The organism is Lentzea roselyniae (assembly GCF_039537795.1).
GTDB lineage: Bacteria > Actinomycetota > Actinomycetes > Mycobacteriales > Pseudonocardiaceae > Lentzea > Lentzea atacamensis.
Genome location: NZ_BAABBE010000009.1, coordinates 54,920 through 111,951, shown reverse-complemented (window position 1 = coordinate 111,951; position 57,032 = coordinate 54,920). Strand labels below are relative to the sequence as shown.

Sequence of the window (57,032 nt, the reverse complement as noted above, 5' to 3'; positions counted from 1 at the left end):
GCCACGAAGGTCGCGGTGACGGCGGCACTTCCCGCCCTCAGCACGGTTCGCCGCTTGTACTCCGAATCAGCTGTCACGACAGGTCTCCTGGGATTTTGTCAGCGTGTGGGAACCGCAGGACGTGATCGTCACCCTCACGCGGCTGACGCGGGTGGTTGGACGTGGTGAGCCAGAGCGCGCCGTCGGGGGCGATCTCCACGGTCCGCAAGCGACCGTGAACGCCGGGGAAGTACGCCTTCGGCTCACCGATGCGGCCTTTGACGAGCGGCATGGTGTACAGCCGTTGGCCGGTAAGGCAGGCCATGTAGAGCGTGTTGCCGGAGATGGCTATGCCCGAAGGGCCGGCTTCGGCGGTGGGAAAGGTGATCAGCGGGTTGGTGAGACGGCCGTTGTCGGTGTCCCCCATGCCTTCCACCATCGGCCAGCCGTAGTTGCGGCCGGGCCGGATCAGGTTGATCTCGTCGACGGCGTCCTCGCCGAACTCGGAGGAGTACATCCGGCCCCGGGCGTCCCAGGCGAGGCCTTCCGGGTTGCGGTGGCCGTAGCTCCAGATCGGCGAGTGGGGAAACGGGTTGCCCGGCGCCGGGCGGCCGTCCGGCGTGACCCGCAGGATCTTGCCGTTGAGGTTGGTCAGATCCTGCGCGTTTCCGGGGTTGCGGCCATCACCGACGGTGGCGTACAGCATGCCGTCCGGGCCGAACTTGAGGCGCCCGCCACTGTGGTTCTCCCCGCGGGTGAAGGCCAGGACGACCTCGAGCGGTTCGTCGGTGCCGAGTGTGAACCGGGCGATCCGTGACTCGCCGCCGACGGCGGTGTAGTAGACGTACACCCGTTTGTCCCGGGCAAAACGGGGCGAGAGATCCAGGCCGAGCAGCCCGCCGTCACCACCTGGGAGGTACACGTCGGGAATCGTGCGGACGAGCTCGGGTTCGCGACCCGGCCCGATGCGCAGAACGCGGCTCGTCTGTCGTTCGGTGATCAGCGCGTCGCCGCCGGGCAGAAAAGCCATGCCCCACGGCATCTGGATGTCGGTGGCGATCACGGCGGGGGCGGCGCCGAGGTCTGGCGTGCGCGAGCTGGACGACGCCTCGGCGGTCAGGCCGGTGAGAGACAGGGCGATCAGGGCGGCAGCGGTCCACCGCAGAGTTGGCGCGTACGTGGTCATGGGGTCTCCTGGAGATTTACCGCAACGCCTGGGATCCCACGACGGCCAGCATCTCGAGTTTGGCGACCGAGTCGGTGCCGACCGCCGGCGTGAACCACAGCAACCGCTGCTTGCCGTCCTCGCTGAGCAGATTGAGGCAGTTCACCTCCAGCAGCCCGAGTTCGGGATGCACCAAACGCTTGCGGTCGTTGCGGCGGAACGCGACATCGTGGCGCTTCCAGTGCTCCGTGAACTCCGGGCTGCGTGCGGTCAGATCCGCGATCAGCGCGGTCACCTCGGAGTCGTCGCCACCACGGCGGGCCATCGCCGCGCGGAGGTCGGCGACGAACGAGCGCGCGTAGTAGTCGTGGTCCTCGACGGGGTAGATCGCCCGCGACGCCGGGTCGGTGAACCACCGGTGCACGAAGCTCGCCGTCCACCCGGTCGGCGGCGGTGCCGGGCCGACCAGCGCGGCCGCCAACCGGTTCTGCACCAACGTCACGCGCAGATCCGTGACCACCTGAGCCGGCGTGCCGTCCAGCCGGTGCAGCAGGTCGAGCATGCTGGGATGGACGTGGTCGGCAGGGCCGCCGTGCGCGGGCACCGCGCGGCCTGCCAGGTAGAAGAGGTGGTCGCGCTCGTCACGGCTGAGCCGCAGCGCTCGGGCGAGCGCCGCCAGCATCTGCTCGGACGGCTGGGCACCGGCACCGCGCTCGAGCTCTGTGTAGTAGTCGACCGAGGCGCCGGCCAACTGCGCCACCTCGTCACGACGCAGTCCTGACACCCGGCGCCGCGGACCAGCGGGCAAGCCGACATCGGCAGGCCGGATCCGGTCCCGGCGCGACTTGAGGAACGCTCCCAGCTCGACGAGGTTCACCCCACCAATGTGCGTGATCACAGGTCGGGCAACCAGGGGTTGTCGGCACCTGGATAAGCAATCCTCAAGTGGTCGCGGCGCCCTGGGCGGCTGAGGCGGTGGAAAAGAACAAGACTGTTTTCCGCGGATGTCGCTGTGCACTCTCGATGGCACTGATCGCCGACCCAGGGGGCGTGCGGGTGTGACCGGCAACGACATCGACCGCGAGATCGACATCGAGCAGAAGTACGTGGCGGGCCTGTACGCCCGTGTGGATGCGCTGCGCGAGGCGGCGGCCGCGCGACTGGTGGCCGCGCGGCGTGCCGGGGAGCGGGAGGCGGTGGCCGTCTGGCAGGCGGAGGTGGCCCGGCTGGAGGCGGTGGAGCACGGGTTGTGCTTCGGGCGGCTGGACATGCACGACGGTCGGCGCGTCTACATCGGCAGGCTGGGCCTGTTCCGGGACGAGGGCGGAGAGCCGTTGCTGGTGGACTGGCGCGTACCGGTGGCGCGGGTGTTCTACACCGCGACGGCGACCGATCCGCACGGCGTACGACGGCGGCGGCGCATCACCACGCGAGGCCGGACGGTCATCGCTCTGAACGACGAGCTGCTGGACGCGGACGGTGCCGGCATCAGCGGTCTGGTCGGCGAGGCGGCGTTGCTGGCCGCGGTGACCACGGAGCGAACCGGGCGGATGCAGGACATCGTGACCACCCTCCAAGCCGAACAGGACCGCATCATCCGGCACGAGTCCAACGGGGTGCTGGTGGTGGAGGGCGGTCCCGGCACGGGCAAGACAGCCGTCGCGCTGCACCGCGTCGCGTACCTGCTGTACACCCGTCCGCACCTGCGCACCCGCGGTGTCCTGGTCGTGGGTCCCAGCCGGATCTACCTCGACTACATCGGCCAGGTCCTGCCGGGTCTCGGCGAGAACAGCGTGGTGACGGCGACCATCGCCGACCTGTGGCCGGGTGTCGAGGGCAGCCGGACGGACCCGCCGGAAACCGCCGAGCTCAAGGGCCGGTCGATCATGGCCGAACGGCTGGCGGCCGCGGTGCGGTCGAAGGTGCAGATACCGGACACCCCGGTCGAGATCGAGTTCGAGCAGGAGGTGCTGCGGCTCCACCCAGGCACCTGCGGCCGTGCCGTGCAGAAGGCCAGGCGGACCGGCCTCCCGCACAACCAGGCCAGGCTGGTCTTCCAGCGGGAGATCGTGGACGTGCTCGCGCGGCGCCTGATCGAGGGCATGGAGGCGGTCGTGCTCACCGACACCGGCGAGGCGATCGACGGCGGCAGCCCGGACGGCCGTCTCGGCGAGGCCGACCTGCGCGCTCTGGCCGCCGCGGGTGTCGTGCTCGGTCAGGACGACGGCGGACCGAGAACCCTGCTGGACGAGACCGACCGGGCCGGTCTGCGGTGCACATTGCTCGCCGACACCGGCGTCCAGGCCGCCCTCGACGGGCTGTGGCCGCCACTGACCCCGGAGCGCGTGGTGTCGGACCTCCTCGGAGAGCCGGCCGACGGCTGGAGCGCCGCGGACATCCCGTTGCTGGACGAGGCGGCCACCCTGATCGGCCACGGCAACGACCGCGCGACGTTCGGGCACGTGGTCGTCGACGAGGCACAGGAACTGTCCGAAATGGCCTGGCGGATGCTGATGCGCCGGTGCCCCGCCAGGTCGATGACCATCGTCGGGGACCTCGCCCAGACCGGAAACCCGGCCGGCACCTCCTCGTGGGACCGCGTGCTGCGGCCACACGTGCGCGACCGCCGGCAACTCACCCGGCTCACCGTCAACTACCGCACACCGGCGGAGATCATGGCCGCCACCGCCGACCTGCTCGCCGCCCACCATCCCGCAACGCCGCCACCCCGGTCGGTCCGTTCGGCCGGCGAGACACCGTGGCGTGCCCGCACCACCCGTGCCGACCTGCCCACGGTCATCGCCGGCCTCGCCTCAACACACACCGACGGCCAGCTCGCGATCATCACCCCGGCCATCCACATCGGACCGCTGGCCGCCGCGCTGTCCCTCGCCACGCCACCGGACCTGACCGGCAAGGTCGTGCTGCTCACCCCCGAGCAGGCCAAGGGCCTGGAGTTCGACTCGGTCCTGATCGCCGACCCGGCCACGATTCTCACCACGCCACTCGGCCACAACGACCTGTACGTCGCCATGACCAGAGCCACCCGCCGGCTGGGAATCGTGCACCCCGGCCCACCACCGGCCGAGCTGTCCGCCATGCGGGAACTCCAGCCCTGACGACGCCCGCATCCCCATCGGCAGGCGCTCAACCCCGGCCTGGGTCAGGACCACTGCTGCGCGTGCGCGAAGGTTCGAGTTACATGACCGAGTGCCGCGACGACACGAGGGTGTGGACGAAGAACTGCTCCGCCGGGCGTACCGGACCCACGATCGCCCCCGCCGAGCCCGCCTGGTCGCGCTGCTGCTGGTCGGGCTCGCCGTCGCGGCGGCCGTGTGGCAGTTGATCCGCCTGCACCTCGTGCCGTCGTGGGACGACCTGCAGCGGTGGTGGCCAGCGCTGGCCGCCGTTGCCGCACTGGTGGTCGCCGCGGTGCTGTGGTGGCGCACCCGGCCGGTCGGTTCTCCCAGCTCACCCGGCTCGTCCAGCTCGTCCCGGGAGAGCCGGTGGGCCCGGATCAGCGGTATCGTCACCGCGATCACGGCGGTGCTCGCGCTGCTGTTCACCGCGTTGTCCCTGGCGGCCACCCGCGACCAGATCGAAGTGGCGCGGCAGGGCCAGATCAACGACCGCTACACGCGTGCGGTCGACCAGGTCGGTGCGCAGGGGCCGGAGAACCTGCATCGCCGGATCGGCGGTATCTACGCGTTGGAGCGCATCGCGGCCGACTCGCCGCACGACCACCAGTCGACCGTGGTCGAGGTGCTGTCGGCGTTCATCCGCTCGACCAGCCCGCGCCCGAAGAACGGCACCTGCGGGGAGACTCCGGTGGACGTGCTGGCCGCGTTCACCGTGCTGGCCCGCCGGAACGTCACTCTCGACCCGAAGCCGATGGTGATCGACCTCAGGGACACGTGCCTGCGGGCCGCGCGGGCGCCGCAGGGCAACCTGACCGGGATGTCGTTCGTCGGCGCGGACCTCACCGGGGCGAACCTCAACGCTGCCCGCCTCGGTCTGACGTCGTTCTCGAAGGCCACGATGGTCGAGGTGCGTCTCGACACGGCGGACATGACCGACGGCTTCGTGTTCTGCGAAGACGCGGACTTCACGCGGGCCACGTTCGCGTCGGCGAAGTTCGGCAGTGCGGACTTCTCCGGCTCGACGTTCATCGACGCCACCTTCGACCACGCCGACCTCGGCCACACCGACTTCTCCGGCGCCCGCCTCACCGGCGCGAAGCACACCGACACGAAGAGCGGCAACGCGAAGAAGGACGCGGCCACGATCGACGCGTGGTGGTGAGGCGCGGTCAGAACCTCACGACGAACGTGCGGCGGAGAGTGCTTCCAGCAGCACGGGCGCCAGCTCCGGCCGGCACACCAGCAGATCCGGGATGCACGCGGTGGGTCCGCCGTAGACCAGCGGCGCTCCGTCGATCCGCGACGCATGTGCGCCGGCGGCCTCGGCCACGGCGACAGGTGGGACCTCGACGGTTTTGACACCGGCCGAGCCGAGGGGAACCAGATCGGCGTCCAGCACCGCGGCCAGTGCATCGGCCAAGGGCGGACGGTGACTGCGACTCACCACGACACGGGGCCGAGTCCGCTGCGGGGCAACGGGTAGCGGTGCCGGTGTGAGAGTGCTGTGCGTGCGGCCCGAAGCCAGCGCGACAGCTCCCGCGACAAGAACACCGTTCTCGGCGAGGGCGACGTGCACGGCCCAGTCGTCCCGGCCGACGCGGTACTCGAGGGTGCCGTCGAGGGGATCCACGATCCACGTCCGCGGACCGCGCTCCAGCGCGCCTTCTTCGGACAGCACCGCGTCACCGGGCCGCTGCTCGCGCAAGGCGCCGACGAGCAGGGCGTGCGCCTGCCGGTCGCCCTCGCGGCCCAGCTCCTCGCCACCGAGATCGGTCCGCCGCAACCGCACGAGCAGGTCGCGAGCTTGTTCGGCGAGGTGGTGGGCCAACGCGTGGTCGTTCACCGCCGATCAGCCTCCCGCCGGCGTGGCAGCACGGTCAGCGCGACCACCGCACCGGCAGCGACCACGACCACGCCGACCAGCTCGGTGGAGCGGTAGCTGACGCCGGCCCCGAGCAACGTCATGAACACCGCGATCGCGATCGCCCCGCCGATGTGGCTCATCGACTCGAACAGTGCCGACGCCGCACCGCGGTCTTCTTCCTCCGCGTCGCTGATGCACTCACGGGTGAGCGCGACGTAGACAGGCCCCGACGCCACTCCCCACAGCACCAGCCACGGCAGCAGCGCCGTCGTGCCCGGCGTGGTCGCGATCATCGTCAACGCCAGCGCGCAGGACACCAGTGACATCGTGACGACGACCCGTGCGCTGAACCTCCGCAGCGCCATGGGTGCGAGCAACGCGCTGGGAATCCCACCGAGCAGCAACGGCGTGAGCGCGAGACCCGCACCCGCGGCCGACAGCCCGTGGACCTCCTGCAAACGCAGACTGAGCACCACGATGACCGCCGTGTATCCCACGCAGTAGGCCCCGAAGGCGAGGCAGCTGCCGATCATCCGCCGTGAGCGCACCAGACGCGGCTTCACGAGTGGGTGCCGCACCTTGCGCTCCACCTGCACGAACGCGACCAGCACGATGACCGCCAGGCAGACCACCAGCAGGGCAGGGCCGGTGTGGGTGCCCCTGCCCAGTTCCTCCAGCCCGACGATCAGCACCACGAGTCCGGTGCTGGCCAGCACCGCGCCCCAGAGATCGAGCCTTTCCCGTTCCCCGTCCGGCACCACGTCCGCCGGCAGCAACACCAGCGCGGCCAAGCACGCCACCACGCCGACCGGCACGGTCACCAGGAACACCCAGCGCCATCCGAAGTGGACGGTGATCAGGCCGCCCATCATCGCTCCCGCCAGGCCGGCCGCCCACGAGGCGAAGGCGATCACCGAGAACACCCTGCTGCGCCACGGTTCCTCGCGGAAGATCGAGGCGCCGGTGGCCAGTGCCGCGGGGATCGCGAACGCCGCGGCCACACCCTGCAACGCACGCCCCGCCAGCAACACCGGCAGGTTCGGCGCGATCCCCGCGATCAGGCCGGCGACGGTGCACAGTGCGAGGCTCGCCACCATCATGCGTTTCCGGCCCCACAGGTCACAGGCCCGGCCACCCAGGATGAGGAACGCGCCGATGCTCACCGAGTAAAGGCTGACGACCCACTGCAGCAACCCCGGCCGCAACGAGAACTCGGCGCCGATGGTCGGCAGCGCGGTCGCGACGGCGAGGCTGTCGAACAACACGAGCAGCGAGGCGCTCGCGAGGAGCACGGCGACCGGCCACGCCTTGACGTCACCGGTCGCCTGTCGCTGGTCCGTCGTCACGGGCTCTCCGGCAGGTCGTAGCCGAACTCACGGGCGGTCGTGCGCAGTTCCACGCTCGTGAAGTACCCGGCGAGATCCGGATACATCCACCCCTTCCAGCCGTCGGTCTTGCCCTCGCGGACCATCCGGCCTCCACCAGGCCGGGAGCCGGCCGCCCGCTCCTCGTGTTCACGCATTCTCGTGAACGAGCTCGCGTCCACCGCACGGGTGACGTCCGCCTCGCCGACCTCGACACCGAGACGCCGCACGATGTCGGTGACGACCTCGACCGGCCGCTGCTTGAGGTCCTCGAACCGCAGGACGTCAGCCTGCGGGAAAGCGCCTGCCCAAGCCGTGTAGAAGGCCGCCCAGTCGTCCGCGGGACTCCGGCTGAAGTCACCGGGACCGGAAAGCCACGCCTCGAACGTGTCCGGCACCTGGTCCCAGGGCTCCTCGCCGAATCGCGACCGCCACTGGTAGCTCGCGTAGATCGCGTCCCGCGGGTCGCGCACGAGCAGCCACACACCCCCGAACGCCGCCTCCGAGAACACGACCGGCACGTGGTGGGTCTTGACCAGCCGCGGCCACAGCCGTGCGGGACGCGCCTCGCCGCCGGTGTCCTTGTCGTGCAACGACGCGAAGTGCGTGCGGTGAGGCTTATCCCGGCCTGCGGGGGTCCAAACCGCAGGTGAGACACTCGCTCGTATTCCAATCGGCATGTACGAAATTTCGGCTGTTCGGCGAAAAGTTCAATTGGCAGGTGAACACGTCTGCGCCCGGCCGGAATGCGAGAGGCGCTCGCACTGCGGCTCAATCAGCGCATGACACCGTCCATTTCGGATCCTTTTGATGCTTGACGCTCTCGGCCGTTGCGGGGGAACTCACCAGTGATGCGTTGCCCGAGAACCACGGCTGATCGAGCCGACGGTGCGCTACCTTTACCCGTCTAGGGAAGCGGGGAACGGTGCGGTTCGAGGCGTTGGGCGCCGTCGGCCTGGTGAGGGACGACGGGGAGCGGATCGAGTTGCCGTCACGGAAGCGGCGGCTGGTGCTGGCCCTGCTCCTGTTGCACGCCAACGAGTGGGTGCGGACCGACCGGATCGCCGACGTGCTGTGGGGTGGCGTACCGCCACGTTCCAGCGCCGCCAACGTCAAGACCTACGTCTCGAACCTGCGCCGGCTCGCGGCGGGCGGCGCGGCGCGGATCGTCAACGGCGCCAACGGCTACCGGCTCGGCGTGACGCGGAACGAGTTCGACGTGCTGCTGTTCGAGGATCGGGTCGCGCAGGGGCGTGCTGCCTGGAACGAAGGGCGCATGCGGGACGCAGTGGACGTGTTGCGCGGTGCACTGGACCTGTGGCGCGGTGAGCCGTTCGCGGAGCTGACCGGCGCGGAGGCCGAGGCGGCCCGATCGCGGCTGGGCGACCATCGGCTCGCGGCGCACGAGCACCTGGCGCAGGCGCTGATGTCCTTGCGGCGTCACGACGAGGCCGTGGCCGTCCTGCGGCGGGTCGTGGCGGAGAACCCGTTCATGGAGCACCCGCGCGGTCTGCTGATGACGGCCCTGCACCAGACGGGGCGGTCGGCCGAGGCGCTGGAGATCTACGACGACGCGCGCCGGGTGCTCGACCGGGAACTGGGCTTGCGGCCGGGCGCCGAACTGCGGCGCCTCCAGTCCGCGATCCTCACCCACGACCCCGGCCTGGACCTGGCCCGGACGCCGTCCCGGCCGGGCGTCGCACAGCTCCCTGCCGCGCCCGACGTGTTCGCGGGCCGGGAACGGGAGCTGGACGTGCTGACCGCCGCGGTCGAGTCCAGCGCGCGAGCCGGTGGCACGGTGGTGATCTCGGCCATCCGCGGCGCGGGCGGTATGGGCAAGACGTGGCTCGCCCTGCGCTGGGCGCACCGCAACCTGGATCGCTTCCCGGACGGCCAGCTGTTCGTCGACCTGCGCGGGTTCAGCCCGGACGGTCCGCCGATGGACCCGGCCGTGGCCGTGCGGGGGTTCCTCGACGCGCTCGGGGTCGAAGCCGGCCGCGTTCCGGTCGAACCGCACGCGCAGGCCGCGCTGTTCCGCAGCCTGGTGTCGCACAAGCGGCTGCTGGTGGTGCTCGACAACGCCGCCGACACCGCGCAGGTCGTGCCGCTGCTGCCGGGCGGTGACGCGTGCACCGTGCTCGTCACCAGCCGCGACCGGATGCCCGGCCTGATCACGGGGCACGGCGCGCAGCACCTCGCTCTGGACCCGCTGAGCCACGCCGAAGCCCGTGCCCTGCTCACCGGCAGGCTCGGAGCGGAGCGGGTCGCGGCGGAGGAAGCCGCCATCGAGGACCTCGTGCGGCTGTGCGGCGGGTATCCCCTGGCGTTGAGCATCATCGCCGCCCGTGCCCGGCTCGAGCCTGGGACACCGCTCGCCGCCATCGCCGCCGAGGTGCGCGACAGCGGGCTCGACGCGCTGGACGAGGGTGACCCGGCGGCCAGCCTGCCCGCCGTGCTCTCGTGGTCGTACCGGGCGCTCACCGCCGAGCAGGCCACGGTGTTCGGACTGCTCGGCCAGGCGCCGGGGCCGGACATCGGACCGGGTGCGGCAGTCGCGCTCACCGGTCTGTCCCGGACCCGGACCGAGCAGGTGCTGGACGCCCTCGAGGACGCCTCGCTGATCAGCCGCGAGGCCGGCGGCCGCTACCGCATGCACGACCTGATCCGCCGCTACGCCGCCGACACCGCGCGCGGTTCGCGGGAAGCGGCGGAGGCGCATCGCCGGGTCGTGGACCACTACCTGCACACCACGTACGCCACCGTCGCGCTGCTGGACCCGCATCGCCCGGCCGTCCCGCTGGCTCTCGCCGCACCGGGCGCCGCCGTGGCACCACTGCCCGACCTCACGGCCGCCCTGAGCTGGCTGGACGAGGAACACGAGTGCCTGCTCGCCGCCCAGCGGGTCGCCGCCGACGAGCACGATCACCGGACCGCGTGGCTGTTCGCCTGGTCGCTGTTCACCTACCACAACCGGCGCGGGCACCGGCACGACCAGCTCACCGCGTGCCGCGCGGGCCTGGCCGCCACCGGACACCTGAACGACCCCGCGGCACAGCTTCTCGCGAACCGGCTCGTCGGCGACGCGCACAGCGACCTGGGGCAGCGCGACGAGGCGGTCGAGCACCTGCACCGCGCCCTGGACCTGGCGGTACGGCTCGGCGACCACGCCGAGGCCGCCCACACCCATCGAACGCTCGCGTGGTCGTGGGAGCAGTGGGGCGACCATCAGCGGGCACATGACCACGCGGTGGAGGCTCTGGCCGCGTATCGGAAGGCCGGCCACGCGGTCGGCGAGGCGCTCGCACTCAACGCGGTCGGGTGGTGTTCGGCACTGCTCGGCAACTACGAGCGGGCGCGCGAGCACTGCTCCGCCGCGCTCGAACGGTTCCGTCACAACGGCAGTCGTACCGGTGAGGCCGACACCCTGGACAGCCTGGGGTTCATCGACCACCACAGCGGGCGGTACTCCGACGCCGTCCAGCACTACGAGCAGGCCCTGTCCGTGCTGCGCGACATCGCCAACACGTACGAGGAGGCCAACACCCTGAACAACCTCGGTCACCCGCTCACCGCGCTCGGCCACCTCGACCGCGCTCGCGCGGTGTGGTCCACGGCGTGGGAGCTGTACCGGTCGCAGGACCGCGAGCAGGAGGCCGACGAGGTGCGCCAACGGCTGGATGCCCTCGACGCGCGGGGCGTCGAGGGCATCCGTTCGCCGGCTCAGTAGTAGGTCTCCAGCAGGGTGAAGTCGTTGGCGTTCGGATACCGCTGCGACGTCCTCGAGTAGTACATGCAGCTGGCCGTCGACGTGTTGTGGTCAAGGCCGAGCACGTGCCCGATCTCGTGGCACGCCGTGTTCCAGCGCTGAGCTTCCGTGCCGCCGTAGGACTCGTTCAGCGCGATGTACGCGCCCGTGGTGTAGGTCTGCGCGGCGTTCAGGGTGCGTTTCGTCATGCCGACCACCCCGTCCCACTCGCCGGTCTTGCCGTACGCGGCGTTGTAGACGATCACGCAGTGCACCGTGCTGCTGGGGCAGCCCGCGCTGAACGTGCGGTAGTGAGAGTCGATGCCCGACGTCTCGTTCCACTTCGTCACCGCACGCCCGACCGGCCACAGGCTGTTGGAGCGGTCGCGGAAGTACATCTGCGGCCGCGCCCACCCGTTGTAGGACCACCGGGAGAAACAAGTCGTGCCGGTCGGCCACGTGCGCGCCGTTCCGTAGGAGCAGGCCGCGACCTGCGCGGACACGTCACCCGCCCCGTTCACCAGCGCGACCCCCTGCACGCCGTTCGCGGTCAGCTTCCGCGCCAGGTCGGCCGGACGGACGCCCTCGGCGGGCGTGTACGTCGTCTGCGTGACCGTCCCGTCCGCGTTCCGCTGGGTCGACATCACCGAAGCCGTGACCTGCTCCGACTCGCCGGGCGCCGCCCCCGCCGTCCCGACACCGAGCCCGATCGGCACCACTGCGCCGATCACGACCACCAGGGCCGCAAGTCTGTTGCGCATCGTTGTCTCCTCCCCTGTCCGCAGGCACCTGAACCGTTCGCGGCGCCCCACCCCTCGTCCGGGGCGCCGCTGGTGCCCGGCAGGCAGGAGCTTCCGGCGCTGCGGTACACGGGCGGTACACGCTGCGGAGCACGCCGGGTGAGCCCTCAGCCGTTGCTGCAGGTTCTGCCGCTCGTCCTCGGTCAGCAGGTAGCCGGCGAGCAGGGCGCGCAGGGCCTCGATGAGGTCGTCGGGGCTGGGAGGGGAGTCCGGTGTCGCGAGATGCTGCAGCATGAAGCCTCGCCCTGCCGGCGGCGGGGCGAGTGGGTGCGCACAGCAGAAGGTCTGTCCGATGTGGACTATCAGCGGTACTTCGACTCGATCTCGATCTGTACGACCCGGCCGAATGGGCTGCCAACGCCCCCGCGCGAAAGTCGTCTTCGCAGCGTGGCACGTAGGACCGTTGCGCCACAACCCATCCGCAGAGCCGGCGGCCAGGCGCTCGGCGTACAGCGCCACCTTCCACCGGGTCACGTCCAGCGCCTCCCGCAACTCGGCCATTTGCTGGGTCACCCCGGTTTCGCGCGAATGTCCAGAAGGGACATCGCGGAGGATCGGCCGGTCAGCTCGCCGCCTCGCCGATGGCGAGGGTCGTCTTCGGAGCCGGCTGTCATGGATTCCGGTGCAGTTGTTTGACTTCGAGTCGGCTCTAGCTCCTACCGTCGAAGGCGACCCACAAGAAAGGAAGGCGAATGACGACGACGTGGTTCATCACCGGCACCTCCTCCGGTCTCGGCCGGCTGCTCACCGAGAAGGCGCTCGCGCGGGGTGACAGGGTCGCCGCGACGCTGCGGCGTCCGGAAGTGCTCGACGACCTGCGAAGCGACCGGCTCTGGGTGACACGGCTCGACGTCACCGACACCGGCCAGGTCCGACGTGTCGTGGACGAGGCCTTCGCAGCCCTCGGCACCATCGACGTGATCGTGAACAACGCCGGGTTCGGGGTCTTCGCCGCGGTCGAGGAAGCAACCGACGAGCAGATCCGGCAGGTGATCGACACCAACCTGCTGGGGTCGATCCACGTGATCCGGGCCGCACTGCCGCACCTGCGTGCGCAGGGACACGGCCGCATCCTGCAGGTGTCCACCGCGGGCGGGCAGACGACGTACCCGAACTTCAGCTACTACCACGCGTCGAAGTGGGGCATCGAAGGTCTCTGTGAGACGGTCGCCCGCGAGATCGAGCCGTTCGGCATCGGGCTGACCATCGTGGAACCCGGTGCGGCGCCGACCGGGTTCGGTGACTCGCTGGCCACCGCGCCGATCATGCCCGAGTACGACGCGGGACCGGCCGGCGACACCCGACGGGCCCTCGCGGACGGCACCTTCCCTCTGGTCAACGACCCGGAGAAGATCGCGGACGCGATGATCGACCTCGTCGACCGCGGCGCAACCCCGTTGCGGCTGCCACTGGGCCTCGACACGTACCAGGACGTGCGGACGTCCCTCGTCGCCCGCCTCGCCGAACACGACGCCCACCGCGAGGCCGCCCTGTCCGTCGTCCGCGACGACCTCAGAGTCAGCCGGTCGGCCGACGCCGTGACCATGGACGCCGATCTCGTCCGACTCGACGCGAAGCACCCAACGCTCCAAGTTCGCTCGATCAGCTAGTGGCGCGACCCGGAACATTGCCGGGCCACGCCACTGGACCTTCGGCGAGCCGCCGCAACCGAAGCCGTTACATACTCCCCTTCCTTCGCCTGTTGATCATGAAAATGACGATCAACCCAAGATCGTTCAGAGCGCACGAACAAGCCCGCTGACCTGGGCTTTCTCCCGGAGTCAGCGGGCTGATTCAGTCCGCTGAGACGACAGGATTTGAACCTGCGATCCGCGACCCCCGAGATACGGGTTCATGACCGTCTGACCTACAGAACAAGATCTACCGCGCAGTTCATGCACTTGATGCACGGTCAAGCACGTTCGCTGACGGCGCTCCTGGAATGCATGGCGAGGGTGCGGAGCAGGTTCGGCGTGTGCGGTCTGGGTTCGCTCGGATGATCCTCTTGATCGGGTGGCGAGGTCGGAGGATGCCGCCGAGGAAGGTCGTGGCGACCGTGTCAGGGCCCCGCTGGCCAAGACGCCCGGCTCCTGCACTCTCCGGCTCGCTCAAGGCCCGCCGTCCATGCCCCGCCGGTAGCGCATGAACCGCTGAGCGAGGTCGGTCGCGGCCACGTTGCCGACGCCGGCCGCGGCCGCCGCCACCAGCATGGGCTGCACCGGAACGGCGGGAGTCGGTGCCGGGGTGGGGGTGGGTGTTGCCTGCGGTGGGCCGAGGAAAATCTCGCGGATCACGCCGGCCTCGGCCTCGAGTTCGGCCGCCCGGTCGGGGTCGTTGACTGCCGAGTTGGAGCGGTACTGCTCGCCCACCTCGACGGTGATCACGGTCATGCCCTGGGACGGGCCCCACTGGCCGAGCGACCGGCCCTTGGCGTTCTCCCGCTTGATCTGCTCGGCGGACTTCTTCGGGTCTTGGCCGGGATACAGGCTGCTCCACGCCGTGCCGCGCTTGTTGCCGGCTACGTGGACCCCGCGTTTTTCCGCCTCCTTGGCCATGGCGATGGCGAGTGCGTCGGAGTCCTGCGCGAGTTGCCTGTTGCGCACCGACGGGTGCGGGTCGGCGAAGATCCCCGCCTGGGTGAAGTTCTTGACAGCGTGGATAGACACCAGCCGGGACGGCTTGAACGCGTTGATCAGCCCCAACAGGGCGAGGTTCGACGGTTCGATCAGCCGGCCTTTCGCGTCCACCGGTCGGTCCAGGTCCAGATCCTTGCCCAGATCGGGGAACTGCCGATTGGGATCCTCCTGGCCGGCCGAGGACCGGCCGATGTCGCCTGCCTTGTCGCGAAGCTGCTGGTACTTGCCCACCGCAATGCCGGACTGTTTCCTGGCCAGCTCCGCTTCCCAGGCAGCGCGGCTGTCGACGTTGCCCGGGAACAACTTCGGCACGATCACCACGGTGAAGTAGGGCTTGGTGGTCATGAGCTGCTTGAGCAGGCGCTCGGCCACCTCCACGCCGGACTGCTCCGAGCCGTGCACACCGGCCACCACCATCGCCACCTCGGTGATCTGGCCGGGGAACACGTGGGCCTGCACCGGATTGCCGGAACTGTCCACCCCGACCTGCACGCCGGCCATCAGCTGAAGTTGCACCAAAGCGCCCATCGGCCACGGCAGGCCCGTCAACCAGCGAAGCATGCTGAGCGCCTGTGCCGCGTCCGCCGAGGCGTGCGCCTGCTGGGCCGCAGTGGCCACTTTCGCCGGATCGAGCTTGGGCGCCCGCTGCGCCGACAGCGGGCCCGCAGCCTGGTGGACGGCCCCGAGCGCGGCGTTGCCGGCAGCGCGGCTGACATGGAGCCAGGCGTTGGGCGGCGCCGCCCGATGGAGCCGGTCCCCGACCACCTGGGCCGAGCCGTGGTCGACAGCCCTGGTCATTGCCCGTCCTCCAGAATCCACGCACGAAATCCCATGGTCGCAGGCCGACCTGGACGAGCGCAGCGCCGAGACGGGCAGCGTCCGCTGCCTGTTCGGGCAGGCACCGGACTCGATTCGAGGAGTACAGACCGAGTCCCGTGAGTTCATTCCGGGGACAATCACTCCTCTTGCGACATCAGGAAGGCGGAACCGAGCGGCGCGGTAGGCGCTCACGGCTGACCACAGATGTCGGCACTCACGACTTTCGCGATGGCGCTCCCCGCTTGTGTACCTCTGCCTTCAAATGGCAGCCGGTCCGGACGTCCGGCGGGGTGTTAACTGCGGTTCCGAAGCTGATCTGCGCGCCATCAGGCTTCTTGTAGACGACTTCGTGGTCACTCGGCCGGTTGACGATGACGGCCGGCTGCTTGCCGAAGCCATAGCCTTCGGCAACCTCACCGACGATCGCCTCCGCGCGGGACCACTGGTCGTCTGGCAGGTTGCCCTTTGAACTCCACCGAGGCAGGTGACGGATGTCGACGTCACCTGTGAGCCCGGGGAACTCGCTGCCACACCCAGAGGCACCGCCCTCGCTGACCTGTTCCCAGGTTCGTCCCAGCTCAGCGGTAAGTCGCTCCCCGACCTTGGCCGACATCTCCTCGTAGGTCGCGACCACCTGCTCAATGTCCGGCCGCTGCACATGTCGCGCCGGCACGATCTCGTCACGGTCGAGGAGGAACACCACTGACGTCCACAGCGGGGGACGCTCCCCCGACCGGCCAGTCGCGACGACGAACGGACTCGACCTCGTAAGCAAGCCAACGGAGCGCTCTCAACGCCGTGTTCCCGAGTACCGTGCCGATGACGACCGCCTCCGAAACACAATCGGTCTCGGATACCGCGGCCAGGTGCTTGAGATCGCTTCTGGCGATCGTCTCGCACGCACGGGCGTACTCGTACAGGGAGTCGCTGACGCCCTGGTGGCCGAGATCGCGAGCGGCGGCGAAGACGCCGGCCAACGTGCCAAGCGCCGCGTGGTCGGCGATGCCGTGCCAGCCGAGGTCAGCCAGCAGTGCCCTGGCGGCCGTGAATGCCTCGTGGTCCACATCCCACCTGACGTCGGCCACACCGTTCTGAACCGTCTCCATCAGCACGTCGGCATGGGGCACCGGCACGTCGACCGCCAGGACGATCTCCCGGACGGTGGCGATGGGCAAGCCACCGAGATCGGTCAGGACACGCACCAGGCGCAGTCTCTGGAGATGACCGTGGTCGTAGCGCGCCTGGTTGGACCCAGTGCGCTCGCCAGGGGGCATCAGCCGCTCGCGCAGGTAGTACTTGATCGTCGGTATCGGCACGCCACTGCACGCGCTCAGTTCAGCGATTCGCACCTCGTCTTCCTCGCTCTCACTCGCGCGACCCGTGACGTCGACGCGGACCTACGTCCGCGGCGACGGGATCCCCTCGTGGACCAGGTCCGACTGAAGCGCATTGACCACGACCTGAATGCGGTCGCGGGCACCGAGCTTCTTGGCGATGTTGCGGACGTGCGTCTTCACCGTCTCGCTCGACACGAACAACCGCCTCGCGATCTCCCGGTTGTCCAGGCCGCGACAGACCAACTGCAGCACTTCGCTCTCCCGAGGCGACATCGCCGGTGTGTCGTCCACCGCGGCCTGCAGCCGCAACTCGGGAGCGACGAAGCGGTCGTCCGCGCCCACGTGACGCAGGGCATCGGCGACCACAACCCGCCCAGAAGCCCAGGACACCACAGCGGAGGCACCCGCGCGCATCGCCGTTCTCGCCCGCAGTCGCCCTAGTCGTGTCGGCGGCAGGACCACGACGACCGATCGGCCTGTGCCTGCGACCAGGCGGACCGTGTGGAACGCGGAATCGAGCGTGTCGTCCACCACGACCACAGCCGGGTCGCTGCGGCGTATCTCGGCGAACAGGTCGGTCGCCGCGCCGCAGATGCCCGCGACGGCCACACCTGGCAAGTGGTCGATCACCCTTGCCATACCTTCAGCGAGCAACGGCACCGCGCATGCGATGAGCACGCGGTCCAGTGTGCGTCCGCGGGGCGCGCTGACCGCCGCGTTCCTCTGACCACCTGTCATCAAGCCACCTCCCAGTGTGGATTACGTGGACAGCACATCCGATGCGCGAGAGACCCCGGCATGACGGAACAATCACCCGAAAGTGCGACCGCGAATCGGCCGTGCGGTGTCAGGCGGTCCGCACGTGCCTGTCGAACGGCTCGAACCGCTCCGGCACGCTCTCCGTGAGCCCGATCAGGGCGGCGAGGGCGTGTTCGGCGCGCGCACTGGCCAGTCCGTCCCCGAAAGGGTTGCCTGACGCGGTCATCCGCGTTCGCGTCGCGGGGTCCGCCAGCAACCTGCGCGCCGTGGACAGGATGCGGGTCTCGTCGGTGCCCACCAGCTGGGCGCAGCCCGCGTCGACCGCCTCCTGTCGCTCGGTGACCTCCCGCAGCACCAGCACCGGCACCCCGAACGACGGTGCCTCTTCCTGAATGCCGCCCGAGTCGGACAGCACGAGCGTGCACGCTGTGAGCAGTCGGGCCAGGTCGGGGTAGTCGAGCGGCTCAGTCACCGTGACCCTCGGGTAGTTCCCCAGTGCCTGCCACACCTGCGCGCTCACCGAGGGGTTGGGGTGCGCGGGAAGCACGACTTCGACATCGTCGTGCTCCCGGACGATGGCGCGGACGCTGCGCAGGACGGCGGCCATCGGCTCGCCCCACGACTCGCGCCGGTGCACGGTGACCAGCAACAGCCTCCTGTTCCCGGACAACGCGCGTGCCTCCACCGCGTCGAGTTCGCGCTGGCTGAAGGGTTCACGGCGGCGAGCGATCATGCGCACCGCGTCGACCACGGTGTTTCCGGTCACGAGCACTCGTTCCAGCTCGACGCCCTCGCGGCGGAGGTTGTCCGCCGCCCGTCCGGTCGGCGCGAGGTGCAGGCGGGAGAGGGTGCCGACCAGACGGCGGTTGGCCTCCTCTGGGAACGGCGAATCCAGGTCGTGTGAGCGCAGTCCGGCTTCCAGGTGCACCACAGGCACTCGCCGCCAGAACGCGGCGCACGCGCCCGCGACCGTCGAGGAGGTATCGCCCTGCACCACGACCGCGGCCGGCGGGCGCCGCGCCCACAGGGCATCGAGTTGGGGCAGGAGCTGGGCGTAGAGCTCGGCCTGTCCGCCGTCATGCCGATCGAGCCGCAGCGTGACGTCGGCCTCGATGCCGAACGCGGCAAGGGCTTGATGAACCATCGTGGGGTGCTGGCCGGTCGCCACCACGACCGGCCGCATGCGGCCCGCCGCAGCCAGTTCCAGCGCCACCGGAGCGATCTTGATGGCCTCCGGCCGCGTCCCGGCGACCAGATGCACCTCGGGAACGGAGTTCGACGACATGATGTTCAGGCTCACGTTGGGACCGTTTCTCTCGGCGGAACAGGAACACGTCGGCCTCCGGAAAGGAGGAGTTTGAAGAGGACGACGACCGACAGCGTGGCCATCACCACGATGAACACCGCGCCGCCGACGTTGTGCACGAAGAAGAAGGCGCCCTCACGGCCATACCGACCGCCGACTACGGCGATCACCGATGTGCGCACGACGTTGGCGAGGAAGGACACGCACACCGCGGCCAACACCGCCCAGAGCACCCCGGCCGGGTTGAACCGGCTGATCAATGCCATCGGAGAGGAAGCGAGCAGCAGCAGGGCCACCAGCACGCCGACACTGCACCCGCCCGAGACCACGAAGCCCAGCACGGGGCTGGCCCCGTCACCGAACAGGTACACGGTCTGCCGGGCGAAGTCGGTGGCGGCTCCGGCAGGCACGAACAGGCCCACCACTGGGGTGGCGGCCATCGCCTCAACCGACCGGAACCATTCGAGGTTGGCGAAAACCAGCGCTGAGGCGGCCACGAGCACCACCCCCGCGAGCATTCGCAAGATCCGTTCCGGCCAGGGCGTCGGATGCGGCGCCTGGGATGCCAGGCTGTCCGGCTCGGTCATTCACCCAACCCCTTTCGACACGACGATCCGCACCGGCTCGCCCTGCATGACCGGGCCGTCGGGCGACACGTCGATCACCGTGCCGGAGGCGATCTCGGACACCACTCGCTCGGTGCTGACCACGAATCCGAGCGCGCGCAGCGTGGTTTCCGCCTCGGACGTCCGACGACCGACGTAGCTGTTCTTCCGCACCTCGATGCGCACCGGCTGCGCCGCGACACCCAGTTCGACCACGCCGCCCGGACGCAGCCCGGCCCCGACGGGTGGCCGCTGGGAGGCCACCTCTCCCGAACGGAAGCCGGCGGGACTGGTGATCGTCTCGGCGACCTGGAGCCCCAGCCGTTCGAGCGTGGCCCTGGCAACGACCGGATCCTGTCCGCGCATCTCGGGAACGGACACCAGCGCGGGTCGCACGAACACGCGATCGACACCGGTCACCAACAGTCCGGCCACCGCCGCGACGACCACCAGCGCGACGACCTGGATGCCCCATCGCCGCCGGTCGGACGCACCGAGTCGCACGGGACCGGCCGATGCCTCAGCGCGCATCGTCCGCGCCATGTACACGGCGCGACCGCAACAACAGCACACCGAGTACGAGCAGTGCCAAGCCGATCAACACAGCGAACAGCATCGGAAAACCCGTGGAGGCGAGCACTCCGGCAGCTGCTGTCCCCGTACCGGTCATGACTCCGGTGTTCCCGTACATGTGGCCACCCCTGTCTGCTGAGGGCCGGTCACCTCGGACCGGCCACGACTCACCCCCCATCGATGCGTCATCCCGCGTGCCATGACGCGGAACGCGGAATCGGCTACTCCCCTGGGCGGCCGGCTCCCCCTGAGGAGGGGTCGGCCCTGTGACCGGCCGGCCCAGCGATTGCTGCCGATCGCGTCATCCGGGCTCGCGTGCCGCATCGACCCAGCACTGTCCACTGGACGAAAAGGAGTCATCACGGTGCTCTCCGACATCGCGAGCGGGGTGTTCTTCGGGGCGACGCTGCTCACGATCGCGATCGGTCTCACGTACTTCCTGGCCTGCGCGGGCGCCGGCCTGCTGGAGATGCGTGCCGCGGCGAAGGCAGGACCGGACTCAGCGGCTGTGGCCCGGCGCGATCCCGACCAAGAGTGGGTGTATTTCCTGGTTCCCGCCCTCAACGAGAGCCTCGTGATCGAGCAGACGGTGCGCGCACTGCGGCGGACGCCGAACTCGACCATCGTGGTGATCGACGACGGCAGCGACGACGGCACCGGCGACATCGCCCGGCAAGCCGGTGGCGATCGCGTGATCCTCGTGCGCCGAACACCGCCCAACGCCCGGCAAGGCAAGGGCGAGGCGTTGAACCACGGCTTCGAGGCCGTTCTGGCGGACGTCGCCGCGCGCGGGCTGGACCCGCAGCTCGTCTTCGTGTGCGTGATGGACGCCGACGGCAGGTTGTCCGTGAACGCCTGGTCCTACGTCCTGCCCCTCTTCGACGACCCGAAGGTGGGCGGCGTGCAGCTCGCCGTGAAGATCCGCAACCCGCACAAGCTGATCACGCGTGTCCAGGACTTCGAGTTCTGGGGCCTGTCCGCGGTGTCCCAGTTCGGCCGGCGGCGCAGCCGGACCGTGAGCCTAGGCGGCAACGGTCAGTTCAGCAGGCTGCGCGCGCTGATCGACCTGAGCCGCGATCCGTGGTCGCAGTCGCTGACCGAGGACCTGGACCTCGCGATCACGCTGCTCGGCGCGGGCTGGGACCTCGACTCGACCACCATGGCCTGGGTGGACCAGCAAGGCGTCACCGAGTACGCCAGGCTCATCAAGCAGCGCACGCGCTGGTTCCAGGGGCACATGACGGCGGGCAAACGACTGCCGGAGATCTGGCGGAACCACCGGTTGTCGAACACGGCCGTGCTCGAGGTGACGCTGTATCTGGCGATTCCGTGGATCATCGTGCTGCCGTGGTCGTTGCTCTTCCACATCGGGCTGGCCGTGTCCGTCACCCAGGTGATGGCCGACCCGAACGCCATCTTCGGCACGTCCACGATGTCCCACGTCCTCATCGGATTCGTGTTGTACGTGGCATCGTTCCTGCCCTGTCTCGTGTCGGGTTACCTGTACTTCCGGCGCGAGCGGCACTACGGCTTCTGGCGCTCCCTGCTGCTCGGGCACGTGCTGATCGTCTGGAACTACGTCGCCTTCATCGCCTGCTGGCAGGCGCTCGGGCGGATGCTGCAGGGCCGGACCGGCTGGGACAAGACGGCTCGATCGGCCGAGGACACCGCGGCGGAAGTCCCGGCCTCGACCGACGCCCGCGCCACGCGGCCCACCCGTCATCCCTCGCTGCGAGGACGAGCTGCCCGCCTCGGCGCCGCTCTGCCACCGCGCACGGCCGAGGACTCGATGCGCCCGTGATCACCGCACTGTTGGCGGTTCTCACTTCCGCGATGTTGCTGACGTCGTCGTGGCTGATCCCGAGGGCGCTTTTCCGCTCGGCCACCGATCGGCTCACCGCGACGGTCTCGCTGGCTCTGTTCCAGCCCAGCCTGCTGGTGCTCGTTCTCGGTCATCTGGGAGCTCTGCGTCCGGGTCCGCTCGCCGCCGCCGGCATCACGCTCGGCACGGCAGGTGCGGTCTGGGCGGCGCGCCGTGACCCCGCGGGCCGCGCCGCGCTTCCCGACGAGGAGCGGTGGGGGGCGAGCCGGGGACGACGTGCCGCGCTGCCCGCGCTGGTTCTGCTCACCGCACTCGTCGCAGCGCAGTACCTTTGGCGCGCCGTGCTGTCGGCCAGGGTCGGCGGCCACGACTTCGACGGCAACGCGTTCCGGCTGGTGTCAGTGGACACCTGGGTCTCCACCGGGTCGCTGTCGGAGACGGAGCTGCCGATCTGGTCCTCGGTCTCACCCCAGCACACCGAGCTCCTCACCGCCTTTCCCTCCGTGTTCCTCGCCCACACGCAGCTCGCCTGGGCAACGCAGTTCGGCTACGTGCTGCTCGCCTGCTGCGCGCTGGCCGGACTCGGCGTCCGCGCCGGGTTGACCACTGTTCGTGCCGCTCTCGCCGCTCTCCTGTTCGCGGCGATCCCGGTCGTGTTTCTCCAGGCAGGCACGACCTATCCGGACGTGGCCTCGGCGGCGGGGCTACTGGTCACCTGGCAGTTCCTGCTGGCCGCCGACGACGTCGGGACCGGACGGCAACGAGGCGACCGGGCCCACGTCACGTGGTACCTGTTCCTGGCGGGGACAGGCCTCGCGGTGTTGCTGGGCACCCGGTTTTCCAACGTCGTGCCCGTCGTGCTGGCTTTGGTCGTGGCGGCCTACGTCGCATGGCAGGCACGGCACCTGCCTGGCAGCTCGAAACGCACGCACCGGCTGCGCTCTTCCTGGCGGTGGCCGGCAGCGGCCGCGGCGGCGTCAGGGCTCCCCCTGCTGGTCGGCGCCAGCTGGTATCTGGCCAACATCGTCCGCCACGGCAACCCGGTTCATCCACTGCGCGCGCCTTTGGTGGGTGGGAGCCTCGATCCTGCAGCGACCCTGATCGCCCCCAACGAACCGGTCGAGATCGCGGAGCGGCCGGACCTGGTCAGCCGGCTGGCGGCGAGCTGGACCTACGACCTGCTGCCCCACGAGTACGTCTACGACCAGCGGTTGGGCGGGTTCGGTCCGCAGTGGCTGGTTCTCCTCGCAGGAATGCTGCTGGGCACGCTGGCCTTGCTCGCCTTTCGCCGCCGGTGGACGGTTTTGCTGGTGGTGCCGACCACCTTGGTCTTCTTCACCAGCGCCGCCCCCTGGTGGAGCCGGTACACCCTGTTCCTGGCGGCGCTGGCCTGCCTGGGCACCCTGCTCGCCGTGCAGTGGTTGGCACGGCGAGCCGAGACGGCTGTGACGCTCGCGCTGATCGCACTGAGCGGGCTGGGCATGTGGTGGGCCACCAGCCCGTCACCGATCACCCTCGCCGACGGTCAACGCGCTTCCCTCGATCGAGCGTGGGAGCTGGTGCTGTCCGACGCCGAACGACGACGATGGGGAATCCAGCCGTGGTCGGAGTACACGATGCTGCGCGGGCTGCCGCCGAACGCCGGCGTCGCCGTACCGGACGCGACCACGGCGCGCTTTCCGCATGTGTGGATCGGCGAGCGGCTGGACCGCCGCCTCGTGGTGGTGTCCTACCTCGGAGACCTGGACCGGTGGGTGGCGGACGTACGGGCCACCGGCGCCGGCTGGGTGGCCGTGGACGCGAAGGCGGGCGGTGCGCAGCCCGCCCTGCTCTCGGAGATCACCGCGGTGCCAGACCGGTTCGAGCTCGTCGAGGGCTCGGGAGACATCCGGCTCTACCGCCTGCGGGACAGCTGACGCCGCGGCAAGAAGGCCTCGTCCGCCATCGGCCGCTCCATGCTGACCGTCATCTGGCACCCGCGGTCCGGCCTGCGCATTCAGCCGCCTGACCGGAACGCCCCACGAACCCGCCTGACTCTGCCGCTGCGCCGGGTGCTGCCACCTGTTCCCAGGTCACCACGACATTTCGGACCAGTGTGCCGCGCCCGAAGTTCGCCGACGAGGTCGTCTCGTTCCGGCTTCCTCGACCGCACGAAATCAGGCGCAGGACACTACCGGCCACGGCCGGACGGCCCACACACAACACCGGGTATGCGGACCGTTCGCCGCACCGCCGGAAACCACCTCGGGCGCGACTCTCATCGAACGGGACTTCGACACAGCCCTACCGCGGTCGAACGGTCGTCTCCGCGCGCAGGTCGTTCGCGGTGGCCACGACCGAGATCGAACGTGAGTCGGCTGGAGAACCGGGGGTGACGATGCGAAGTGCGACCTCCGCTGTCTGCCCCGGACGCAGGGAGAACTCGCACGACGCGGAGAAGAGCGGCAGCGGAAGTCCCTCACAGCCAGGCCCGCTCATCCACACCAGATCGAGCCCGGAAGCGGTGTGCGCCAACCGCACCCGCACAGGTTCCGGTCCGTCGTACCGCACCCTCACCACGACGACCTGCACGACGCCGTGCTGCTCCACGACAGAAGCCGTCAGAGTGAGCCGCGGATCAACTGCGGGCGTCGTCCTGACGTCCAGGACGGCACTGGTGCTCATCGCCGCCGATGCGACCACGGCGGCGAGGCTGCCGTCGCGAGCGTTGCCGGCGGCGCGCAGGTGCAGTTCGAGGATCGTGGTGGAGCCCGCCGCCAACTCGGCGGTGGACCGGCACGTCATCGCCCCATCGCGGGGCTCACAGGTCAGGATGGCGTCCCCGTCGCGCGTCCGGACGGCGTCCACGAAGAGTCCGGTCGGCGGGTCGAGCACCAGGGTCCACGACGAGATCGGCACGGTGCCGTCGTTGCCCACTCGCAGTCGCGCGGCCGTGGCCGCGCCGCCTGCAGCCAGGCCGACAGCGGGCTCGGTGAAGGACGCGGTGAGCCGGTGCTCCACCGGGAGGGCGGGGGGAGCGGGCTGGGTGATGGACGTGGTGGCGGGCGCCGGTACGGCCTCGGGGCGGGCGGCCGGACTGGCGGCGGCGGCGCCCTGCTCGGCGGGAGCGGTCATCGGTCTGGTGACCGCAGGCGGCGCCGAGGAGCGAGACGCGGCCGGCGCGTTGGACGGCTGTTCGCTCACCGGCGTCTCGTAGACCCGCTCCGCACGCGCTGGTTGAGCAGGGTTCGTCTCGCCGTCAGGCGGTATCAGCACGAGTCCCGCGATCACCGCCGACATGCTCGTGCCGGCCAGCGCCAGCTGGCCCAGCTTGCCCGTCAGCCCCTTCGCCGCTGTCGTGGCGGTCACCGGGGTGAACTGCGAGGCGGCATGGGCGACGGGGACAGACAGCGCCTTCGCGTAGACGGCAGCGGCACCGCCGAGCACGACAGGCAGCAGGACGGCACGCAACGAGCCGTTCAGCTCCGCGAGCTCATCGGCCAGGTCGCGGCACCGTCCACATCGGGCCATGTGCGCCTCCACGCAGGCCCGGTCCGTGGCGGGAGCCTTCGCGCGGACCCACGCGGCGAGCAGCTGGACGACCTCCCGACAACCGTCGCCCACCAATGGAAGATGCACGGCGAGGTATTCCTGGCGCAGCCTTTCGCGGGCCCGGTACGCCAGTGCGGAGACGGCGTTGGGTGTGAGCCCGAGCAGTGGGGCGACCTGCGCCGCCGGCTGCCCCTCCACCTCGGTGTGCCAGAGCACGACCTGCCAGCGCTCCGGCAGTCGCTGGAAAGCGCGAGCCACGGTCGAGCGCTCCTCGTCGCGTATGACTGCGGCAGCGGGCAGGTCGTCACCGGTCTGGCCGGACTCCCGGTACTCCCCCACGAACTCGACGCTGCGGTCTCGCCGGAGCTGCATGTACGCGCAGTTCCGCACGGCCACCAGCAGGTAGGCCCGGAACGCCTCGGTCGGTCCCTTGCCCTCCCGCAGCTTCGCCAGCACCTGGGCGAATGCCTCCGCGACCAGGTCGTCCGCATCGATCCCGGTGCCGCCGAGCTGGAGAGCCATCCGGCGAGCAGCGCTCGCGTGACGCTCGAACAACACGCCGTACGCCTGGCCGGCGCCGGACCGCACCGCCTCGAGAAGCTCGAGGTCGCTCGTCGAGGAATACTCCTCGACGTCCTGCACCGCGCTCAACCCGTTGCCCATGCAGAAGGCTCCTCTCCGACATCCCAGAGATGTGCGGTCGCAGGGCCGATGACGCAACCGAACAGATCTGCGGTGTGATGTGAGTCACACGCGCTTCAGCTGATCAGGTCGACGACGGTGCTCGCGTAGATCCACTTGGTGCTTTCCACACCGACCAGCAGCACCCTCTGCCCCGCACGCACCTGGCCGGACCGCCGGGCCTGGTCCAGGAACAACGGCACTGCGGCGCTTCCGACGGCGCCGGTCCGCGCCAGGCTGTCGATCACTCGACCGGTCAGCTTCGTCCACTCGGGTGTGCTCAGCCCCGCCGCCTGCAGGGCGTCGAGCATCCAGCCCGCGTTCCCCTCTGGGACCAGGCACCAGTCGACGGTGTCGACCGTCACGTTGCAGGCCTCCAGGCCGTGGGTGATCGCCTCGGTGACCATCCTGGGCGTCACCTCGGCGGCGCCCACGACGTCGACCTGGAGATCGACCAGGCGGGGGCTCGCCGCCTGGACGTGCAGTGGCGCGTGAGTTCCTCCGCCGACCGAACGGATTCCAGGCGGCCGGTCGCCTCCGATCGCGCACGTCGCGCCGCCGAGCAGGCCGCCCGGCTCGTCCCCGACGGTGAGAACGGCGGCGCCCGCCCCGTCGCCGAACAGGTACAGCGGGATCCGTTCCCGCATCCGGATGCGTTCCACGTCGCGGTGCAGGTACAGAGGAGCGAGCACCGGGGAGATCACCTCGCTGCCGATCACGAGCGCCGTGGTGGCCATGCCCGACGTCAGATACAGGCGCGCGATGTCCAGGCACTGCACCCACCCCGCGCCGCCGGACCGCACCTCCAGGGTCGCGCAGCGGTCGATGCCCAGCCGCTCCTGCACGAGGTTCGCCGTCGGCGGAAGCGGATACTCCGGTGTTCCCGTGGAGAGCAAGATGAGATCGACCTCGGCGGCGTCCACGCCGGCGTCCGCCAGCGCCCGCCGGGCCGCCTCGGTGGCCATGTCGGTGTTGCTCTCGCGGTGTCCGCCGGTGGCCGGATCGATCATCCAGAACCGCTGCTCGATCCCGAGCCCGTCCAGCACCTGCGCGGGCAGCGCGCCGACGAGACGTTCCAGGTCGTCGTTCGAGATCGGCTCACCAGGCTGGTAACCGCCTGTGCCGACGATGTGCGCACGGCGGCTCACAGCGCTCCGGCCTTCCTGGTGCGAGCGGCCGCGATCACCGAGATGGCGTCGCGAGCGTTGAGGGTCATGTCGGGCCGCGCCTCGACCGGGCGCCCGCCCTGCGCACTGGTCAGCCGGACGCGCTGCAGCAGGCAGGCGGCGACGATGGTCAGCTCCATCGTCGCGAAGGCCATCCCGACGCAGTGGCGGGGACCGGCCAGGTAGGGCAGGTAGCTGAACCTGAGCCGATCAGCGACGGCCGCGCGGCTGAACCGCTCGGGGTCGAACCGTTCCGGCTCCGGCCAGTACACCGGGTCCCGGTGCAGCAGGAACGTGTTGAGCAGCAGGAACGAGCCCGCGGGAACGTGGTGGCCACCGAGTTCGTCGTCCTCGACAGGCGTCCGGGCAACCTGCCACAACGGCGGATACAGGCGCAGCACCTCCTGAATGACCATCCGCAGGTACCGGAGCCTCGGAAGATCGCCGATGGCGGGCGGCCGTCCGCCGAGCACCTGCTCCACCTCCTCGGCGGCCTGCTCGGCCGCCTCCGGATACGTGGCCAGGCAGTGGCACAACCAGGACAGGGCGGCTGCCGCTGTCTCGTGCCCGGCGATGAACAGGGTGGTCACGTGGTCTCTGAGCTGCTGGTCGGACATGGCGCCACCGGTGTCGGGATCGCGCGCCGCCATCAGCATCGCCAGCAGGTCGCCGCGCCCGGACCACATCGCTTCCCCAACGCCCGCCCCGCCCGTCCGCCGTGCTCCGATCAGCTCGAACACGATGCGGTCCATGGTTCGCCTCGCTCTGGTGAAGCGGAGGTTGCGCGGTGTTGGCACCCATTCCGGCAGATCGAGCACGGCGATCAGTTTGTGGTTCAGGTGCTCCATCTCGACGCGCACCGCAGAGGCGAGCTCTGCCGCGGCACCCACCCAGTCGGCGGTGAACAGACACCGGGCCAGCACGTCGAGGGTGAGCCGTCGCATGTCCGGTCGCACGTCGAACGGGAGGCCCTGGCCGGCCCTGCGTTCCCACTCACGTGCCAGCAGCCCGGCCCGTTCGGCCATGATCCCGGCGAAACCGGACAGGTGGTCCTTGCGGAACACCGGTTCGACCAGGCTCCTCTGGTGTGTCCACTCCGGACCGCTGGTGGTGACGAGCCCACGTCCCACGGCCGCGCCGACCTTGCGCTCGAAGTCGGCGGGATGCGGGTAGTTGGCGAAGTTGTCCACGAGGATGCGCTGGAAGTGATCGGGACCCGTGACCAGGTAAACCGGCACCGGTCCCCGGAACCGCACGAGTTCCCCGTACTCCTGCTTGGCTCGCCTGAAGGTACCCATCGGATCTCGCCGGAAGTCCAGGGCCGACCCCAGCAACGGGTGCCCGGCGGGACCGGGTGGAAGCATCGCAGCAGACATGATCATCAACCGTCCTTCAGCGGCACGAGAGCCATCGGCATGCCGCCCTCTGGGTAGAGGAAGACGTTGGAGGTGGGTGTGCACAGGTGTCCCGGCCGCAGCTGGAGCCGGTAGGACTGGAGGAGACGAGCGATCACCAGGGGGGCCTCGAACAGCGCGATGCTCGCCCCGGGGCAGAGCCGCGGCCCGCGGGAGAACGGCATGTAGGAGTACAGGGGCTGCTGGGTGGCCCGCTGTCTGGCGAACCGTTCCGGCTGGAACCCCTCCGGGTTGTCCCAGAACTCCGGGTGCCGGTGGAGCAGGTAGGGGCTGATGAACACCTGCGAGCCGCGGGGGATCCGGCAACCGCCGAGAACATCGTCCTCGATGGGGCTGCGCGACATCGTCCACACCGGTGGATACAGGCGCAGCGCCTCCTGGTAGACCATGCGCAGATAGCTCAGCCGGGGCAGGTCGGAGTCGGCCACCGGTCGTCCGCCCACGATCTCGGAGAGTTCGGCCCGTACCGCGTCCTCGACGGCCGGATGCCGCGACAACAGGGAGAACGTCCAGACCAGGGACAGGGCCGTCGTCTCGTAGCCGCCGAGGAAGATCGTCACGATCTCGTCGCGCACGTGCTGGTCGGTCATCCCGCGGCCGCCTGCCGACAGCAGCCGGGACAGCATGTCGTCCCGGTCGGCCGGATCCCGCCGCCGACGCTGGATCAGGTCGTGCACGAAGCCGTCCACCAGGGCGCGGGCGGCCACGAACCGGCGGTGAGCCGGGGTCAGCCGTGTGCCGGGCAGCTCCACGAAACGTTGCAGCCGGGCGTTGGTGTGGGCGTTGCAGGTGCGCACGGCGTCCGCGATCTCCGCGGTCCGCCCGCCGAGGTCGGCGCTGAACACCGTGCGCATCACGATGTCCAGCGCGAGCCGCATCATCTCGGGCGTCAGGTCGACCGTCTCCACCCGCTCGTCACGCCACCGGTGCGCCAGCTCACCGGCGGCCGTCACCATGACCGGGGCGTAGGAGGCAACCCGGGCACCTTTGAAGACAGGCTGAGCGAGGCGACGCTGCCGGAAGTGGAACTCGCCGTTCGAGGTGAACAGGCCGTTACCCACGAACGGCTCGAACTTGCCGACCGACAGCGGGTCCTTCGGATAGATCGGCTGCTTGTACTCCAGCACCTGGCGTACGTGGTCGGGATGGTTGACGAGGAACAGCCGCCGCGAGCCCGGCAGCGGGAACCGCACGACGTCTCCGTGCTCGCGCCAGGCGCGGGTGAAGGTACCCACGAGGTCGCGCGCCAGGTCCGGCCCCACGCCCACCACCGGGTAGCCCCTCGGCCCCGGTGCCTCCCGCGCGAGGACGGGGGACAGTTCCGCCGGGACAGGCGGCGGGGACAGTGCGGACCGGACGAGGGAGCGGGCTGCCGTCAGGACCTGACGGAGCGGGTGTGCGTCGAGGGGCGGCACGGCGCCTGCGGCCACCAGCAGCCCGTGGAAGTCGGACTCGTGCCACAGTTCCCGCAACCGGCCCTGGTCGTCGATGACGACGTGGATCATCTCGGTGAGAGTGAGCCCGCGCCGCGTCGGCGGCACCAGGCCGGCCAGGTGTCCGGTGTGGGTGCCGCGGAAGGACAGCCGCGCCACCACCTCGGGCCCGGCGCTGATCAGGCCCTCAACCCGATAGGACAGGTCGGGCTGTCCCTGTTTGACCAACCGGACCAGACGCTGGAACTCGGGCAGCGTGCGCGTCTGCGGGTGGCTGCCGATGTGGAAGGACGCCTCCGGCGCGCACAGCTCGTCCAGGGTGTTCAGAAGATCCTGCTCGCCGATGCTCCACGCTCGCCGCAAGAACTCCAGAACGCAGCGCTGGTAGTCGATCCCGCTGCTCATGACCGCCCCCTGCCCGCCACCGAGGCCTTGGCGGAGAGCGCCGCGAGGCGGCCTGCCGTGCGCACCAGGTGCCCGCTGCCGCCGAGCACACCCGCGTCCGCCGGAGGCAGCACGCCGAGCTGGCCCAGGACCCGCAGCGGGCTGGACTGTCGCCACAGCTCGGCCACCCGCCCGTCGTCGAACCGCAGCCAGAGCATCTCGGTGGCGCGAGTGAACAGGCCGGTCGGCGGCAGGCCCCACAACCATCCGCGATGCGTCCCGGTCACCGAGGTGCGCAGGAACACCTGCTGCCCCTGCTCGACCGCGGCGTGCACGGCGAGCCCGAGGTCGGGCAGACCGGCGCGCAACCGGTGTACCAGCCGCAACAGGCCGTTCCGGTCGAGGACGCCCGGCTGGTCGGGTGAGTGACCGGTGAATCCGGGGGCGAGCAGACGGTGGGCGACGCTGTCGTCCCCGTGGTTCCACAGCCGGTCCACCAGCTCGCCGGCCAGGGCGGTCAGGTCTGCGGCGGGCTCAGAAGGTCGGTCCGGCATCGGTTTCTCCCGTGGTCAGAAGAATCTCCCTGGCCGCGTGACACCCGGAGACGATCACGCGCAGCGCGCTGGCCGCCTGCGTCCAGTGCCCGGCCAGGTACAGCCCCTCGATCGGCGTCGAGTGGGCAAGTCGCTTGCTACCGGCCTGGTCCGGGGTGTTCTCCCAGCCGTACGCCGCGCCGAACCGGTTCCCGGTGAATCGTTCGAGGGTGTGCGGGGTGGCGCTCTCGACGTGGGTCAGCCCGGAGCGAAAGCCGGGGTAGAGCTGTTCCACCAGGTCCAGGTACCGCTCCTGGAGCACCGGCTTCAGCTCCGCCCAGTCCTGTCCGGCGTCGTACGGGGCCAGTGCCGTCGAGGTGAACAGGTGCTCTCCGGCGGGCGCCAGCGAGCGGTCCAGCAGAGTCGGCACCACCACCACGGAGGCCGGGGCCTGCCCGCGCTGGAACCGCCGGAATGTCAGGTCGTGGTCGTCCCCGGTGAACAGGAACGTCTCGTGCGCCGCGCCGGCCGGGTCGATTTCGCAGGTACTGGCCGCGTACACGACGAACATCGACATCGACGGACGCAGCCGCGCCAGCCGGCGCGCGTAGGCCGGTGGCACGTGGTCCATTCCCAAGAGGTCGTGAAAGGTGTGCCAGGCATCGGCGTTGGACACCACCACCGGGGCGCGGACCAGGCCGCCATCGCCGAGAAGCACTCCGGCGACCCGGCCGGACCGCAGTACGACACGCTTGACCGGGGTGTCGGCCGCGACCGTCCCTCCGCGTTTCTCGATCGCGCTCACGAAGGCATCCACCAGGCGCTGGAAGCCGCCGACGCAGTGCGACAGGCCGTGCAGCTGGGTCTGGAGGAAACGCGCGTACAGCTCGAACGACAGCTGGGAGGGCGGCAAACCCATGTAGGGCCACCCGGCGGCACAGAAGGCCCGGCAGCGCGGATCGGAGATGTGGGCGTTCAGCACCTCGGCCAGGGTGGCGCGCCGATGCTGGAAGTACACCTCGCTGCCGCGCACCGCGGCTCCGAGCTCCCGCGCGGAGAGCCGGACGGGCAACTGACGCGCCTCGGCGAGAAACACCTCGCAGAGGCCGAAGAACGACCTGATGCCCGCCGCTTCGTGGGGGAACGCGGCCACATACGCCTCGACGACGGCACCGGAGCCGAACGGGACATCGAGCGCGGTGGAACCGATGACCGCCCGGTACAGCAGGTCGGAGTCCACGAAGTCGCACTCCCCGGCGATGTCCAGGTGGTCGAGCAGGCGGCGCAGCGTTCCCCCGGGTCCCGCCTCCGGCACGACGTGAATGGCCGGGTCGAAGTACCTGCCGTCCCTGGTGAACCCGTGGGCGTACCCGCCGACGCCCGCGGCGCGTTCGGCCACCAGCACCCGTCGGCCGTGCCGGGCGAGGTAGGCGGCCGCGGCCAGCCCGCCCAGCCCGCTGCCGACGACGACCACGTCGAACTCGCCGCCGTACCCCTGGCCGGTCACCGGGCCCGTCCCAGCCCGAGCGCGGTGAGCGCACCGCCGTCGACGGGGACCAGCGCGCCGGTGATCAGGCCGGCGTCCGGCCCGGCGAGGAAGCAGACCGCCTGGGCGATCGCCTCGGGCTCGACGAAGCTGCGCAGGGGAATCTGCCGGAGGATCTGCTTTCCCCGGTCTCCCTCCAGCAGTCCGGCGACCATCTCGGTGGGCGAGAACCCCGGCAGGACCGCATTCACGCGCACGCCGAAGCGAGCCGCCTCCATGGCGCTGCACCGCGTGAAGGCGTTGATCGCACCCTTTGACGCCGCGTAGTTGGCCTGACCGATCCATCCGCGTTCACCCATGACCGAGGAGATGTTCACGATCGACCCGCTCCCCTGCGCCATCAGGCGCGGCAACACGGCCTGCGTGCAGTGGAAGACGCCGCCGAAGTTGACCTTCATGACGGCCAGCCAGGAGTCCGGTGACATCCGGCAGATGAGGTCGTCCTCGGCGACTCCGGCGTTGTTGACCAGGACATCGACGCGGCCGTGGCGCTCGACCACCTCGGCGATCATCCGGTCGACCTCGTCCGGTTCGGCGACGTCCGCGGCGATAACCTCCGCCTGTCCGCCCTCGGCCTGGATGAGCTCCGCCACCTCCGCGGCTCGCGTCGCCGACCTGCGGTGGTTGACGACCACAGTGGCTCCCTCCGCCGCGAGAGCGCGGCAGATCTCCCTGCCGATGCCGCGGGATCCCCCGGTCACCACGGCCACCTGCTTGTCGAGTTTCACCCCGCGTCCCCTCTCGTGATCACGATGCTGACGTGAGCGCCACCCAGCGACGAGCTGTTCACCAGGGATGCGCGAGAACCCGTGCGATGACGCGTCATGTCGTCCCAGGCGAGCAGGGCGGTCAGTGCGCCGCCTACTCCGAGCGGCTCTCCGACGGTGAGCTTCGGCGCGTGGATCTTCACGCCGGCCGGGAGGCATCGGGTGACCGCCGCGCGTTCGGCGTTGTCCGCGGTGCCGAGCCCGGCGGCGGCCAGCCACACGTCGCCGATCTCGTCCGGGCTCGTCGCCGCGTCCAGCAACGCACCGAGCACCGCGCGTTGCACGCCCTGACCGTCCGGATCCCACAACCCGCTCGAACGGGCGTCGTGGGCCGCCGCCCAGCCGCGGACAGCTCCGAGCACGGTCGCGCCGCGGCCGTGTGCCACCTCGGGGCGTTCGAGCACGATCGCCACCCCGGCCTCGATCAGTGACAGGCCGTCACCGCGGCGGTCGTCGCGGAGCACGCCCTGCCGCCGGTAGGCGCTCAGCACCGTGTCGGTGAGCACATCGGCTGCGACCACGACGATCCGGTCGGCCCGTCCCATTCCGATCAAATCGGCCGCGTAGCCCAGTGCGACGGCGCCCGACGCGTGGCCGACGGACACGGTGCACGTCGGCCCGCGCAGGCCCAGGCGGGTGGCGACCCGCCCGGCGGCCTGGCTGTAGACGGTGTTGGGGAACACCGAAGGGCTGGCGGCCCTCGGTCCCTCTGCCAGCAGCGGCCCGAGGAACTGTTCGATGGACTCGGCGGGGCCGACACCGGTGCCCAGCACCAGGCCGGTGCGTTCGGCGTCCGCCGACCCCGGCTCGACAGCGGCGTGGCGCAGCGCCGTGGCCGCGCTCATCACGCTCAGCGCGGACAGCCGATCCACACGCCTGCGGTCGCGCCGATCCAGGGACGGGTTGACGTCGAGATCCACCGCAGGTCCGGTGGTGACCCGCCCGTCACCGCCGGCCGACCGCGTCAGGAGGTCGACGCCTTCGCCCGCCGGGGAGAAAACGGCAATCCCGGTGACCAAGGCCGGTTGCCAGGGGGTGGTGACGGCGGAACCGATGCCGGGCCGCGCGAGCACGACGGCGGCGTTGACGCCGCCGAACGCCATGCTGTTGGCGATCGCGGCCCGGCCGTCCCACGGTCGCGCGGCGCCCGGCACGTAGTCCAGGTCGCACTCGGGGTCGGGCTCGTAGTCGCCCGCCGTGGGCGGGACCACCCGTTCCCGGACCGCGCAGGCGGTGACGATCGCCTCGACGGCACCGGCCGCCCCGAGCAGGTGCCCGATCACCGACTTGGTGCTGCTGACCGCCACCGAGTCGGCAGCGGGGCCGAGCGCGGCCCGGATGGCGTTGCTCTCGGCCACATCGTTCTTGGGCGTCCCTGTGCCATGGCCGTTGACGTAGCCGATGTCCGTACCGCTCAGACCGGCGTCGGCGAGCGCATGCAGCAGCGCCTGCGCGGCTCCGGAGCCGTCCGGCCGAGGCGCGGTCGGGTGGTAGGCGTCCGTGCTGAGTCCGTAGCCCGCCACCTCGGCCACGACCTCGAGCCCGGCGCGGGCCGCCAGGTCGGCGCGGACGAGCAGGAGCCAGCCGCTGCCCTCACCGAGTGACAGGCCGTTGCGCAACCGCGAGTAGGGCGCCGTGGGTCGCGGGGCGAGCGACTGCAGCGCCGCGAACCCGGCTACGACCACATCGGACAGGGCGTCGACCCCACCGGTCAGCACCGCCTCGGCTCGTCCGCGCCGGATCAGGTCGGTGCCCAGCCCGATCGCGCTGACCCCGGACGCGCACGCGGTGTTCACCGCGAGCACCGGACCGCGGGCACCGACACTGGTCCCGACCGCCTCGGCCAGGGCCTGCGGCGTGATGGTGCGGGCCACTTCGGCGGGCAGTTCCACCCCGTCGAGTGCCGCCTGACACCACCGCCGGGCGGACAGCAGGCCCGCGTTGCAGGTGCCGAGCACCACACCGAGCCGATCGGCGGGCACCAGGTCCGCGGGCACGGCCGACCACGTCTGCCAGGCGGCGGCCAGTGCCAGCGCCAGTGCGCGGTCGGCATGGGGTCGTATCCGGACACGACGTCCGAACGGCTCGGTCGGCACGTGGTCGACCTCGCCCGCGACGAGCGTGGGATCGACCGGCCAGTCCAGGTGGCGCACCGAGGTGATGGCGACCCTGCCTTCGCGCGCACCCGTCCACAGGTCCTCCGCCGTGGCGCCGAGACTGCTGATCGCGCCCATCGACACCACGACCACGCGAGGCGCCTCGCCGTTCACCGCGCACCTGCACAGCAGTGCTCGTTCAACCCACGCAACATGACAGCGGCACGTTGCCCCGCGAGGCCGGAGGCGAGACCGACCGCGGTACGCACCCGGCCGACGACAGGTTGGTCACGAATCCACGTCATCGGTGGGAGAGCCGGGTCGACGTAGCGGAGGTTCGTCACCGGAGGCACGACGCCCATGTCGAGTATCAGCGCCGCGATGGCGACGTTCAACGCTCCCGACGCAGCTCCGAGCTCTCCGGTGCCACCCTTGACGCACGTCATGGCGGGGGAGCCCCCGCCGACAGCCAGTCGTATCCCCGCGGCCTCGCCGAGGTCCCCCCGCCGAGTGGCGTTGCCGTGTGCCACCACGACATCGACCTCCCCCGTCTGTTCCCCGGCCTGGCCTGCCGCTCTGGACATCGCCTCGGCGATGGGCAGTCCGGACCGGTCCGCGCTCAGGTGGCCCGAGGCGTCGAAGGTGGTCGCCGCTCCCGCGATCTCCGCGTAGACGTGGGCTCCCCGGGCCGACGCCGACTCCGCCGACTCCAGTACGAGCAACACCGCTCCTTCACCGGGCACCGACCCGCTGCGCATCATGTCGAACGGACGACACACGGCGCTGCCGAACTCGTTGCGACCGCTCAGTACTCCGAGGCCGTCCCATTGCGACAGCGGCCACCACGACGAACGGTCGTCCGCGCCGCCGGCCAGCACCAGATCGGCCGCGCCGGTACGCACCGCGGTCGCCGCGTGGGCCACAGCGATCGCGCTCGACTCCGCCGTCCCGTGGAAGTAGCCGTTGACTCCTTTCGCGCCCGTGAGCTTGGACAGCGTGAACAACGCGGTCGATTGCAGCCCCTCGACGTAGTAGAGGGGGTGGATGTGGGCGGCCGCCGACGAGCCGAACTGGCGGAGGTCGACACCACCGTCCGGGGTTCGCGCGGCGAGACTGCCCTCGACCAGGTGCTCGGGATCGGAGATCTCCTTGCCCCCGCTGAGGAACACCCCGATGCGGTCCTTGGCCACCGAGCCCAGGTCCACTCCCGCGTCGCGCAGCGCGAGCATCGCGCCCGCCGCCGCGAGCTGGTCGTTCCTCGTCGTCTGCCGGATCAGCCGCCGGTCCACGTAGCGTTCCGGTGCGAAGCCGGGCGCGGCCGCACCCCAGCGGGTGGCGAAGTCGGAGTCCGCGACCGAGCCGAGCTCGCGCACCGCGCTGCGGCCGGCCAGGAGGTTGCGCCAGCACACCTGCCAGCCATCGCCGAATCCTGTGATCATGCCGATCCCGGTCACCACGACGCGCCTCATGTCCGCCTCCTCGCGAGCCGCACCCGACGGGCGCCTGCGACGACACGGCCGTCGACCGTCGCGTCGACGCGGCAACTCACTTCGGTGTCCCGCGAGTCGACGACCTCCGCCGTGAACCGGACCTGGTCACCCGGCTGCACAGCACGGCGGAACTGGACCCGGCTCACGTCGGCGACCCGCCACCTGGTGGCCCCGCCGGGCGCCGCGAGACGAGCCAGCCACACCATGTCCTCCAGCAGCAGCACCCCTGGCAGGACGGGAAACCGCGGGAAGTGCGTGGCGAAAACGTCCAATGTGGCCGTGACGTTGCGCAGCGCCGTGGCCCGGCGACCAGGCTCCACCAACGGGGTCTCGTCGAAGTCAGTCACGACATCCTCCTCGGGTCGAACGCACCACGAGGCTGGCATTGGTGCCACCGAAGGCGAACGCGTTCACCAGCACCGTCTCGACCTGCCGGGCTCGGGCGGTCAGGGGAACGAAGTCCAGGTCCAGGGCGGGATCGGGCCGTCGGAGATTGACCGTCGGTGGAATCAGGCCGGTGCGCAACGCGCCGAGCGCGGCGATCAGGTTGACCCCTGCGGCCGCGGAGGTCAGGTGCCCGGTCATCGACTTCGGCGAGCTCACGCACAGTGCCCCGGCGTGCTCGCCGAAGACTTCCTTGATCGCGACGGTCTCGCTGGCGTCGTTGCCCGGTGTGCCGGTGCCGTGTGCGACCACGTAGTCCACCAGGTTCGGCCTTGCACCGGCATCCTGGATGGCCAGGCGCATGGCCTCGATCGCGCCGCCGCCGTCCGGAGGTGAGTCTGTGACGCGGTATGCGTTCAAGGTACTGCCATAGCCCGCCAACTCGGCGTGCACGGTGGCGCCACGCGCGTGCGCCCGGTCCCAGTCCTCCAACAGCAGCACGACGGCGCCCTCTCCCAGCACGAAACCGTTGCGGTCGGCGGAGAACGGCCGCGACGCCGCCGCGGGATCGTTCTCCCATCCCGCAGCGAGCGCGCCGAGCAGGCTGAAGCCCAGCACGTCGAGCCAGGTCGTCAGCGAGTCGTAACCGCCGGCCAGCACCACGTCGCACTCGCCGGCGCGGATCATGCGCAGGCCCTCGCCGACGGCGTTGGCGGCGCCCGCACAGGCCGTGCTGATGTTGACCACCGGGCCGGCGAACCCGTGCCGCCTGGCGATGAACGCACTGACGAAGCTCTGGTCTCGCCGGACGACCACGGCCGGTGCCTGCCGGCGGTATCGGCCGGCGAGCACGTCTTCAGCCATGCCGACCAGCTCGGTCAGCTCGGCCCGGCCAACCGTGCCGGCCAGACACACACCCTTGCACCACTGGGATCCGTCGGTGGGTTGAACGTCCGCCGCGCGCACCGCCTCGTCCGCAGCCGCCACGGCGAAGCCCGCGGCGCGGGACAGCTTCCTGGCCGTGCTCCGGCCAAGCCGGCGGACCGCGTCGAATCCGTTCACCTGAGCGGCGATCCGCACGGGGAAGGTGCTGGCGTCGAACGTGCGGAGCGCGGAGATCCCCCCGCGCCCGTCGACCAGTCCTCGCCAGGTCGTGGCCATGTCGTTGCCCAACGGGGTCACCGCACCGACTCCGGTGATCGCGACTCTCTTCATCGCGGCAACTCCTGACCGCGCAACCGCTCGAACCGGCGCCTGGTATCCACGGGGTCCTCCAGACTCGCCGCGGGCAGCAGGGCACACAAAATGTTCCGTGCCGTGAGCACCGGTCTGCCGTCGACCGAAACGGTGCCGGACAGTACGGCGACCTGGTCACCCATGGCGTCGACCTCTCCTCGCAGCGACAACACGTCCCCCGGCCCCGCCTCGCCGTGATAGGTGATCTCGTCGACCGACACCAGCGCGCCGCTCCGGGCGAACTCGGTGGACGCGAGCACGAGCCATGTTCCGGCCTGGCACAGCGACTCCAGCAGCAGACCACCGGGAGCACGATGGTCGTCCGCACCCCACCGACGATAATTCTCCCTGCGCGACAACAGCTTTCGCGCGATGATCGACCGACCCGGCACGAGCGAGTCGATCCGATCGACCATGTGGAACAGCATCGAGCCTCCTCGGGCGATCTGGGCCGGCGCAGCGGAAACTCCGTCAGCCACCAGCCGGGCCGACGGCGCCGAGCCTGCTGCGCACCAGCTGTTCCAGGTTGTCCACTGTGAACAAACCCATCACCTCGTCAGCCTTGATCCGGCTGACGCGCGCGCCGGTCTCCAGTTGGGGCATCACCAGCAACAGCTGGGCCATGCCCCGCTCCGACACGATCTCGTCGGCGTCACCGAACTCCTCGTCCGGGATGCCGCCCTGCACGTAGTCGGCGAGCTCGGCGGCCTCGATCCGCACGCCGAAGCTGCGCTCGATGCGAAAGAGGATGTCCAGCAGGTCGATCGACTCGGCTCCGAGGTCGTTCAACAGAGTCGCGTCACCGATCACCTCGTCGGGCTCCAGGGCAAGTGCCTCGCCCACGATGGCCCGCACCTTTTCGCTGAGCTCCGTGACCGTTCCCGTCATGTCCCACCTCCGCCTGGCACGCCGGCAGGCTTTCCCTGCCGTGCATGAAGGATCAGATGGCCCATCAGGACGGTCATGACGCGCTCCGCGCACTTTTCCTGATTTGCCCGTGACACGGGCAGCCGTCCGGCGCCATTACCCCAGCGCGGCGGTAGTCGCCTACTCCGCTGGGGGGATTTCGAGGCTCGTCCGCATCGGACCTGACCCGGTACGCGCATCGACTCACCGGACTACGACCACATCGGAGTCCGTCCCGTACGTCCCTGCCTCGCTTGGGGGACGACTACCGAAGGGATTCGCAGTGCGATCAAGGATCATGCGCAACAGCGGCGTCGTGCTCGGCACCGCCGCGTTCGGCCTCCTGGTCAGCGCCGGCCCAGCCATGGCCGAGGCGGCCACCGCCTACTCCAGGGCAGAGCTGGTCAGCGTGAACGTCGGCCCCCTCAAGGTGAACCCGATTCGGGTCGAGGCGCCGCCGAACACCGCGATCGACCAGCCGAGCTTCAACCTGGCCGACATCGTCAAACTCGACCTGATCGGCCTGGGGCTGGCCGCCAACGCCAATCCGCCCGCGGGTACCAGCGACGCCAGTGTCAACGCGGCCGACGTGGCGCTGAGCGTCGGAGTGCCTGGCGTGGCCGGCTTCGAGATCAACGAGAACGCGATCGACGTGAGCTGCAAGGCGATCGGAGACAACCTCTCCGGAACGACCACCGCCGCCTCGGTGAGCGCCAAGGTCACCGGGCCGCTCGGCACGCCTGTCCTCGACGTGAAGATCCCGGTGAACCCGCCGCCGAACTTCGGCGTCGACCTCCCAGGCATCGGCAGCCTCATCGTCAACAAGCAGGTGAAGAAGGACGGCGTCATCACCGTCACCGGCCTGGAACTGTCCCTCCTGCCGGCCATCGGCGGTGGCGGCACGGTCGAGTTGGCCAAGACCGTCTGCGGTCCGAACACCCCCGGTGGTGAAGTACCGCTCGGCACCGCCGCTGGCCTCGCCGCCGGCGTGCTGGCCGCTGGTACCGGCGCGGCCATCGTCGTGTTCCGGCGCTGCAGGTCCACAGTGGGCGAGCAGGTTGCCACGACCGACTACTGACGTCGGCTGCTCACCAAGACGAGGTCGGGGCGTCGCTCAGCGTCCAGCGACGCCCCACCACGTTCCACCGAACTCCACACCACGATCACGCGCTGCCCGGCCGGCACGTGAGATCCTGATGTCCAGGACAGGAGTCAGCTGGGCATCCTCGGCTGGCCAGGCTGACGTCGGGCTGATCGCCCCTGCCTGCACACTCGAGTGCGTACACGTCGGCACGCCACTGTGGTGTCGGTTGTCGACGCCTGGAATCCAGGTGTTGCACCACTGCTCCGGCATTGAACACCTGTCGACCGTCCACAGCTGATTGAGGGCCGGGACGATGAAACACCCACCCGGCCAGGTCCGGGCACATCCCTGTCCTTGCCCGATCGTGTCGCGCGAGGGCTGAAGCTGCGAAAACTCCTTTCAAGCCAACAACTTTCACAAGTGGGGCGACGAGTGCCGCAGGCCACCAGACGGCCCACGGCACCACTTCCAGGCGAGCGCGGCGCGAGAGCGGCCGAGCTCCGCCGCGGAGGCGGCGCGGATTTCAGGATCGGCTGCTACTCGGCCGGCGACGACACCCTGTGGGGTGTCAACCACAGCAAGAAGGGCGCCGCGAAAACCCTGGCCGCGCTGAGTCGATCCGCGCTGCCCGCCCCGACGGCGCCCCGATCTACGTCATTTTGGACAACCTGTCCGCCCACAAGGGCGAGCAGATCAGGCGCTGGGCGAGGAAGAACCGGGTCGAGCTGTGCTTCACCCCGACTTACGCGTCCTGGGCCGACCCCGGTCGAGGCCCGCTTCGGGCAACTGCGGCAGCTCAGCGTCGCCGACTCCCACCTGAGGTTCACCCCGAACGGTGGACAGGGGCTTAAGAAGTTCAGGCAGCTGCTCGGAGTGACTTCTCGTAGTCGCTGGGACTGCGCATCCCGAGCTTGGACTGCCGCCGCGTACTGTTTGTAGAAGCGGATCCACTTGTCAACTGCGGCAAGGAGTTCCGTCTTGGTGGCGTAGACGTGACGGTAGTAGTGCTCGTGTTTGAACGTGGACCAGAACGACTCCGCGGGGCTGTTGTCCCAGCAGATCCCGGTCGCGCCCATCGCGATCGGGGACGCTGCACCCCGTCAACAAGCCGACCACGAGAGCGGCCAGGCCTGCCAACCTCACGACCGCACTCAACTCACGCCCTCCCGCTCCACTCGGCAACGCAGCAACTGTGAATCCAGTCCTCTGCCCTGGGTGAACGCGCCCGTGCTGTCCAGGAATCGCCTCGCCGACGGATCCGAGCTCTCGTCGAGCTGCCCGGCCACGGCAGCCGCTGCTGCAGCGGCCCGCGCCTGACGTGCCAGAATGGGTGATCACGGCCTGCGCGGAAAGGGATGTTGTGGGCGAGCACATGCAGATCGGTGAGGTCGCCGAGCGGACCGGTCTGTCATTGCGCACGATCCGCTACTACGAGGAAGTCGGCCTGGTCGTGCCCAGTGCGCGCAGCCAGGGCGGGTTCCGCCTGTACACCGAGCCCGACGTGCAGAGGCTTGGCGTGATCATGCGGATGAAGCCGCTGGGCTTCCAGCTGGACGAGATGCGCGAACTGCTCGGCATCCTCGACGCGCTGGCTGCCGACGAAGCCACCGATCGCGATAAACACCTGCACCGCCTGACGGAGTTCTGGACTGCCGCCGAGGAACGGTGCCAGGCACTGCGCACGCAGTTGAGCATCGCGGAGGACTTCGCCGCGACGCTGCGCTCGCACCTCTCGGCGAACTGAGCTGGTTCAGGCGAACCGTGCGAGGCCGAGCGGTGTCCGATCGCGCTCCAGCCGGACCCGCAGGGCGGCGTAGGCCTCGGCGCGGGCCAGATCCTTCGGGCGCGGTGGGTCGGGAACGCGGTCGAGCACCTCGTGGGGGTCGCACACCCACACCGGCACGCCTGCTACGTCCAGCCTCGTCGCTCCTTCCTTCAGCTGGGCGTAGGTGCCGGTGAGCTTCGGCGGGACGTCGACCATGCCCAGCTGGGTGACGAACAGGTGATCCAGCTGCTCGAGTGTCAGCGGCTCAGGTTGCCACGACCGGCATTGCTCGAGCGTGAGTCCTGTGCGCCAGCTCGGGTCGTACGCGGGAACGGCGTCGAGATCCGACAGCAGGTCCGCGAGGCGACACAGGTTCCCCGGATCCGGTGAGGGCACGACATCGAGATCATTGGGTTCCAAGTCCACGCCGTACACGGCGAGAACGGTCGAGCCGCTCATGACCCAGTCGATGTCGCGCTCGTTCAGCACTTCCAGCACGGCTCGCAGGAGCAGCTGTGGCCGGTCTCGCGGATCAAGCACTCCACCGAGGCTAGCGGGATATGCGGCAGGTCGGAGACGTTGCTCACGATCACCCCGGCCGAGCCAGACTCTACCCTTACGTTACGGTAGAGTCTGAGCTGGTTGCGCCGGAGTGGCCGCGACTCGAATTCCCGCCACGAACTGCGTCGCATCCCGCGCTGCCCGACGGCGCCAGGACGTCGAATCGTGCTCATCACGCGAGGCCTCGCCCCGCGCCGTCATCTGAGGTGTTGATGTCCTCGTTCCAGGCCGCCCCGCGGCCGTCCCTGCTGCAGCGCGTCCGCACGACGTGGTTCGCCAACCCGCGCGCTGATCTGCTGTCCGGTCTGGTCGTCGCGCTCGCGCTGATCCCGGAGGCGTTGTCGTTCTCGATCATCGCGGGCGTTGACCCGAAGGTCGGCCTGTAAGCCTCGTTCACCATCGCGATCATCATCGCGTTCGCGGGCGGTCGTCCCGCCATGATCTCCGCGGCGACCGGCGCCATGGCCCTGGTGCTCGTGCAGCTGGTTCGCGATCACGGCGTCGAGTACATGTTCGCCGCCACCGTCCTCACTGGCGTGTTCCAGATCCTTTTCGGACTGCTGGGTGTCCACAAGCTGATGCGGTTCGTGCCGCGCACCGTCATGGTCGGCTTCGTCAACGCACTGGCGATCCTGCTGTTCGCCGCGCAGATCCCCCACATCACCAAGGGCGGCTGGCCGGTCATCGCGCTCGCGGTGCTCGGGCTGGCGATCATCTACCTGCTGCCGAGACTGACCAAGGTCGTGCCCGCTCCCCTGGTCGCGATCGTCGTGGTCACGGCGCTCACGGTCTTCCTGCACATCTCCGTGCCCACTGTCGGAGGCATGGGTGAACTGCCCACCGCGCTGCCCGGCTCCGGTCTGCCGATGGTGCCGTTCACAGTGGACACGCTCACCATCATCGCCCCGTACGCGTTGACTCTGGCCGCGGTCGGACTCATCGAGTCACTGCTCACCGCGCAACTGCTCGACGACATCACCGACACCGGGTCCAGGAAGGGCATGGAGGTCCGCGGTCAGGGCATCGCCAACATCGCCACCGGATTCTTCGGCGGCATGGCGGGCTGCGCGATGATCGGCCAGTCGATGATCAACGTCAAGTCCGGCGGACGCACGCGGCTGTCCACGCTCGCCGCCGGCGTGTTCCTGCTGATCCTGGTCTTCGTGCTCGGCCCGGTCGTGTCGCTGATCCCGATGGCCGCGCTCGTCGCGGTCATGGTCTTCGTGTCGATCAGCACGTTCGACTGGACCAGCATCAGGATTTCGACCCTGCGCCGCACTCCGAAGAGCGAGACCGCCGTGATGGTCGTGACCGTCGGCACCGTGGTCGCCACCCACAACCTCGCACTCGGCGTTCTGGCCGGCGCACTGCTCTCGGCGATCTTCTTCGCCCGCCGCGTCGCGCACCTCGTCGACGTCTCCAGCGTCCTCGACCCCGATGGCGACATCCGCGTCTACGCCGTCACCGGAGAACTGTTCTTCGCCTCCACCAATGAGCTCATGCACTCCTTCGACTACACGGACACCGTGTCCAAAGTGGTCATCGACCTCTCCGACGCCCACATCTGGGACAGCTCCGCGGTCGCCACCCTCGACGCCGTCACCGCGAAGTTCGCCTCACGCGGCATCGACGCCGATCTCATCGGACTCAACTCGCACAGCGAACAACTGCACACCAAGCTGTCCGGTCAACTGACCGGTTCGCACTGACGCATCTGCGAAGCGGGCGGTGCCCGTGCACCGGTTGCGCCCGAGTAAGCGCGCACCGTCCTGCTGCGCGCTCCTCGAACGGTATCCGCGACTGACCGATTTCGAGCACGTGTGCCCAGGCTTGGCAACCTTTCGAATTCATTGCTCTTTGGCGATGGTGACGCGTCACGTCCTGGGCGGCCCAGGGGTCACCACGAGCAACCTGTCTTCACCACGCAGAACCGCGACAGCCGGGTCCTCGGCCCAGAGCCGTTGACCGCGTCGCACCACGGCGACCACTTGATGCCGGCAGTCGAGCGGCGAACATCCGATCTCGTCGTGTGTCACCGCGCGTTCCGCGACCGTCCACTCGAGATCAGCAAACGCATGGCCCCTGTCGTGCGGGCGCTCCGCGTCAGGAGCCCACTCGTCGGCTTGACTCACATTCACGATGTGATCGGCGCCGAGGTATTTGACCATCGGCTGTGGCTCCGAGCCGCCGGCGATGGTGATGATCGTGGCACCGTCGTTGATCGAACGCACCGCGGAGATGATCCGCTGTGCCATGTCGTCGTCCTGCACCGCCACAACGATGTGGTCAGCGGTGTGCGCGCCCGCCAGCCACAATGTGCGTAGACGCCAGCACGGACCTACCACCGCGTGCACGCCTTCCAGGACGGCCTGCTCGGCTCGCCGGGGATCGGAGTCGACCACGGTGAAACCAGTCGTGCACCCGCTTTCACGCAAGGCCGCGACGACCCGTCGGCCGCGGACGTTGTAGCCGATGAGCACGGTGCGCGAACTCATGCCTGCTCCCCAATCGGCCACTACCTCAGCGATGTCTCAGCGTCGCAGGTAGCCCGCCCTCGTCCGCACCGGACGGGTACCGGCCTCCGATCCTCCGGCCGGTATCCGTTCTCCCCGGAGTGGTCTGGCACGGACGCTCACCTGACCGAATGTGTCCGCGTCGGTAGTGTGCCAGAAGCCTGCACTGTGCAACCTTGCGAGGTTCTTTCGATGAGGACGTCGGCAGAGAGACCCTCGCGCAGCTCAGCCGTCGCTGCGCATGATGAGGGCGAGACCACCTGCGAGGATCACGGCAATGGTGATCAGTCCCGCCCACCCACCCCATGAAGCCAACGCGAGCACGACGACAGGAACTACCACCAACATGCCGACGAGAGCCCACGGGCGGACCACACCACTGGGGTCGAACAGGAATCGGCGCATCTCCACAGCTTCGCAAACGTCCTGTCGCGACCTTCGCCTGAGTACCGCGGCGTGGGTGATGTCGTTCTACCGGTGTCAGGTGAGGTCGGCCACGCGTTCGACCTCGGAGGTCCGGCCGGCCAGGATCAGCACGTCGCCTCGGTTGATCACGGTGTCCGCGGTGGCGTAGGTGAAGCCCTCGCCCGGCCGCTTCACTCCGACCACCGTCACTCCGTACTTCGACCGCAGACGGCTCTGGTCCAGCGGCATACCGACAGCCCCTGCGGGGGCGCGAGTCTTGACCGTCGCGTAGTCGTCCTCGAACTCGATGAAGTCCAGCATTCTGCCGGTGACGAGGTGGGCGACGCGCTCGCCCATCTCGTGCTCGGGCAGCACCACGTGGTGGGCGCCCATGCGTTGCAGGATGCGGCCGTGCTGGCGGCTGACGGCCTTGGCCCAGATGTGAGGGATGCCGAAGTCCACCAGCAGGGCGGTGGTGAGGATGCTGGCTTCCAGGTCGGTTCCGATACCGACGACGACGCGCTGGAACTGGTCGACGCCGAGCTGTCTCATCACCTCCACATCGGTGGTGTCGGCGACGACCGCGTGGGTGAGCGCCTGCGCGTACTGTTGGACGATCTTGGGGTTCGAGTCGATGCCGAGAACCTCGGTTCCGCGGGCGGTGAGTTCGAGCGCCGGCGAGCTGCCGAAGCGGCCCAGACCGACCACGACGACCCGTGAGGTTTGCTTATCCGACAACAGGTCGCTCCTCGGGGAGTTCGTAGCGCCGAGCGCGATCGCGCAGCGCGAGTGCGGACGCGAGGGTGATCGGCCCGAGTCTGCCGATGAACATCAACGCGATCAGGACGAGCTGACCGGTGGCGGTGATGCCGGTGGACATGCCGACGGTGCCGAACGCCGACGTCGTCTCGAACAGCACGTCGTCGAGGGGGAACGAACTGATCGACAGCAGCACGATCCTGCCGGCCATCACGGCTCCGACTCCGAGCAGGGCCACGGTCAGCGCTTGGCGCTGCACCTGGTCGGTGATCCGCCGGTTCATCACGTGCACGGTCGGCTCGCCGCGGATTTCGGCGAGGATGACGAAACCGAGCAGGGCGAAGGTGGTCACCTTGATACCGCCTGCTGTGCCGGCGCTGCCGCCGCCGATGAACATGAGCACGTCGTTGATCAGCAGTGTGGACGAGTTCATGGCGCCCACGCCGAGGCTGTTGAAGCCCGCGGTGCGGGGCATGACGCCGTGGAAGACGCCTGCCAGCCGCAGTGAACAGCGCGGCGATTGGATCGGTGCCGGCACCGGACTCGGTTGCCATGGGCGGCATCAGCAGCGCCGTGCCGATCAGTGTCGCCACGGCGAACGCCAGCACCACGACTCGCGCGGGATGCCGCAGGCCCGGCATCAGCCGGCGCTTGAGGAACGCTGGTTTCGACAGCGACGTCACCAAGCTCCACCACGCAGGGGTTCAGGACCCGGCGAAACCGAGCGATGACGCCCGGCTCCTCAGCGCGCCACGCCCCATCAATACCCGGAGAGACCCCGCTCCGACGCAATCTTCACGCCGTCTTTGCGCGTCGACTGCCAGCTCGACCTGAGCATCCACATCACCCGGGGTTTGCCTCCGGCACGTTTTTACGGCATCTTGATGGGTGGAGCGCCGGGAAGCCTGGTCGGCCCGCTCGTCACAACACGGTGGCGGCGGCTACGCGACTAGAGGTGCCATGCCCCGGCTGCGATCGTCCTCCGCGTTCTGCTTTCCCCGGTCCGGCAAGACGGGACACCCGCCCGAACGTTGATCCGCGCGTTCGTCCGGCCTCACGGGCACTCGGATACCGAGTTGCTCTTCTTCTCCTGTCTTGCAAGGCGTTCATGCCGCTGGATCGCTTGGGGTGAGGTGTGTCGTGGTGTTCGTTCCGCGCATGATTCCGATGATCGACAATCCGCAGGTGGCCATCGCGCTGGCAGCACGCTGGCACCGGGCGAGGGCGCTCGTCCTGGTCTCGATGGCGGGGTTGCCGGCCTTGATCGGGTTGGTCTGCTTGACCTTCGCGCTGCTTCCTCGCCTTGATGTCTCCGCGATGCCGTGGTGGTCGGCGATTCCGGTTCTCGCGGCCTTCCTGTCCGTCATCGCGCTCGTGGCGTGGTTGCGCCGCGACGGTCTGACCGATCCCGCGTCCTGGTTTCCGGCAACGGTGCTGATGACCGGCAGCCAGCTGGTGCTCGGTGTGTTTCCCGGCTTCGGGATCGCGGTGAGGTCCGCGACCGGGACCGCCGTCGTGGTGAAGGCGATGCTCGCCGTCGGCGTGCTCAGCGCGGGCTCTGCGTGGTCGCTCTCGCGCAGGGCGTGCCGTTCGCTGCTCGCCTCACCGGTGCCCGAGCTGGGTGCCACCCCGCTGCGGCTCGTGTTCCGCGGCCGTTCGTCCCGCATCACGATCGGAACCGATCGGGTCGACTGGATGATCCGCGTCTCCGGCAGCCGGCTCGATGCGGGCGTGTCCTTCCGCAACCTCCGCGAGGTCTCGCTCACCGTGACGAGCAGCGACGGCGCTCTTGCTCTGGTGCTGCACACCTCTTCGGGTCGCTGGACCGTACCCACGCAGGACGCGGCCGCGTTGTGCGAGTTGCTGCGCCTGCGAAAGGCGTCGTGGGAGCAGCGGGTCGAGACCGCGATCGAACGAGAACGCGAGCTCTACCACGAGATGCTGCACCTGCTCGCGACTGCACGGGGAACCGCGTGCACCGCCGACGGGTCCGTCTCGGTGACGGTGGACGCGGATGGAGTCGCCACCGGCATCGAGCTGACGGACGGAACCCGCGGTAGGAATCCTCAGCGTCTCTCCGCGGAACTCATGGAGTGCTTCAGTCAAGCGCGACGGGTGGTCCGCGACGAGGTCCGAGATCTCATGGTGGAGCGATACGCCGGTTCGGTGTCCGAGAAACTCGCCGCCTGACACCGAGCATCCACAAAGGATGGTGGTCACCCGTGCAACGCAGCGGAGGTCGCGAGACCAGGCGCGCAAAACGACGACCAGAAGCCACGACGGTGTTCCTCCAGGCACTGAGCGAGATCAGCGTCAGGGAAAGAAGCCTCGCCACCAACGAACGGCACCAACTGCGCAACGCGGGTGCCGAGGCGGCTGAGCGTGGCGTGCCGCTGAGCGAGTTGATCGAGCAGCATCTGACGCAGACTTGGCGGTCGTGGGCGACCTTGCCCGGCGTTGAATCAGCGGACAACGCCGAGGCCGTCAAGAAGATCGGTGAAGCCGTGTTCCGTGCAGCGGAGGACGCCGTCGGCGAGCTGACCAAGGGTTACGAGGAGACCCAGCGCTGGACGATGCGCACCGAGGAGTCGCTGCGTCGTGAGTTCGTCGACGACCTGCTCACCGGACGCGATGTCGGCCAGCTCGCGGAACGCGCTGAGCGGTACGGCCTGCGGCTCGCCGGCCAGAACGTGGTCGCGGCGGCCTGGGCGCCCGAGCCGTTCGTGACGTCGGGAACGGCGACGTCGAACGTCCAGGCCGCGATGAGCCTGCGGTTCAGCTCCCGCCACGTGCTCGTCGCCGCACGCGAAGGCCTCCTGGTGTGCGTGGTCCCGCACGATCTCGCCGACGCACCTGAGGAGTTCGCCCGGCAGGTCGGCGAGGTCTTGGGCCAGAGCGCCAGATGGAGGGTCGGCGCCGGCCAGCCGCAGTCGGGCCCAGGTGGTGCGGCCCGTTCCTTCGAGCAAGCGCGCAACGCTCTGGATCTCGCCGATCGCCTCGATCTGGGCGAACGGTTCGTCAAAGCCGCGGATCTCCTGGTCTATCAAGTGCTTCTGCGGGACAGCGCGGCGCTCGGTGAACTCGTCACTGCGGTCCTCGAGCCGTTGCGCGGAGCCCGTGGTGGAGCTGAACGCCTGGTGGAGACGTTGGATGTCTACTTCGCTTCCGGGCGCGTCACCACCGCCACCGCCAAGGACCTCGGCATCGGCGTTCGCACGGTCACCTACCGCCTCGAACGCGTCCAGGAACTGACCGGCTACCGCGCCGACGATCCCGCCCAGGCGTTCACGCTTCAGGTGGCGGTGCTCGGTGCACGTCTGCTGGGATGGCCTCAGCGAGGGCCGGCGCCGTGATCGCCGGGCTACGGCAGGCAACCCCCGTCCAACTGGCCGAGCGCGTGCCTGTCCGCCGGACGAGATCGGACCGACCATGGTGTGGAGCCGTCACGCGTTGAGGCGTACCTCCTCAGAAGGAGGGTCGCACCATGGATCCCTGGCTCATCTGGCTGATCATCGCGCTCGTGCTGGCCATCGCCGAGATCTTCTCGCTGACCGCGGCACTCGGCAAGGCCATCGACCCGCCACAGACCATCAAGGACGCGATGGAGAAGCAGATGCGCGCCGAGCGGGACAAGCGCGCCGCCATCCTCACCGCCGAAGGGCAACGGCAGTCCCAGATCCTCACCGCCCAGGGCGACAAGCAGGCCGCCGTGCTCCGGGCCGAGGGCGACCGGGTCGCGGACATCCTGCGGGCCGAAGGACAGTCCCGCGCGATCGATCAGGTCTTCCAGGCCGTGCACCGCAACGACCCGGACCCCAAGCTGCTCGCCTACCAGTACCTCCAGGTCCTGCCCCAGCTGGCCAAGGGAGAGGGCAACACGTTCTGGGTGATCCCGAGCGAGGTCACCACCGCCCTGCGCGACGTGTCGAAGGCCTTCTCCGACGTACTGCCCCGGTCGGCAGCCGCCACGGTGGACGACTCCGACCGCACCGCCGTCGCACAGGCCGAAAAGGACATCGCCCAGGCCAGCGAAGCAGCAGCTGAAGCTGTCGCGGACGCGGCGGAAGCAGCCGAACCGGTCACCGCGGCGAGGTCGGGAGGTGCGTGACGGTGGGGTTGCCGGAGGACGAACAGCGCGAGCTGGACGACATCGAGCAGCGTCTCGCCGAGGACGCTCCCGACTTCGCGGCCAAACTGGCCAAGGCGCCACCGCGGTATCGGCTGCTACCCGCAGCACGCGTGCTGCGGTTGGCCGGGTTGCTCCTGATCTACGTGCTCGGCCTGGTGACCGTCATGACAGGCGTGTCGCTGTCGTCTCCCGTGCTGGTCGCACTCGGTGCGGCCATGACCGCGTTCGGCCCGGTGGTGATGATCGTCGAGGCGTGGCGAGGCCGCGAGAAGCAGGACCAGGACTGATCCGCACGGCGCGATCATGAGGTACGGTCGGGCTGTTGCCGCGACGAGCGGCATGGTGTGCCGGGAAGTCTGGTCGGCGATGCGGCCGACGACACCCGGAGTGAGTTTTGGAACCCGTGAAGACCCGGCTGTTCAGCCGCGCGTCCTGGCCTGAGGCCAAGCGCATCGCCGACCTGCTCCGCCTGGAGACAGTGGGCGGCGTCGTGATGCTGATCGCGGCGTTGGTCGGCCTGGTCTGGGCCAACTCGCCGTGGGGGCCCGTGTACGAGACTCTGCGCGCGGTGGAGGTCGGCCCTGAGTCGCTGCACCTGCGGCTCAGCCTCGCGGAGTGGGCGTCGGACGGCCTGCTGGTGATCTTCTTCTTCGTGGCGGGCCTCGAACTCAAACGCGAGTTCGTCGCGGGCGACCTCCGTGATCCCCGCCGCGCCGCCGTGCCGATCGCAGCGGCGTTCGGCGGCGTCGCCGTGCCGGCATTGATCTACACCGCGGTCAACCTCGGCGGCGGCCCGGCGCTTGCCGGGTGGGCCATCCCCACCGCGACCGACATCGCGTTCGCGCTCGCCGTGCTCGCGGTGATCGGCAGATGCCTTCCGTCTGCGCTGCGGACGTTCCTGCTGACCCTGGCGGTCGTGGACGACCTGATCGCCATCGTGATCATCGCCCTCTTCTACACCGACCACCTGTCGCTGCTGCCTCTGCTGCTGATGTTCGTCCCGCTGGCGTTGTTCACCTTGCTCGTGCAGCGACGTGTCCGGTCGTGGTGGCTGCTCATCCCGCTTGCGGTGGCGACGTGGGCGCTGATGCACGCGTCCGGGGTGCACGCGACGGTGGCGGGTGTGCTGCTCGGGTTTGCCGTGCCGGTGATCCGCAAGTCAGGTGAGGGGCCTGGTCTGGCCGAGATCTTCCAGCACCGGTGGCAGCCGCTGTCCACCGGCGTGGCGGTCCCGGTCTTCGCGTTCTTCGCCGCCGGCGTCTCGATCGGGGGCCTGAGCGGTTTCGTCACCTCGCTCACGGACAGCGTGACGCTTGGCATCGTGCTCGGTTTGTTGCTGGGCAAACCGATCGGCATCACCGCGGCCACCTGGCTGGTCGCGCGGTTCACCAAAGCGGACTTGGACGACGACTTGTCGTGGATCGACGTGGTCGGTCTGTCCATCCTCGCCGGTATCGGCTTCACGGTCTCGCTCCTGGTCAGCGAACTGTCCTTCGGTGGCGGCAGTGCGGACTACAACAACGCGAAGGTTGCGGTGCTGCTGGGTTCCGTGCTGTCGGCACTGATCGCGACGGTGATCCTGCGTGTGCGCAACCGGGTGTACCGGCGCATCTACGAGGAGGAGACCCGCGACGCGGACAACGACGGCATCCCGGACGTGCACCAGATCGATCAGCCGCGCGCAGGCGGGTCCGGCGGGTAGTCCTAGAGATTTCCCTGCAACCACAACGCCTGGCGACGGCGGATGAGGTCGGTGACGAGATCCCCGTCGTGAACGGGGATCAGCCACTGCCCGTGGGTGGAGGTCAGCAGTACCGCCGGTCCGGCTTGCACGTACAACGCGATCCCTCCAGGCAGGACGATCCACGGCCGCAGTTCGGGAACGACGGGCAGGGTCACCGGCATGACCTGCAGGAGTTCCCGGAACGGAACCGAAACGTCGACTTGGGGGCCACCGCTGCGGCCCACGTACAAGCGCACCGTCCACTCGACACGATCACCGTGCACAGCAACAACTGCAGCGCCGGCAGGACAACGGAGAACATCCTGATGTGCCGCTGGCTGCGTGGCCATCGTTCGCGCAGTACCGCTTCCGCGGCTTCGTCAAGGCTCACGACGATTCCGCTGCCTGATGTCGTCGGGCGGTGGGGCGAACCACAGCCACAGCATGCTGACGCCGGTCACTGCTAGTCCGAGCGAGTCCGTCCAGTGGCCGGCGAACTCGCCGTCGAACCACACCAGCGCCCACCCTAGAACCGCTGGAAGCTGCACGTACCAGTAACGGCGCGGGATCGCGGAAAAGAACAGCATCACGAGGGTGGCCCAGACGAGCGTCAGGCTCAGCGGCCCCATCACGGCTGCTTCCGCTCGGCCCGCGCCTCCGGCTGGCCGGTGGGCAGTCCGTCCGGTGGTTCGATGCTCAGCGCTTTCGCCACGGGGACGTCGGTCGAGGAGTGCAGGACGATCGACAACGCGATGGTGATCGCGACCAGGTCGAAGACGTGTTCACCGGTTGGAATTCCGGCTTGTAGCACGAGAAGCCCGTAGACGACGGAGGCAAAGCCCTTCGGGCCGAACCACGCGGCGACCGAACGTTCGCGTGCGGGCAGTGGTGTGCGCAGCAGCGACAACATCATCGCCGCCGGGCGCACGAGGAGGATCGCGATGATCGCGACCGCCCAGTCCCCCACGCTCAGGTGCGAGATCCGCTCGGGCGTGATCAGCGCGCCGAAGACGAGCAGGGCGGCGAACTTGGTGATCTCGGACAGCAGGTCGCCGAAGTGCTCGAAGTGTTCTGCCGCAACGCGGTCCAGCGTCGCGATGGTCGAGCCGGCGGCGAACGCGGCGAGGTAGGGATTGGCATGGGTGAGGTGGCACGTCGCGTACAGCATCACGGCGATCGCCAGGGGGCCGAGAGCCTGCAGCCGGGGTTCGGCGGTGAAGATCCGCAACCGCCAGGCCAGCACGACGACCGCGGGGATCACGATGCCCAGCGCGAGGCCGGCGGCCAGCTCGATGCCGATCGTGAGGAAGTCGGTGTCGCGGTTCGCCGCGGTGGCGAGGAAGATCAGCACGAACGGCAGCGCCAGGCCGTCGTTGAGCCCGGATTCGACGTTGAGCAGGCGCCGCAGCCGCATCGGCACGTCGGTGCGGCCGACGATGGCGGAGGCGAACACCGGGTCAGTCGGCGACAGGATCGCGCCGATCAGGAAGGACGTCGTCCAGTCCAGGCCCGTGAGGAAGTGTGTCGGCACCGCGATGCCGACCATCGTCAGCGGCATCGCGAGGCCCAGCGCCCTGCCTGAGAGCCGCCAGCCTTGCTTCAGGTCCGGTAGACCAGCCCGTTGGCCGTCGGTGAAGAGAACGGTGAACAGGGCGAGGTCAGCCAGGACGGTGACGAACGAGCTGTTGGACGGGATGTCGACGAGCCCGAGCCCGCCTTGGCCGATCAGCGCGCCGGCGACGAGGAACATCAACGCCGTCGACAGGATCGTGCGAGCGGCGAGACCGGACAGCGAGACGCTGATCAGCAGGACCACACCGAATGCCAGAACCAGCGCCATCAACGATCCCCGTCCACGTCGGCCAAGCCCACCACGAGATCCGTGATGAGCGTTGCCGACCAGACTTCCCGGCGCTCCGCGCGCAAAGATGCCGTAAAGACCTCGGCAAAGCAAACCGGCTGGCCTGGACAATGGCTGAACAACTGTTCAATAGTTAGTACATGCGTTCAGCCTCCGATCTGACGGCGCGGGCTCGTATCCGCGACGCCGCTCTGGCCCGGTTCGGCACGGACGGCATCGCCGGAACCTCGGTGCGCGCGGTGGCCGCGGATGCCGGGGTCTCACCCGCTTTGGTCGTCCATCACTTCGGTTCCAAGGAAGGACTCCGGCAGGCGTGCGACGACTACGTCCTCAACTCGATCCGCAGCGGCAGTGAGGCGGACACCGAGGCGTTGGGCGAGATTCTGCAAGCGGCCACGCCGGTCCGGCGTTACCTGGCCAGGGCGTTGCTCGACGACACACCTGCTGCCAGAGCGTTGTTCACCGAGATCGTCGAACGCACCGAGGCGTGGCTCGCGGCCGGCGAGGAAGAAGGCTGGGTGCGCTCTTCCGCGGACGCGAGGGCACGAGCGGTCACCTACGTGTCGTGGTTGCTGGCCCCTCTGGTTCTTGGCGGTCAGGTTGCCCGCCTGCTGGGCGGTGACCCCGCCGAGACCGCGACGGCAGTGCGCGGTGCACGAGCCGGTCTGGAGATGCTGACCCACGGCCTGTTTACCGACGACCGCTGGCTGACGGCGTTCACCGCGATCGACGAGAGGAAACGGCCGTGAAGGCATTGCTCGTCACCCACGGCACACGTGGTGACGTACAACCGTTGCTGGCGCTTGCGGTGGCTCTCCGACAGGCCGGTCACGACGCTTTGCTGGCTGCGCCGGAGTCCTTCGCCGACAGCGCCGCCGCACACGACGTGGACTTCGCGCCACTCGACGAGGGACCCAACCGGCTGCTCCACGACCCGGCCATGTTCAAGGCGATCGAGAGCGGGTACCGCGGAGTCCGCGGCAAGATCACGGCGATCTCGACGATCCAGCGCATCAAGCCGTTGATGGCAGACGTGCTGCGCGATGTCGGCGCGGTCGCCCGGTCCTCCGGCGCGGACCTGCTGGTGCACACACCGAGCGTGCCCGCGCAGCACGCGGCAGAACTGCTCGGCGTTCCTGCCGTCCTGGCCACGCTCCAACCCGGCTGGATCCCCACGTCGGAGTTCCCCTGCCCGATGGTGCCGCTGCCCCGAGTGCCGAGGTTCCTCAACCGCGCCACCTACCTGACGGTGTCGGCCACAATGCGCGCTTACTCGGGCATCGTCAACGCCTGGCGCGCCAACGACCTCGACCTGCCGCGCGGTGACGGCCCTCGACACGCTCTGGTGTTGCAGGCGTTCAGCTCGCTCGTGACACCGATCGATCCGAACTGGCCGGAATCCGTGCACACCACCGGTTTCTGGTACCTGCCACGCACCGCGACCTGGACACCCGACGAGGCCCTGAAGGCGTTCCTGGAGGCCGGCCCACCGCCCGTGTACGTCGGGTTCGGCAGCATGGCCGGACGAGACGCCGAGCGCACCGGTGACATCGTCGCCGAGGCCGTCCGGGCGGCAGGGGTGCGGGCGATCGTCGCGACCGGATGGGGCGGGCTCGCCGCACGCTCGTCCGACGACCTCCTCGTCATCGACCAGGCGCCTCACGACTGGCTGTTCGGCAACGTGACCGCGGTGGTGCACCACGGCGGTGGAGGAACGACCGCCGCAGCGCTGGCCGCAGGCGTGCCCCAGGTCGTCTGTCCGTTCGTCGCCGACCAACCCCACTGGGCACAACGGATGCACGACGTCGGCGTCGCCCCGCAACCAACTCCCCACAAGAAAATCACCGTCACTTCGCTCACCGAAGCGATCACGCACGCCGCGAACGACCCCGCCGTCCGGCAGCGCGCCGCCGAGCTCGGCGAACAAGTCCGCGCGGAGAACGGTGTCCGCATCGCGGTGCGGGAACTAGAGAGGGTCCACAATGGACGTAGCTGACCGCGTGGCGAAGACCTTCGGCATGACCGACGAGGCGTGGCAGCGACACGCCAACCCGTGGAGCGTCTGGACGAGGTTCGCCGCGATTCCACTGATGCTGCTGGCGGTCTGGAGCCGCACGTGGATCGGGTGGTGGAGCCTTCTGCCGATAGGTGCTGTGTTCGCCTGGTTGTTCGTCAACCCCAGGGCGTTTCCGCCGGTGCGCGAACCGCGGAGCTGGGCGGCACGCGGCATCTACGGCGAACGCGCCTGGGTGCAGAACCGCGATCTGGTGCCACCGGACCACCGCAAGGTGCTGCGGCTGCTGGTCACCCTCGGCGTCATCGGGTTCGGCATGATCCTCTGGGGCCTGATCGCCCTGGAGGTGTGGCCGATAGTCTTCGGCACGACGGTGGTCGTGGTGGCCCAGCTGTGGCGGATCGACCGCTTCGGCTGGCTGTGGGAACGCCACCAGGCTCACCGGTCGTGATCGGCTCGTCGACGTGGTGCGATCCGCGCAGGTCTCGCAGACGCGCCGCCACCGCCAAGTTCTCCCGCACCGTCAGTTCCGGGTAGGCGGCGGGTGTCTCGACGAGATGACCCACCCTCGACCACACGGCCTGTGCACCCAGCACCTGGACAGCTCCGTTGGTCGGCCGGACCAAGCCGAGCAGCATCCGGATCGTCGTGGTCTTGCCGGCACCGTTGAGGCCGAGCAACCCGTAGATCTCCCCTGCGGTGATGCGGAGGTCGAGCTCGTCCACTGCCACGACGG

53 protein-coding genes and 3 pseudogenes (2 of these 56 running past the window's edge) are annotated in these 57,032 nt (G+C 69.5%); 19 read left to right on the top strand and 37 right to left on the bottom strand.

What is annotated here, in order from left to right; genetic code table 11:
* The 3 genes in view from ABFX45_RS18015 to ABFX45_RS18005 are tightly spaced (at most 16 nt apart) and all read right to left on the bottom strand, a layout consistent with a single transcriptional unit that may run on beyond the window.
* Positions 1 to 77 carry the 5' portion of a (2Fe-2S)-binding protein gene (locus tag ABFX45_RS18015; RefSeq protein WP_428834160.1) on the bottom strand. It extends 499 nt beyond the left edge of the window, so 77 of the gene's 576 nt are visible here — the first part of the coding sequence; it begins with the start codon at positions 75 to 77; its stop codon lies beyond the left edge, outside the window.
* On the bottom strand, positions 74 to 1,165 hold the full coding sequence (locus ABFX45_RS18010) for a PQQ-dependent sugar dehydrogenase (RefSeq protein WP_346131224.1): 1,092 nt from the start codon (positions 1,163 to 1,165) through the stop codon (positions 74 to 76). The genes ABFX45_RS18015 and ABFX45_RS18010 overlap by 4 nt, the downstream gene beginning before the upstream one ends.
* Before the next feature lie 16 nt (positions 1,166 to 1,181).
* The gene (locus ABFX45_RS18005; protein WP_109638682.1) at positions 1,182 to 2,021 is read right to left on the bottom strand and encodes a helix-turn-helix transcriptional regulator; all 840 of its coding nucleotides are present in this window, start codon (positions 2,019 to 2,021) and stop codon (positions 1,182 to 1,184) included.
* 181 nt (positions 2,022 to 2,202) lie between these two features.
* Between ABFX45_RS18005 and ABFX45_RS18000 the strand changes: the two genes are divergently transcribed.
* Together ABFX45_RS18000 and ABFX45_RS17995 are read left to right on the top strand one after the other, a co-directional pair.
* The gene (locus tag ABFX45_RS18000; protein ID WP_346131221.1) at positions 2,203 to 4,263 is read left to right on the top strand and encodes a HelD family protein; all 2,061 of its coding nucleotides are present in this window, start codon (positions 2,203 to 2,205) and stop codon (positions 4,261 to 4,263) included.
* Between the two features lie 91 nt (positions 4,264 to 4,354).
* On the top strand, positions 4,355 to 5,446 hold the full coding sequence (locus tag ABFX45_RS17995; RefSeq protein WP_346131219.1) for a pentapeptide repeat-containing protein: 1,092 nt from the start codon (positions 4,355 to 4,357) through the stop codon (positions 5,444 to 5,446).
* 15 nt (positions 5,447 to 5,461) lie between these two features.
* On the opposite strand, the gene ABFX45_RS17990 is transcribed toward ABFX45_RS17995, so the two are convergent.
* From ABFX45_RS17990 to ABFX45_RS17980, 3 genes are read right to left on the bottom strand one after another with little or no spacing between them, the layout of a single operon-like run.
* On the bottom strand, positions 5,462 to 6,127 hold the full coding sequence (locus ABFX45_RS17990; RefSeq protein ID WP_346131217.1) for an inositol monophosphatase family protein: 666 nt from the start codon (positions 6,125 to 6,127) through the stop codon (positions 5,462 to 5,464).
* Positions 6,124 to 7,494: an MFS transporter gene (locus tag ABFX45_RS17985; protein ID WP_346131215.1), complete on the bottom strand. Its 1,371-nt coding sequence runs from the start codon at positions 7,492 to 7,494 to the stop codon at positions 6,124 to 6,126. The genes ABFX45_RS17990 and ABFX45_RS17985 overlap by 4 nt, the downstream gene beginning before the upstream one ends.
* Entirely contained in the window at positions 7,491 to 8,105 is a 615-nt protein-coding gene (locus ABFX45_RS17980; protein ID WP_346131213.1) for a sulfotransferase domain-containing protein, read from the bottom strand. The genes ABFX45_RS17985 and ABFX45_RS17980 overlap by 4 nt, the downstream gene beginning before the upstream one ends.
* Before the next feature lie 332 nt (positions 8,106 to 8,437).
* Between ABFX45_RS17980 and ABFX45_RS17975 the strand changes: the two genes are divergently transcribed.
* Positions 8,438 to 11,239 carry an AfsR/SARP family transcriptional regulator gene (locus ABFX45_RS17975; protein WP_346131211.1) on the top strand — a complete coding sequence of 934 codons (2,802 nt, stop codon included), beginning with the start codon at positions 8,438 to 8,440 and terminating at the stop codon, positions 11,237 to 11,239.
* Here ABFX45_RS17975 and ABFX45_RS17970 read toward each other — a convergent pair.
* On the bottom strand, positions 11,233 to 12,291 hold the full coding sequence (locus ABFX45_RS17970; RefSeq protein WP_346131209.1) for a matrixin family metalloprotease: 1,059 nt from the start codon (positions 12,289 to 12,291) through the stop codon (positions 11,233 to 11,235). The two genes, ABFX45_RS17975 and ABFX45_RS17970, sit on opposite strands and share 7 nt — an antisense overlap.
* Before the next feature lie 458 nt (positions 12,292 to 12,749).
* Between ABFX45_RS17970 and ABFX45_RS17965 the strand changes: the two genes are divergently transcribed.
* Positions 12,750 to 13,667 carry an SDR family oxidoreductase gene (locus tag ABFX45_RS17965; protein ID WP_346131207.1) on the top strand — a complete coding sequence of 306 codons (918 nt, stop codon included), beginning with the start codon at positions 12,750 to 12,752 and terminating at the stop codon, positions 13,665 to 13,667.
* Between the two features lie 498 nt (positions 13,668 to 14,165).
* Here ABFX45_RS17965 and ABFX45_RS17960 read toward each other — a convergent pair whose 3' ends face one another.
* From ABFX45_RS17960 to ABFX45_RS17930, 7 genes are all read right to left on the bottom strand, one after another.
* Entirely contained in the window at positions 14,166 to 15,491 is a 1,326-nt protein-coding gene (locus ABFX45_RS17960) for a M14 family metallopeptidase (protein ID WP_346131205.1), read from the bottom strand.
* Between the two features lie 235 nt (positions 15,492 to 15,726).
* Positions 15,727 to 16,212, bottom strand: a complete 486-nt coding sequence (locus ABFX45_RS17955; protein WP_346131203.1) for an LppA family lipoprotein — start codon at positions 16,210 to 16,212, stop codon at positions 15,727 to 15,729.
* Entirely contained in the window at positions 16,193 to 16,861 is a 669-nt protein-coding gene (locus ABFX45_RS17950) for a MerR family transcriptional regulator (RefSeq protein WP_346131201.1), read from the bottom strand. Before ABFX45_RS17950 ends, ABFX45_RS17955 begins: the two co-directional genes overlap by 20 nt.
* A gap of 48 nt (positions 16,862 to 16,909) precedes the next feature.
* A complete protein-coding gene (locus ABFX45_RS17945; RefSeq protein WP_211337452.1) occupies positions 16,910 to 17,527 on the bottom strand; it encodes a response regulator transcription factor in 618 nt (205 codons plus the stop codon).
* A 169-nt stretch (positions 17,528 to 17,696) separates the two neighbouring features.
* On the bottom strand, positions 17,697 to 18,893 hold the full coding sequence (gene wecB, locus ABFX45_RS17940) for a non-hydrolyzing UDP-N-acetylglucosamine 2-epimerase (RefSeq protein ID WP_346131479.1): 1,197 nt from the start codon (positions 18,891 to 18,893) through the stop codon (positions 17,697 to 17,699).
* A gap of 11 nt (positions 18,894 to 18,904) precedes the next feature.
* Complete coding sequence (locus tag ABFX45_RS17935; protein WP_109638379.1) at positions 18,905 to 19,501, bottom strand: exosortase/archaeosortase family protein; 597 nt, start codon at positions 19,499 to 19,501, stop codon at positions 18,905 to 18,907.
* Positions 19,502 to 20,050, bottom strand: a complete 549-nt coding sequence (locus ABFX45_RS17930) for a PASTA domain-containing protein (protein WP_170155047.1) — start codon at positions 20,048 to 20,050, stop codon at positions 19,502 to 19,504.
* Between the two features lie 406 nt (positions 20,051 to 20,456).
* Between ABFX45_RS17930 and ABFX45_RS17925 the strand changes: the two genes are divergently transcribed.
* Both ABFX45_RS17925 and ABFX45_RS17920 read left to right on the top strand, forming a co-directional pair.
* Positions 20,457 to 21,893 (top strand): glycosyltransferase, encoded by a 1,437-nt coding sequence (locus ABFX45_RS17925; protein ID WP_346131198.1) that lies wholly within the window; start codon positions 20,457 to 20,459, stop codon positions 21,891 to 21,893.
* On the top strand, positions 21,890 to 23,830 hold the full coding sequence (locus ABFX45_RS17920; protein ID WP_346131196.1) for a hypothetical protein: 1,941 nt from the start codon (positions 21,890 to 21,892) through the stop codon (positions 23,828 to 23,830). The genes ABFX45_RS17925 and ABFX45_RS17920 overlap by 4 nt, the downstream gene beginning before the upstream one ends.
* A gap of 367 nt (positions 23,831 to 24,197) precedes the next feature.
* Here the strand turns inward: ABFX45_RS17920 and ABFX45_RS17915 are convergent, their stop codons facing one another.
* From ABFX45_RS17915 to ABFX45_RS17855, 13 genes are all read right to left on the bottom strand, one after another.
* Positions 24,198 to 26,108: a sigma-70 family RNA polymerase sigma factor gene (locus ABFX45_RS17915; RefSeq protein ID WP_346131194.1), complete on the bottom strand. Its 1,911-nt coding sequence runs from the start codon at positions 26,106 to 26,108 to the stop codon at positions 24,198 to 24,200.
* A 95-nt stretch (positions 26,109 to 26,203) separates the two neighbouring features.
* Positions 26,204 to 27,274 carry a 3-oxoacyl-ACP synthase III family protein gene (locus ABFX45_RS17910; RefSeq protein ID WP_346131192.1) on the bottom strand — a complete coding sequence of 357 codons (1,071 nt, stop codon included), beginning with the start codon at positions 27,272 to 27,274 and terminating at the stop codon, positions 26,204 to 26,206.
* Positions 27,271 to 28,674: a cytochrome P450 gene (locus ABFX45_RS17905; protein WP_109638373.1), complete on the bottom strand. Its 1,404-nt coding sequence runs from the start codon at positions 28,672 to 28,674 to the stop codon at positions 27,271 to 27,273. The genes ABFX45_RS17910 and ABFX45_RS17905 overlap by 4 nt, the downstream gene beginning before the upstream one ends.
* Positions 28,674 to 30,545 (bottom strand): cytochrome P450, encoded by a 1,872-nt coding sequence (locus tag ABFX45_RS17900; protein ID WP_109638372.1) that lies wholly within the window; start codon positions 30,543 to 30,545, stop codon positions 28,674 to 28,676. The genes ABFX45_RS17905 and ABFX45_RS17900 overlap by 1 nt, the downstream gene beginning before the upstream one ends.
* Entirely contained in the window at positions 30,542 to 31,078 is a 537-nt protein-coding gene (locus ABFX45_RS17895; protein WP_109638371.1) for an ester cyclase, read from the bottom strand. The genes ABFX45_RS17900 and ABFX45_RS17895 overlap by 4 nt, the downstream gene beginning before the upstream one ends.
* Positions 31,059 to 32,564 (bottom strand): phytoene desaturase family protein, encoded by a 1,506-nt coding sequence (locus ABFX45_RS17890; protein WP_346131188.1) that lies wholly within the window; start codon positions 32,562 to 32,564, stop codon positions 31,059 to 31,061. Before ABFX45_RS17890 ends, ABFX45_RS17895 begins: the two co-directional genes overlap by 20 nt.
* Positions 32,561 to 33,331: an SDR family NAD(P)-dependent oxidoreductase gene (locus ABFX45_RS17885; protein ID WP_346131186.1), complete on the bottom strand. Its 771-nt coding sequence runs from the start codon at positions 33,329 to 33,331 to the stop codon at positions 32,561 to 32,563. The genes ABFX45_RS17890 and ABFX45_RS17885 overlap by 4 nt, the downstream gene beginning before the upstream one ends.
* Complete coding sequence (locus ABFX45_RS17880; RefSeq protein ID WP_346131184.1) at positions 33,328 to 35,640, bottom strand: beta-ketoacyl synthase N-terminal-like domain-containing protein; 2,313 nt, start codon at positions 35,638 to 35,640, stop codon at positions 33,328 to 33,330. The genes ABFX45_RS17885 and ABFX45_RS17880 overlap by 4 nt, the downstream gene beginning before the upstream one ends.
* Entirely contained in the window at positions 35,637 to 36,935 is a 1,299-nt protein-coding gene (locus tag ABFX45_RS17875; RefSeq protein ID WP_109638368.1) for a beta-ketoacyl-[acyl-carrier-protein] synthase family protein, read from the bottom strand. Before ABFX45_RS17875 ends, ABFX45_RS17880 begins: the two co-directional genes overlap by 4 nt.
* On the bottom strand, positions 36,932 to 37,303 hold the full coding sequence (locus ABFX45_RS17870) for a 3-hydroxyacyl-ACP dehydratase FabZ family protein (protein WP_211337450.1): 372 nt from the start codon (positions 37,301 to 37,303) through the stop codon (positions 36,932 to 36,934). Before ABFX45_RS17870 ends, ABFX45_RS17875 begins: the two co-directional genes overlap by 4 nt.
* On the bottom strand, positions 37,296 to 38,555 hold the full coding sequence (locus ABFX45_RS17865) for a beta-ketoacyl-[acyl-carrier-protein] synthase family protein (RefSeq protein ID WP_109638367.1): 1,260 nt from the start codon (positions 38,553 to 38,555) through the stop codon (positions 37,296 to 37,298). The genes ABFX45_RS17870 and ABFX45_RS17865 overlap by 8 nt, the downstream gene beginning before the upstream one ends.
* Positions 38,552 to 39,004, bottom strand: a complete 453-nt coding sequence (locus ABFX45_RS17860) for a 3-hydroxyacyl-ACP dehydratase FabZ family protein (RefSeq protein WP_109638366.1) — start codon at positions 39,002 to 39,004, stop codon at positions 38,552 to 38,554. Before ABFX45_RS17860 ends, ABFX45_RS17865 begins: the two co-directional genes overlap by 4 nt.
* A 43-nt stretch (positions 39,005 to 39,047) precedes the next feature.
* Entirely contained in the window at positions 39,048 to 39,464 is a 417-nt protein-coding gene (locus ABFX45_RS17855) for an acyl carrier protein (RefSeq protein WP_109638365.1), read from the bottom strand.
* Between the two features lie 301 nt (positions 39,465 to 39,765).
* Here ABFX45_RS17855 and ABFX45_RS17850 point away from each other — a divergent pair, with 301 nt between their 5' ends.
* Complete coding sequence (locus ABFX45_RS17850) at positions 39,766 to 40,560, top strand: choice-of-anchor P family protein (protein WP_346131179.1); 795 nt, start codon at positions 39,766 to 39,768, stop codon at positions 40,558 to 40,560.
* A 566-nt stretch (positions 40,561 to 41,126) separates the two neighbouring features.
* Positions 41,127 to 41,417 (top strand): transposase, encoded by a 291-nt coding sequence (locus tag ABFX45_RS17845; RefSeq protein WP_346131177.1) that lies wholly within the window; start codon positions 41,127 to 41,129, stop codon positions 41,415 to 41,417.
* Between the two features lie 96 nt (positions 41,418 to 41,513).
* Here ABFX45_RS17845 and ABFX45_RS46515 read toward each other — a convergent pair.
* Positions 41,514 to 41,642: pseudogene (locus ABFX45_RS46515) on the bottom strand (IS3 family transposase); the annotation flags it as partial.
* A gap of 296 nt (positions 41,643 to 41,938) precedes the next feature.
* Between ABFX45_RS46515 and ABFX45_RS17840 the strand changes: the two are divergent.
* Entirely contained in the window at positions 41,939 to 42,310 is a 372-nt protein-coding gene (locus ABFX45_RS17840; protein WP_346131175.1) for a MerR family transcriptional regulator, read from the top strand.
* Between the two features lie 6 nt (positions 42,311 to 42,316).
* Here the strand turns inward: ABFX45_RS17840 and ABFX45_RS17835 are convergent, their stop codons facing one another.
* Entirely contained in the window at positions 42,317 to 42,871 is a 555-nt protein-coding gene (locus ABFX45_RS17835; RefSeq protein ID WP_346131173.1) for a nucleotidyltransferase family protein, read from the bottom strand.
* Between the two features lie 20 nt (positions 42,872 to 42,891).
* Here ABFX45_RS17835 and ABFX45_RS46510 point away from each other — a divergent pair.
* Together ABFX45_RS46510 and ABFX45_RS46505 are read left to right on the top strand one after the other, a co-directional pair.
* Positions 42,892 to 44,193, top strand: a pseudogene (locus tag ABFX45_RS46510) (SulP family inorganic anion transporter); the annotation flags it as partial.
* Positions 44,194 to 44,601, top strand: a complete 408-nt coding sequence (locus ABFX45_RS46505; protein WP_428834162.1) for an STAS domain-containing protein — start codon at positions 44,194 to 44,196, stop codon at positions 44,599 to 44,601.
* 165 nt (positions 44,602 to 44,766) lie between these two features.
* Here the strand turns inward: ABFX45_RS46505 and ABFX45_RS17825 are convergent, their stop codons facing one another.
* The 4 genes from ABFX45_RS17825 to ABFX45_RS17810 all read right to left on the bottom strand — a co-directional run bounded on the left by ABFX45_RS17825 (position 44,767) and on the right by ABFX45_RS17810 (position 47,107).
* Positions 44,767 to 45,387: an NAD(P)-binding protein gene (locus ABFX45_RS17825; protein ID WP_346131171.1), complete on the bottom strand. Its 621-nt coding sequence runs from the start codon at positions 45,385 to 45,387 to the stop codon at positions 44,767 to 44,769.
* 243 nt (positions 45,388 to 45,630) lie between these two features.
* Positions 45,631 to 45,810 (bottom strand): hypothetical protein, encoded by a 180-nt coding sequence (locus tag ABFX45_RS17820; RefSeq protein ID WP_346131169.1) that lies wholly within the window; start codon positions 45,808 to 45,810, stop codon positions 45,631 to 45,633.
* 75 nt (positions 45,811 to 45,885) lie between these two features.
* Positions 45,886 to 46,548, bottom strand: a complete 663-nt coding sequence (locus ABFX45_RS17815) for a potassium channel family protein (protein WP_428834159.1) — start codon at positions 46,546 to 46,548, stop codon at positions 45,886 to 45,888.
* Positions 46,538 to 47,107, bottom strand: a complete 570-nt coding sequence (locus tag ABFX45_RS17810; RefSeq protein ID WP_428834158.1) for a potassium transporter TrkG — start codon at positions 47,105 to 47,107, stop codon at positions 46,538 to 46,540. Before ABFX45_RS17810 ends, ABFX45_RS17815 begins: the two co-directional genes overlap by 11 nt.
* A gap of 602 nt (positions 47,108 to 47,709) precedes the next feature.
* Between ABFX45_RS17810 and ABFX45_RS17805 the strand changes: the two genes are divergently transcribed.
* From ABFX45_RS17805 to nhaA, 5 genes are all read left to right on the top strand, one after another.
* Positions 47,710 to 48,759 carry a YbaB/EbfC family nucleoid-associated protein gene (locus ABFX45_RS17805; protein ID WP_346131165.1) on the top strand — a complete coding sequence of 350 codons (1,050 nt, stop codon included), beginning with the start codon at positions 47,710 to 47,712 and terminating at the stop codon, positions 48,757 to 48,759.
* A gap of 32 nt (positions 48,760 to 48,791) precedes the next feature.
* Positions 48,792 to 49,922, top strand: a complete 1,131-nt coding sequence (locus ABFX45_RS17800; protein WP_146231633.1) for a PucR family transcriptional regulator — start codon at positions 48,792 to 48,794, stop codon at positions 49,920 to 49,922.
* A gap of 131 nt (positions 49,923 to 50,053) precedes the next feature.
* A complete protein-coding gene (locus ABFX45_RS17795; protein ID WP_346131163.1) occupies positions 50,054 to 50,677 on the top strand; it encodes an SPFH domain-containing protein in 624 nt (207 codons plus the stop codon).
* A gap of 2 nt (positions 50,678 to 50,679) precedes the next feature.
* Positions 50,680 to 50,985: a DUF3040 domain-containing protein gene (locus tag ABFX45_RS17790; protein ID WP_346131161.1), complete on the top strand. Its 306-nt coding sequence runs from the start codon at positions 50,680 to 50,682 to the stop codon at positions 50,983 to 50,985.
* Positions 50,986 to 51,092: 107 nt separating this feature from the next.
* Positions 51,093 to 52,400 carry a Na+/H+ antiporter NhaA gene (gene nhaA / locus ABFX45_RS17785; protein WP_346131159.1) on the top strand — a complete coding sequence of 436 codons (1,308 nt, stop codon included), beginning with the start codon at positions 51,093 to 51,095 and terminating at the stop codon, positions 52,398 to 52,400.
* A gap of 2 nt (positions 52,401 to 52,402) precedes the next feature.
* On the opposite strand, the gene ABFX45_RS17780 is transcribed toward nhaA, so the two are convergent.
* The 3 genes from ABFX45_RS17780 to ABFX45_RS17770 form a co-directional block, all read right to left on the bottom strand.
* Positions 52,403 to 52,705: a hypothetical protein gene (locus tag ABFX45_RS17780; RefSeq protein WP_346131157.1), complete on the bottom strand. Its 303-nt coding sequence runs from the start codon at positions 52,703 to 52,705 to the stop codon at positions 52,403 to 52,405.
* A gap of 96 nt (positions 52,706 to 52,801) precedes the next feature.
* Positions 52,802 to 53,050 carry a hypothetical protein gene (locus ABFX45_RS17775; protein WP_146231632.1) on the bottom strand — a complete coding sequence of 83 codons (249 nt, stop codon included), beginning with the start codon at positions 53,048 to 53,050 and terminating at the stop codon, positions 52,802 to 52,804.
* Positions 53,050 to 54,261, bottom strand: a complete 1,212-nt coding sequence (locus ABFX45_RS17770) for a cation:proton antiporter (protein WP_109638350.1) — start codon at positions 54,259 to 54,261, stop codon at positions 53,050 to 53,052. Before ABFX45_RS17770 ends, ABFX45_RS17775 begins: the two co-directional genes overlap by 1 nt.
* A gap of 161 nt (positions 54,262 to 54,422) precedes the next feature.
* On the opposite strand from ABFX45_RS17770, the gene ABFX45_RS17765 reads away from it, so the two are divergent.
* The 3 genes from ABFX45_RS17765 to ABFX45_RS17755 are packed head-to-tail and all read left to right on the top strand — an operon-like array spanning position 54,423 to position 56,747.
* Positions 54,423 to 55,031: a TetR/AcrR family transcriptional regulator gene (locus ABFX45_RS17765; protein ID WP_346131154.1), complete on the top strand. Its 609-nt coding sequence runs from the start codon at positions 54,423 to 54,425 to the stop codon at positions 55,029 to 55,031.
* A complete protein-coding gene (locus ABFX45_RS17760) occupies positions 55,028 to 56,278 on the top strand; it encodes a glycosyltransferase (RefSeq protein WP_346131152.1) in 1,251 nt (416 codons plus the stop codon). The genes ABFX45_RS17765 and ABFX45_RS17760 overlap by 4 nt, the downstream gene beginning before the upstream one ends.
* Positions 56,265 to 56,747: a DUF6653 family protein gene (locus tag ABFX45_RS17755; RefSeq protein WP_346131150.1), complete on the top strand. Its 483-nt coding sequence runs from the start codon at positions 56,265 to 56,267 to the stop codon at positions 56,745 to 56,747. Before ABFX45_RS17760 ends, ABFX45_RS17755 begins: the two co-directional genes overlap by 14 nt.
* 46 nt (positions 56,748 to 56,793) lie before the next feature.
* Here the strand turns inward: ABFX45_RS17755 and ABFX45_RS17750 are convergent.
* Positions 56,794 to 57,032: pseudogene (locus ABFX45_RS17750) on the bottom strand (ATP-binding cassette domain-containing protein); its annotated part runs 46 nt beyond the window's last position; the annotation flags it as partial.

Excerpts from the sequence above, each read along its gene's own strand:
- ABFX45_RS17755 (WP_346131150.1), top strand. The coding sequence starts at position 56,265 with ATGGACGTAGCTGACCGCGTGGCGAAGACCTTCGGCATGACCGACGAG.
- ABFX45_RS17825 (WP_346131171.1), bottom strand. The coding sequence starts at position 45,387 with ATGAGTTCGCGCACCGTGCTCATCGGCTACAACGTCCGCGGCCGACGG.
- ABFX45_RS17795 (WP_346131163.1), top strand. The coding sequence starts at position 50,054 with ATGGATCCCTGGCTCATCTGGCTGATCATCGCGCTCGTGCTGGCCATC.
- ABFX45_RS17820 (WP_346131169.1), bottom strand. The coding sequence starts at position 45,810 with ATGCGCCGATTCCTGTTCGACCCCAGTGGTGTGGTCCGCCCGTGGGCT.
- ABFX45_RS17905 (WP_109638373.1), bottom strand. The coding sequence starts at position 28,674 with ATGATCATGTCTGCTGCGATGCTTCCACCCGGTCCCGCCGGGCACCCG.
- ABFX45_RS46505 (WP_428834162.1), top strand. The coding sequence starts at position 44,194 with ATGGTCGTGACCGTCGGCACCGTGGTCGCCACCCACAACCTCGCACTC.
- ABFX45_RS17935 (WP_109638379.1), bottom strand. The coding sequence starts at position 19,501 with ATGACCGAGCCGGACAGCCTGGCATCCCAGGCGCCGCATCCGACGCCC.
- ABFX45_RS17840 (WP_346131175.1), top strand. The coding sequence starts at position 41,939 with ATGCAGATCGGTGAGGTCGCCGAGCGGACCGGTCTGTCATTGCGCACG.
- ABFX45_RS17855 (WP_109638365.1), bottom strand. The coding sequence starts at position 39,464 with ATGACGGGAACGGTCACGGAGCTCAGCGAAAAGGTGCGGGCCATCGTG.
- ABFX45_RS17860 (WP_109638366.1), bottom strand. The coding sequence starts at position 39,004 with ATGCTGTTCCACATGGTCGATCGGATCGACTCGCTCGTGCCGGGTCGG.
- ABFX45_RS17930 (WP_170155047.1), bottom strand. The coding sequence starts at position 20,050 with ATGCGCGCTGAGGCATCGGCCGGTCCCGTGCGACTCGGTGCGTCCGAC.
- wecB (WP_346131479.1), bottom strand. The coding sequence starts at position 18,893 with ATGTCGTCGAACTCCGTTCCCGAGGTGCATCTGGTCGCCGGGACGCGG.
- ABFX45_RS18010 (WP_346131224.1), bottom strand. The coding sequence starts at position 1,165 with ATGACCACGTACGCGCCAACTCTGCGGTGGACCGCTGCCGCCCTGATC.
- ABFX45_RS17970 (WP_346131209.1), bottom strand. The coding sequence starts at position 12,291 with ATGCTGCAGCATCTCGCGACACCGGACTCCCCTCCCAGCCCCGACGAC.
- ABFX45_RS17915 (WP_346131194.1), bottom strand. The coding sequence starts at position 26,108 with ATGGGCAACGGGTTGAGCGCGGTGCAGGACGTCGAGGAGTATTCCTCG.
- ABFX45_RS17900 (WP_109638372.1), bottom strand. The coding sequence starts at position 30,545 with ATGAGCAGCGGGATCGACTACCAGCGCTGCGTTCTGGAGTTCTTGCGG.
- ABFX45_RS17960 (WP_346131205.1), bottom strand. The coding sequence starts at position 15,491 with ATGACCAGGGCTGTCGACCACGGCTCGGCCCAGGTGGTCGGGGACCGG.
- ABFX45_RS17875 (WP_109638368.1), bottom strand. The coding sequence starts at position 36,935 with ATGAGGCGCGTCGTGGTGACCGGGATCGGCATGATCACAGGATTCGGC.
- ABFX45_RS17965 (WP_346131207.1), top strand. The coding sequence starts at position 12,750 with ATGACGACGACGTGGTTCATCACCGGCACCTCCTCCGGTCTCGGCCGG.
- ABFX45_RS17775 (WP_146231632.1), bottom strand. The coding sequence starts at position 53,050 with ATGGGGCCGCTGAGCCTGACGCTCGTCTGGGCCACCCTCGTGATGCTG.
- ABFX45_RS17765 (WP_346131154.1), top strand. The coding sequence starts at position 54,423 with ATGCGTTCAGCCTCCGATCTGACGGCGCGGGCTCGTATCCGCGACGCC.
- ABFX45_RS17865 (WP_109638367.1), bottom strand. The coding sequence starts at position 38,555 with ATGAAGAGAGTCGCGATCACCGGAGTCGGTGCGGTGACCCCGTTGGGC.
- ABFX45_RS17895 (WP_109638371.1), bottom strand. The coding sequence starts at position 31,078 with ATGCCGGACCGACCTTCTGAGCCCGCCGCAGACCTGACCGCCCTGGCC.
- ABFX45_RS17770 (WP_109638350.1), bottom strand. The coding sequence starts at position 54,261 with ATGGCGCTGGTTCTGGCATTCGGTGTGGTCCTGCTGATCAGCGTCTCG.